Annotated in this window: 38 protein-coding genes, 1 tRNA gene and 3 pseudogenes; 15 read left to right on the top strand and 27 right to left on the bottom strand. The window is 66.9% G+C overall.

Features of this window, described 5'->3' with window-relative positions:
* Both BGN95_RS09450 and BGN95_RS09445 read left to right on the top strand, forming a co-directional pair.
* Positions 1–358 (top strand): annotated as a pseudogene (locus BGN95_RS09450) (hypothetical protein); the annotation flags it as partial.
* A 147-nt stretch (positions 359–505) separates the two neighbouring features.
* Positions 506–1,387, top strand: a complete 882-nt coding sequence (locus BGN95_RS09445; protein ID WP_286772472.1) for an ROK family protein — start codon at positions 506–508, stop codon at positions 1,385–1,387.
* Between the two features lie 43 nt (positions 1,388–1,430).
* On the opposite strand, the pseudogene BGN95_RS27240 reads toward BGN95_RS09445, so the two are convergent.
* From BGN95_RS27240 to BGN95_RS09435, 3 genes and pseudogenes are all read right to left on the bottom strand, one after another.
* Positions 1,431–1,535: pseudogene (locus BGN95_RS27240) on the bottom strand (PEPxxWA-CTERM sorting domain-containing protein); the annotation flags it as partial.
* A gap of 81 nt (positions 1,536–1,616) precedes the next feature.
* Positions 1,617–2,510 (bottom strand): annotated as a pseudogene (locus BGN95_RS09440) (NF038122 family metalloprotease); the annotation flags it as partial.
* Between the two features lie 270 nt (positions 2,511–2,780).
* Positions 2,781–3,530: a 2OG-Fe(II) oxygenase gene (locus BGN95_RS09435; protein ID WP_286772470.1), complete on the bottom strand. Its 750-nt coding sequence runs from the start codon at positions 3,528–3,530 to the stop codon at positions 2,781–2,783.
* Between the two features lie 197 nt (positions 3,531–3,727).
* On the opposite strand from BGN95_RS09435, the gene BGN95_RS09430 reads away from it, so the two are divergent.
* Together BGN95_RS09430 and BGN95_RS09425 are read left to right on the top strand one after the other, a co-directional pair.
* Positions 3,728–4,345, top strand: coding sequence for an OB-fold-containig protein (locus BGN95_RS09430; RefSeq protein ID WP_265268290.1), 618 nt, complete (start codon positions 3,728–3,730; stop codon positions 4,343–4,345).
* 31 nt (positions 4,346–4,376) lie between these two features.
* Entirely contained in the window at positions 4,377–6,092 is a 1,716-nt protein-coding gene (locus tag BGN95_RS09425) for a flotillin family protein (RefSeq protein WP_265268291.1), read from the top strand.
* A gap of 78 nt (positions 6,093–6,170) precedes the next feature.
* Here BGN95_RS09425 and BGN95_RS09420 read toward each other — a convergent pair whose 3' ends face one another.
* The 8 genes from BGN95_RS09420 to moaA all read right to left on the bottom strand — a co-directional run bounded on the left by BGN95_RS09420 (position 6,171) and on the right by moaA (position 14,764).
* Entirely contained in the window at positions 6,171–6,857 is a 687-nt protein-coding gene (locus tag BGN95_RS09420; RefSeq protein WP_286772469.1) for a GNAT family N-acetyltransferase, read from the bottom strand.
* 61 nt (positions 6,858–6,918) lie between these two features.
* The gene (gene mdoH, locus BGN95_RS09415; RefSeq protein ID WP_353744688.1) at positions 6,919–8,724 is read right to left on the bottom strand and encodes a glucans biosynthesis glucosyltransferase MdoH; all 1,806 of its coding nucleotides are present in this window, start codon (positions 8,722–8,724) and stop codon (positions 6,919–6,921) included.
* On the bottom strand, positions 8,724–10,163 hold the full coding sequence (locus BGN95_RS09410; protein WP_265312309.1) for an OpgD/OpgG family glucan biosynthesis protein: 1,440 nt from the start codon (positions 10,161–10,163) through the stop codon (positions 8,724–8,726). Before BGN95_RS09410 ends, mdoH begins: the two co-directional genes overlap by 1 nt.
* A gap of 152 nt (positions 10,164–10,315) precedes the next feature.
* On the bottom strand, positions 10,316–11,560 hold the full coding sequence (locus tag BGN95_RS09405) for an efflux RND transporter periplasmic adaptor subunit (protein ID WP_286772467.1): 1,245 nt from the start codon (positions 11,558–11,560) through the stop codon (positions 10,316–10,318).
* Positions 11,544–12,548: a TolC family protein gene (locus BGN95_RS09400; RefSeq protein WP_286772466.1), complete on the bottom strand. Its 1,005-nt coding sequence runs from the start codon at positions 12,546–12,548 to the stop codon at positions 11,544–11,546. The genes BGN95_RS09405 and BGN95_RS09400 overlap by 17 nt, the downstream gene beginning before the upstream one ends.
* A gap of 281 nt (positions 12,549–12,829) precedes the next feature.
* Positions 12,830–12,904, bottom strand: a tRNA-Asn gene (locus BGN95_RS09395).
* Between the two features lie 67 nt (positions 12,905–12,971).
* Positions 12,972–13,751, bottom strand: a complete 780-nt coding sequence (locus BGN95_RS09390) for an NAD kinase (protein WP_179511834.1) — start codon at positions 13,749–13,751, stop codon at positions 12,972–12,974.
* A complete protein-coding gene (gene moaA / locus BGN95_RS09385; RefSeq protein WP_265312171.1) occupies positions 13,748–14,764 on the bottom strand; it encodes a GTP 3',8-cyclase MoaA in 1,017 nt (338 codons plus the stop codon). Before moaA ends, BGN95_RS09390 begins: the two co-directional genes overlap by 4 nt.
* Positions 14,765–14,922: 158 nt before the next feature.
* Here moaA and BGN95_RS09380 point away from each other — a divergent pair, with 158 nt between their 5' ends.
* On the top strand, positions 14,923–16,563 hold the full coding sequence (locus tag BGN95_RS09380; protein WP_286772465.1) for a GGDEF domain-containing phosphodiesterase: 1,641 nt from the start codon (positions 14,923–14,925) through the stop codon (positions 16,561–16,563).
* Here the strand turns inward: BGN95_RS09380 and mfd are convergent.
* Both mfd and BGN95_RS09370 read right to left on the bottom strand, forming a co-directional pair.
* A complete protein-coding gene (gene mfd, locus BGN95_RS09375) occupies positions 16,514–19,969 on the bottom strand; it encodes a transcription-repair coupling factor (protein ID WP_286772464.1) in 3,456 nt (1,151 codons plus the stop codon). The genes BGN95_RS09380 and mfd overlap by 50 nt on opposite strands.
* 146 nt (positions 19,970–20,115) lie before the next feature.
* On the bottom strand, positions 20,116–20,382 hold the full coding sequence (locus BGN95_RS09370; RefSeq protein WP_179511830.1) for an FAD assembly factor SdhE: 267 nt from the start codon (positions 20,380–20,382) through the stop codon (positions 20,116–20,118).
* A gap of 120 nt (positions 20,383–20,502) precedes the next feature.
* On the opposite strand from BGN95_RS09370, the gene recG reads away from it, so the two are divergent.
* A complete protein-coding gene (gene recG / locus BGN95_RS09365) occupies positions 20,503–22,554 on the top strand; it encodes an ATP-dependent DNA helicase RecG (protein ID WP_286772463.1) in 2,052 nt (683 codons plus the stop codon).
* On the opposite strand, the gene BGN95_RS09360 is transcribed toward recG, so the two are convergent.
* Positions 22,537–23,799: a dicarboxylate/amino acid:cation symporter gene (locus BGN95_RS09360; RefSeq protein WP_179511828.1), complete on the bottom strand. Its 1,263-nt coding sequence runs from the start codon at positions 23,797–23,799 to the stop codon at positions 22,537–22,539. The two genes, recG and BGN95_RS09360, sit on opposite strands and share 18 nt — an antisense overlap.
* Positions 23,800–23,871: 72 nt before the next feature.
* On the opposite strand from BGN95_RS09360, the gene BGN95_RS09355 reads away from it, so the two are divergent.
* A complete protein-coding gene (locus tag BGN95_RS09355; protein WP_265312167.1) occupies positions 23,872–25,137 on the top strand; it encodes a M24 family metallopeptidase in 1,266 nt (421 codons plus the stop codon).
* A 171-nt stretch (positions 25,138–25,308) separates the two neighbouring features.
* Positions 25,309–26,688 carry a DNA recombination protein RmuC gene (locus BGN95_RS09350; protein ID WP_265312166.1) on the top strand — a complete coding sequence of 460 codons (1,380 nt, stop codon included), beginning with the start codon at positions 25,309–25,311 and terminating at the stop codon, positions 26,686–26,688.
* A gap of 190 nt (positions 26,689–26,878) precedes the next feature.
* Here the strand turns inward: BGN95_RS09350 and BGN95_RS09345 are convergent, their stop codons facing one another.
* The 5 genes from BGN95_RS09345 to BGN95_RS09325 form a co-directional block, all read right to left on the bottom strand.
* Positions 26,879–27,538 carry a DUF6975 family protein gene (locus BGN95_RS09345; RefSeq protein WP_265268304.1) on the bottom strand — a complete coding sequence of 220 codons (660 nt, stop codon included), beginning with the start codon at positions 27,536–27,538 and terminating at the stop codon, positions 26,879–26,881.
* Positions 27,539–27,665: 127 nt separating this feature from the next.
* Entirely contained in the window at positions 27,666–28,553 is an 888-nt protein-coding gene (locus BGN95_RS09340; protein ID WP_286772462.1) for a hypothetical protein, read from the bottom strand.
* A 470-nt stretch (positions 28,554–29,023) separates the two neighbouring features.
* Positions 29,024–31,048: an RNA polymerase sigma factor RpoD gene (gene rpoD / locus BGN95_RS09335; RefSeq protein ID WP_265312164.1), complete on the bottom strand. Its 2,025-nt coding sequence runs from the start codon at positions 31,046–31,048 to the stop codon at positions 29,024–29,026.
* On the bottom strand, positions 31,048–32,925 hold the full coding sequence (gene dnaG / locus BGN95_RS09330) for a DNA primase (RefSeq protein WP_265312163.1): 1,878 nt from the start codon (positions 32,923–32,925) through the stop codon (positions 31,048–31,050). Before dnaG ends, rpoD begins: the two co-directional genes overlap by 1 nt.
* A 111-nt stretch (positions 32,926–33,036) precedes the next feature.
* Positions 33,037–33,489, bottom strand: coding sequence for a GatB/YqeY domain-containing protein (locus tag BGN95_RS09325; protein WP_265268307.1), 453 nt, complete (start codon positions 33,487–33,489; stop codon positions 33,037–33,039).
* Between the two features lie 105 nt (positions 33,490–33,594).
* Here BGN95_RS09325 and carA point away from each other — a divergent pair, with 105 nt between their 5' ends.
* The 3 genes from carA to greA all read left to right on the top strand — a co-directional run bounded on the left by carA (position 33,595) and on the right by greA (position 38,734).
* The gene (carA, locus tag BGN95_RS09320; RefSeq protein ID WP_286772461.1) at positions 33,595–34,785 is read left to right on the top strand and encodes a glutamine-hydrolyzing carbamoyl-phosphate synthase small subunit; all 1,191 of its coding nucleotides are present in this window, start codon (positions 33,595–33,597) and stop codon (positions 34,783–34,785) included.
* Positions 34,786–34,848: 63 nt separating this feature from the next.
* Positions 34,849–38,181, top strand: coding sequence for a carbamoyl-phosphate synthase large subunit (carB, locus tag BGN95_RS09315; RefSeq protein ID WP_286772460.1), 3,333 nt, complete (start codon positions 34,849–34,851; stop codon positions 38,179–38,181).
* Positions 38,182–38,257: 76 nt separating this feature from the next.
* On the top strand, positions 38,258–38,734 hold the full coding sequence (gene greA / locus BGN95_RS09310; protein ID WP_179511818.1) for a transcription elongation factor GreA: 477 nt from the start codon (positions 38,258–38,260) through the stop codon (positions 38,732–38,734).
* Between the two features lie 279 nt (positions 38,735–39,013).
* On the opposite strand, the gene BGN95_RS09305 is transcribed toward greA, so the two are convergent.
* The 5 genes from BGN95_RS09305 to BGN95_RS09285 all read right to left on the bottom strand — a co-directional run bounded on the left by BGN95_RS09305 (position 39,014) and on the right by BGN95_RS09285 (position 40,949).
* Entirely contained in the window at positions 39,014–39,247 is a 234-nt protein-coding gene (locus BGN95_RS09305) for a DUF4170 domain-containing protein (RefSeq protein WP_265268310.1), read from the bottom strand.
* 159 nt (positions 39,248–39,406) lie between these two features.
* Positions 39,407–39,820: a hypothetical protein gene (locus BGN95_RS09300; RefSeq protein ID WP_265268311.1), complete on the bottom strand. Its 414-nt coding sequence runs from the start codon at positions 39,818–39,820 to the stop codon at positions 39,407–39,409.
* The gene (locus tag BGN95_RS09295) at positions 39,817–40,134 is read right to left on the bottom strand and encodes a DUF3618 domain-containing protein (protein WP_286772459.1); all 318 of its coding nucleotides are present in this window, start codon (positions 40,132–40,134) and stop codon (positions 39,817–39,819) included. Before BGN95_RS09295 ends, BGN95_RS09300 begins: the two co-directional genes overlap by 4 nt.
* A gap of 5 nt (positions 40,135–40,139) precedes the next feature.
* The gene (locus BGN95_RS09290; RefSeq protein WP_286772458.1) at positions 40,140–40,484 is read right to left on the bottom strand and encodes a phage holin family protein; all 345 of its coding nucleotides are present in this window, start codon (positions 40,482–40,484) and stop codon (positions 40,140–40,142) included.
* A 3-nt stretch (positions 40,485–40,487) separates the two neighbouring features.
* On the bottom strand, positions 40,488–40,949 hold the full coding sequence (locus tag BGN95_RS09285) for a hypothetical protein (protein WP_265268314.1): 462 nt from the start codon (positions 40,947–40,949) through the stop codon (positions 40,488–40,490).
* Positions 40,950–41,084: 135 nt separating this feature from the next.
* On the opposite strand from BGN95_RS09285, the gene eno reads away from it, so the two are divergent.
* The gene (gene eno, locus BGN95_RS09280) at positions 41,085–42,362 is read left to right on the top strand and encodes a phosphopyruvate hydratase (RefSeq protein ID WP_265268315.1); all 1,278 of its coding nucleotides are present in this window, start codon (positions 41,085–41,087) and stop codon (positions 42,360–42,362) included.
* A gap of 175 nt (positions 42,363–42,537) precedes the next feature.
* Positions 42,538–42,825 (top strand): FtsB family cell division protein, encoded by a 288-nt coding sequence (locus BGN95_RS09275; protein ID WP_179511811.1) that lies wholly within the window; start codon positions 42,538–42,540, stop codon positions 42,823–42,825.
* Between the two features lie 94 nt (positions 42,826–42,919).
* Here BGN95_RS09275 and BGN95_RS09270 read toward each other — a convergent pair whose 3' ends face one another.
* On the bottom strand, positions 42,920–44,317 hold the full coding sequence (locus tag BGN95_RS09270) for an MFS transporter (RefSeq protein WP_286772457.1): 1,398 nt from the start codon (positions 44,315–44,317) through the stop codon (positions 42,920–42,922).
* An 80-nt stretch (positions 44,318–44,397) separates the two neighbouring features.
* Here BGN95_RS09270 and BGN95_RS09265 point away from each other — a divergent pair, with 80 nt between their 5' ends.
* A complete protein-coding gene (locus BGN95_RS09265) occupies positions 44,398–46,500 on the top strand; it encodes a prolyl oligopeptidase family serine peptidase (protein WP_265312159.1) in 2,103 nt (700 codons plus the stop codon).
* Positions 46,501–46,580: 80 nt separating this feature from the next.
* Positions 46,581–46,913 carry a hypothetical protein gene (locus tag BGN95_RS09260; protein WP_432423294.1) on the top strand — a complete coding sequence of 111 codons (333 nt, stop codon included), beginning with the start codon at positions 46,581–46,583 and terminating at the stop codon, positions 46,911–46,913.
* Between the two features lie 5 nt (positions 46,914–46,918).
* On the opposite strand, the gene mazF is transcribed toward BGN95_RS09260, so the two are convergent.
* Both mazF and BGN95_RS09250 read right to left on the bottom strand, forming a co-directional pair.
* Entirely contained in the window at positions 46,919–47,251 is a 333-nt protein-coding gene (mazF, locus tag BGN95_RS09255; RefSeq protein ID WP_179511808.1) for an endoribonuclease MazF, read from the bottom strand.
* Positions 47,251–47,493: an AbrB/MazE/SpoVT family DNA-binding domain-containing protein gene (locus tag BGN95_RS09250; protein WP_265312158.1), complete on the bottom strand. Its 243-nt coding sequence runs from the start codon at positions 47,491–47,493 to the stop codon at positions 47,251–47,253. The genes mazF and BGN95_RS09250 overlap by 1 nt, the downstream gene beginning before the upstream one ends.
* Between the last annotated feature and the right edge of the window lie 65 nt (positions 47,494–47,558).

The raw sequence follows: 47,558 nt of genomic DNA, 5'->3' as shown, positions 1-47,558 counted from the left end.
TGCGACGCAATTCGCGGCGCTGGCGCAGGCGGTGGGGCGCGGGCCGGGCTGCCTATACGTCTATTCGGGGACGACGATGCTCTATGCCGCGACCGAGCGATGCCGCCTGTCGCGCTATATCGTCCCGGCGCACCTCAACCGGGCGCGCGAGAATGGCGCGACCGGCGCGGACCAGGCGGGGGAAGTGCGTCGCATCCTCGCTGCGCGCCCGGCGGTGGTGGTGATGCGCCCACCGTTCAACGGCGAGCGGCCCGAGATACGTGCGCTGGTCTCCGCCGCGGTGACGCGCGATTATCGTCTCGCCGATCGCTTGCCGATGGGGGACGAAACCATATCGGTCTATAAGCTGAGGCGGTGACGCGCGCCCAAAGTGGGGCGTTGGCGGGTGGCGCGGTATCCGGATGCGCCCTATCGTGAACCCGACCACAGGAAGCTGCCAATCACGGTCGAGCGCGCGTCCCACGGCGCCTCCCGCCGATGAGCCAGCGCAAGGACGGGATCGCATATGGACGGCAAGATCGCGCTGATCGAAGCGGGCGGCACCAAATTCATCGTCGGCGTCGGGGATTCGTCGCGCCAGATCCGCGCGCGGACCCGGATCGACACGACGCGCCCCGAAGAGACGATCCCCGCCGCGATCGACTGGCTCCGCGCGCACGGCGATGATTATGCCGCGGTCGGCATCGCGAGCTTCGGTCCGCTCGATCTCGATCCCGCTTCGCCCGACTGGGGGCATGTCACGCGCACCGCCAAGCCGCATTGGAGCGGGGCGGATATCGCCGGGCCGTTCGCGCGCGCCTTCGGCTGCCCGGTCGCGATCGATACCGACGTCAACGGCGCGGCGCTGGCCGAATGGCTGTGGGGCGCGGGGGCCGGGACCAATTCGACGCTCTATCTGACGGTCGGCACCGGGATCGGCGGCGGCGCGGTCTTGGGCGGGCATGTGATCCGCGGGCTCAGCCACCCCGAGATGGGGCATATCAGCATGCCGCGTCACCCGGACGATGCCGGGTTCACGGGGTCCTGCCCGTTCCATGGCGATTGCCTCGAAGGCCTCGCCGCGGGGCCGGCGATCGCCGCGCGCTGGGGAGCGTCGCTCTCCGATCTTGCGCCGGATCACCCGGCGCATCGCATCATCGCTTGGTATCTCGCGCAGGCAATCCGAAGCTTTCAGGCGATACTGCAGCCGGCGCGGATCATTCTCGGCGGCGGGGTGATGCAGACGCCGGGGCTGCTCGATCAGGTTCGCATTGCGGCCCGGGATGCCGGTGGCGGCTATTTTCCGGGGGAGGTGAGCGAGATCGTTACGCCTCCGGCGCTGGGCGGCGATGCCGGGTTGCTCGGTGCGCTCGCGCTGGCGCTCGGCCGGGAGCGCACGATCGGGTGAAGGGCGGCCGCGGGCGGCCGCGCGCTTCACTCGGCTCGTTCGGTCAAACGAAGCGAACGGACACCCGCGGACGGCGTCGCATTGCCGCGCCGACCGCGCCGAAGCCGAAGATCATCATCGCCCAGGTCGACGGTTCGGGGACCGACGCCAGATAATTGCGCATGATTTGCGCCGTGGACATGCTCCAGCCCGGGTTTTGCAAGACGTCTACGGCGACATCCCAGCCGATCGCATCGAACACAGCCAGGTCGTTCGCGGTCCAGACCCCGATCTGGCAATAATTGGCGGTCGGGTCCATCCCGCCGATTTGCGGTTCCAGTTCCTGGCCGCACATCGTGGAGCTGCCACGGATTCGTTCGGCGTCGCGCCAGTGCGAGGGTTGTCTGCCATCATCGCCCGGGGTGAAATAGGAATTGCCGAACAGCGGGTTCGCGCCGCCGTCGATCGAAAAATATGGCTTGCCGCCCCAGGTTATGTCCCACTCGCCGTCCTTATAGCGGAACATGTCAGCGTTGCTCGGGCGCGAATCGAGTGTGTTGCCATCCCTGACCCCGCTGGAGAATCCTAGCCCGTGCCCCAGTTCCTGAAGGACAACATTAAGAAAATCGAGCGCAACTCCCTGAATGCCGTCGCGGGTATCGTAATCATATTGATAACCGACGTTGTAGCTAGTGTAGGAATCAGCGCCGATGAGCGCCGTAATGAAGTCCGGGCCCTTATAGATGCCGAGTGCCTTCTGAACGGCCGGAGAAATTCCTACGGTACTGCTGGAGAAATTCGCTAGATTGGCGATAGCGACCGAATCAAGCGAGGTCTTTGCGTCGGCGATGATCGCAGCACGCCAATCGGTCTGCTTGGTGCTGATCGGAGAGGTCAATGCCAAACCCAGCGCACCGCTGGTGCTGCCGTTGACGACATTGACCTTCAAGTCGACGGTAATGTCATCCTTAAAGATTGATTCAAAGAACCACTTGGCGGCCTTGAAGTTAACATCATAAACGCTGCCGGGCGTAATCGTTCCTCCAGCGTCGATAATGTTGATAATAACCGCATCGGCACTGGTGGTGGAACCAAGCGCCAGCGCTGCGGCGGTGGCATATGCAAACGATCGACCCTTGTTCATCGAAACTCCCCTTTTGTTCAATCGCTATGGCCGCGCTGAATTATCCGGGCGGCAGATCGAATGTTGACGCGGTACTCAACTGCAGCATTGGGGAGCTTCATCGTATGGATCGTCGATTTTACATCCAGTAAAAAAATCGTAAATAAAAGCGAGGAGTAACAATCTATTACATTTTTAAAGTACACGAGAATATAATATTGCTGTTCAACAACTTGATGATTAACTTGCGGCCAAGTTCATGATATATATTACGGCTTGATCCATTTTGGTTCATTGGGCATCATGGAAGATAATGCCCAGCGTGTGCCGATTCCCGCTATGCAGGCGGCTCACACCGTGACGCATGTTGACGCGATAGCTGCCCCTGGCGCCTCTTACGGGGCGGTGGTGGACTGCGAAGGCGACGGCGTCGCCGTGCTGCAGCGAAACGACGTCGACCCGGCTCTGCATTCGCGGGCGCTGTTCGGTGAGGACGAATTCGCCGCCGGTGAAATCCTCGCCGGGTACGGAGAGCAAGATCGCGATCTGGATCGGAAAGACCAGCCCGCCGTAAAGATCCTGATGCAGGCAATTATAGTCGCCGGGTCCATATTGCAGCAGCAGCGGCGTCGGGCGGGTCTGGCCAGCGGCATGGCAGCGCGCGATATAATCGGCGTGATCGGCGGGGTAGGTCTGATCGATGCCCATTCGCTCGTTCCAGCGATTGGCGAGATCGGCGAACTGTGGGTAGATCGCTGTCCTCAACGCTTCGATCGGGGCGGGTAGCGGGTAGCTGAAATAACGATACTCCCCTCTGCCGAACCCATGCCGGGCCATGACAACCCGGCTGCGAAAGCGGCAGTCGTCGGAATAAAGTGCTGCGATCGTGCGGCATTCTTCCGGGGATAGCAATTGCGGCAGGATCGCGCTGCCCGTGTCGTCGACTTGGTGTGTGATCGCCGGCCAATCATAGGACAGGACCCGCGCCGCTGGGGATGAAAGCGGTGCGTCGGGAAGCGGGGCGGACAAAATTCGGGGCATAGTTTTCGCTGGTCCGATCGAGGGTGTTGCAGCGGTTGTGGCGCGCGTCGCGATCGGATGCGCCCCGTTCCTTGTTCTCAAATTCGGTCGCCGGCCGCGCTGATCGTTTCGGATCGCGGCTGCTCCACATCTCTGGCAGTGGCTATTGTGATGAAGCCAACATTAGCATAGCGTTTCGAGACTACATCGGGGATGCAATGTTCGCTCAACTGCTGACGCCGGACTATGCCCCGTTCGCGATCGCGTTCGTCGTCATGATCGGCATCGGGCTGATCGAGGCGATCGGGCTCGGTTTCGGGCATCTCGATCTCCACGGCGGAATCGATGCCGATGCGGACGGTGGATTGCTCGGCTGGCTCGGGCTGGGCCGCGAATTGCCGATCCTCATCTGGCTGACGTCATTGCTCGGCTGCTTTGCGCTCGTCGGCCTCGCGATCCAGCAGGTCGCCAGCGCCTTCACTGGTGCGCCGCTGCATTGGGGGCTGGCCGTCGGCAGCGCAGCCGTCGTCGGCAGCATGCTCAACACATTGGCGGCGAACGGGCTGGCGCGGATCATGCCGGGTTTTGAGACCTCCGCGATCACCACCGACGAATTGCTGCGCCGCCGCGGCACGATCCTCGAGGGCGCGGCGCGCCGCGGCAGCCCGGCGCGTGCCAAGGTCGTCGACCAGCATGGCCAGGCGCATTTCATCATGGTCGAGCCGCATCAGGACGAGGGCAGCATTGCCCAGGGCGAAACCGTGCTGCTCGTCCGGCGTGAGGGGAATATGTTTTTCGCGGTTCCCGATCGGGACCCGCTGCTCCGCTCAATCTGATTTGAGCAGCGCGTAACACCGGGGGAGTTTCATGCCTGAGTCACTGATCAACATTCTGATTTACGCCGCGATCGTCCTGTTCTCGCTGATCGTGATCGGGATCATCCTGACCCGGCTCTATCGCCGCGCGACCAAGGACGTGGCGCTGATCCGCACCGGTTTCGGTGGCGAGAAGGTAGTGCTCAACGGCGGCGTCATGGTCGTCCCCGTGCTGCACGAGTTGATGCAGGTGCGGCTGACGACGGTGAAGCTGGAGGTCTCGCGGCTCAACAAGGATGCGCTGATCACGCTCGACAAATTGCGCGTCGACGTGATCGGGCTGTTCCATATCAAGGTGAAGCCGGACATGCAGTCGATCGCCGCGGCGGCGCAGACGCTGGGCGATTCGGTCAACAATCCCGATGCGGTAAAGTCGCTGCTCGACGGCAAGCTGGTCTCCGCGTTGCGCTCGGTGGCGGCGACGATGACGATGGAGCATCTCCACGCCAATCGCGCCGATTTCATCCAGAAGGTGCAGGAAGCGCTGATGACCGATCTGGATATGAATGGCTTCCAGCTCGAATCGGTCAGCATCACTCATTTCGACCAGACTGCGTTCGAGCATTTCAACGAAAACAATGCGTTCGACGCCGAGGGCCTTACCGTGCTGACCCGCACGATCGAGGAGCGCAAGAAGGTCCGCAACGATATCGTCGCGACCAACCGGGTCGAGATCGAGCAGCGCAACCTCGAGGCGAACAAACAGTCGCTCGAGATCGCGCAAGCGGCGGAGCAGGCGCGGCTGACGCAGGAACAGACACTTGCCGCGCTGCGCGCCGAACAATCGACCGCGATCGCCACCGCCGAGGCCGAGCAGACTCGCGTTGCCGAGATCGCGCGGATCACCGCGATGCAGGCGCAGACCGTGGCGCAGACCGAGGCGGACAAGGTCACCCAGACCGCGAACATCAGTCGCGACGGCGCGATCCAGACCGCGACGATCGAGCGCGATCGCAACATCGAGCTCGCGCGCATCACCACTGCGGTGCAGACCGCGCAAAAGTCCGAGGAGGAATCGAAGGCGATCGCCGCGGCCAATGAGGCGCGCGCGCTTGCGGTTCGCGCGGAGGAAAGCGTCGCCACCGCCAAGGCGACCGAAATCGCCAACCGCAACAAGAACGTCGCGGTGATCGCCGCGACCCAGCGTGCGCAGGAGGAAGCGGTCGGGATCACCGTCGCCGCCGGCGCCGAAAAGGAAGCGGCCGAGGCGCGCGCGATCGCGCTCAAGACCGAGGCGACCGCCGAATCCGAGGCCGAGAAGGTCCGTGCCGAGGGGCGCGAGGCAGCGTTCAAGGTCGATGCGGCGGGGCAGGCGCTGCTCAACGAGGCGATCAACCTGCGCAGCGACGCGCAGACCGCGTTGCTGATCCGCCAGGCGATGCTCGAGGCGCTGCCGGGGATCATCGCTGCGGCGAGCAAGCCGATGGAGAATATCGACAAAATCAGCATCGTCGACGCGCGCGGGCTGCACGGCGAGGGTGCGAGCGACGGTGAGGGAGCCAACGGCCAGGCCAATCTGGCCGACGCGGCGGTGGCGGCGGCGATGCGCTATCGCGTCGGCGGGCCGCTGATCGATGCGCTGATGAGCGAACTCGGCATGAGCGGCACGTCGCTCAACGGGATGCTTGCCGGCGCGACCGCAGCGACCGGTGCCGGCGCGAACGGCGCGGTGCCGGCGACGGTGCGCGAGGGCGATACGCCGCGGTGAGAAGGCAGACGATGCCGGCGGCGATCACGCTGCCGGCATCGTCCGAAATTTCGTGCGCTGAATCGGAGCGCCGGCGCGCTACGCGCGCGTCAGCCTCGTCATCAGTACCTCGCGGCGCAGCGTGAACCCGAGCGCCTCATAGAGCGCGATCGCCCCGGTGTTCGCGGCATAGGCGTGGAGGAACGGCGTCTCGCCGCGGCCGAGAATGCGTGTCGCGACGTGCCGCATCAGTGCGCCGGCATAGCCGCGGCCGCGATGATCCGGGTGAGTGCAAACGCCGCTCACCTCGGTGAAGCCGTCGGGCTTCATCCGCTCGCCGGCCATCGCGATCAATTCGCCGTCGATCTTCACCCCGACGAAATCGCCGAGCTGGTGAGTGCGCGCGAAGAACGGGCCGGGTTCAGTGAGCGCGGTGAGCGCGCGCATCGCGGGCGCGTCGGCCTCGCTCAACGGGACGATCGCGAAATCGACGCGCGGCCCCGGCGTCAGTTGCGGCGCGACCATCTGGACGCCGAGATCCTGCGACACGACCGCCACGCCCGGAATCCGGGCGGGCGGATCGGCTTCGAGCAGCGCGACATCGCCCTGTTCCGCGATCAGGTCGACAAGCCCCGCGAGGCTGGCATCCGATTGGTCCGCGACCGCCGCAAAGACGCCGTAAGCGAGATCGTACCGCCGCGCGCCGCCGCGGACGATCGCAAAGGGCGAATGGCGGCCATTGAGCGCGGACCAAGCGCAGCGATCGAGCGGATGCGGGGCTGTCATGCCACTGTCGTAGCGTTGTTCACGACGGTTGGTCGAGATCGCAATATCAGGTTGCCGGAGCTTAACTTGCCGACGCTCGCGCGATCGTGTGCCCGACGAAGCCCGACGGTTTCATCTTGCGCTCGTCGTCCGACGGCGGCGTGGCAAAGATGCCCCACCGGGCAAGCCGGTCGCCCAGCGAAATGCTCGAGGTGAGCGAGATCAGCCAGGGGGACGCGAGCAGCCCCGCGATCACCGGCGACAGCCAAAGCCCAAGAACCGGATCGAACACCCCCACGACGATGAACGCTGCGGCAAGCGCCAAATGTTCGCGCACCTTGGGCAATACCTCGCGCAACGGGATGCCGGCGGTTTCGCGGCTCTGCACCGACCAGTTCGACGGAATGCCGAGCAACAGCCCGATCATCGCCTTGGTCTGGGTCACCATCGTCACCGGCGCGAGCAGGATCGCGAGCAGGATTTCGAGAACCGCCGATTTGGCGACCGCCGCCGCGCCGCCGAAGCTGCGCCGCCGCTCGCGATCCGCCAGCACCCAGATGACCCCCAGCGCCTTGAGCCCGAACAGGCAGAGCAAGGTCACCACGAGCACCGCCGCGGGCGGCCCCTCGACGATCGCGTCATGCACGCCGAGCAATCGTTGCGCGATCTCGGCGAGGATCAGCAGCAGCCACGCGGGCGAGGTGAGATAGGCGGACGCACCGATCAGCAGATGCAAGCGGCTCGTCCAGTGGAATCCAGCCGAATCGAGCAGCCGCAGGTGCTGGAGATTGCCCTGCGCCCAGCGGCGATCGCGAATCGCGTGGTCGATGATCGTCGGGGGGAATTCCTCATAGCTGCCGTTGATCATCACCATATGCACCGACCAGCCACGCCGGCGCAGCAGCGCCGCCTCGACCATATCGTGGCTCTGGATCAGCCCACCGAACGGCGGCGCACCGGGAAGATCGGGCAGCCCGCAGCATTCGGCGAAGGCACGGGTGCGGATGATCGCATTATGCCCCCAGAAATTAGCCTCGGAGCCCGACCACCACACCAGCCCGGCCGAGGAGATCGGGCCATAGGCACAGGTCGCGAACTGCATCCAGCGCTGGAACAGAGTGCGCGCATTGATGATCATCGGCACGGTCTGCAACAGCCCGACGGTCGGCTTGCTTTCCATGATCGCAGCCATGCCCAGCATCGCGCTGCCGCTCATCAGGCTGTCGGCATCGAGCACGATCATCTGCTCATAGGCGCCGCCGAACCGGCGCACCCATTCGGCGACGTTGCCCGGCTTCTTGCCGACATTTTGGATGCGCCGACGATAATAGACCGGGATCGGCGCGGTCGGGGCGAGTTTCGCCCAGGTGGCCTCCTCCAGCTTGCCGTGCAACTCGCTCGAATCGCTGAGGATGAAGAAATCGAAGAAGGTCGCGCCGCCGGCATCGGCGACCGATTGCGTCATCGCGGCGACCCGGCCGAAGGTGGCCTCGATGCTCTCGTTATGCACCGGCATCAGGATCGCGGTGCGGTGGCGCAACGTGCCGGCCGGCCGCGGAATCGGCGCGAAGCCGGGGTGGTCCCCGGTGATCAGGTTGATGAACCCGACCAGCCCGCTGACGAAGCCGAACGCGATCCAACTCACCAGCGGCAGGAACAGCGCGAGCAACAGCACATCGAGCACGCCGATGCCGTCCTCGCTGAGCGCGACGCGCATCCCGGTGGAGGCATACATGCCAAGCACCGCGGTCGCGACGATCAGCAGCAGGCGCTTGGCGAGCAGCCCCGGCGGGACGGTGCGCGTCTCGATCGTGCCGGGGGGATTACCGTGGAAGCGTTGCTCGGGCATCGCGAGCGGCGCCTCCGGGGGGAGGGGGGCGGGACGCATCATGACGATAAAGGCTCGATCAGGGTTTCGGAGAGGGCGGAGTTGTTGTGGCGGAGGAATAGCCGAAGATCTTTCGGATTGCTCGCGTCGGTGCGGATATCGAGGGTGACGCGCCAGCGGCCGCTCTGGCGCGCAAGCGGATAAGCGGCCACCGCCAGCAGCGCCGGCTTGGCGACGTTGACGACCGCCTCGACCCCGCTCTGGCGATCGAGCCCGGCCAGCGCCTTGCCCTCGAAATCGACGACATATTTGCGCGCGCCGGGGATCGTGTCGCCGCCGGGAATGCCCGCCGCGCCGCTCCAATTATCCACCACGCGCGCGGCATTGCCGTCGAACGGATCCTGCGACATCCAGCGCAGCCGATAGGCGAAATCGCGGCGCTCGCCGGCGCGGGCCGGCTGGTCGCTGTGCCAGAAGGCGACGATATTGTCGTTGGTCTCGCTGTCGGTCGGCATCTCGTACAGCAGTACCGAGCCTTTCCCCCAATCCCCGACCGGCTCGATCCACAGGCTCGGGCGGCGGTCGTAGAAGGCGCCGTCGTCCTGATAATCGGCGAAACGCTGGTCGCGCTGGATCAGGCCGAAGCCTTTGACGCCGTCGGCGCGGAAGCTGACGGTGCGCGGGTGCGGCGGATTGGCGAGCGGGCGCCAGATGCGCTCGCCGCTGCCGGACCAGATCGCCAGCCCGTCCGAATCGTGGATTTCGGGCCGCCAGTCGGTCGCGACGCGGCGATCGTTCTGATCGTACCAGAACATGCTCGTCGCGGGCGCGATCCCCAGCCGGCGGATGTCGCGCCGGAAGAACAGCGACGATCGCACCGCCTGGGTGACGCCCTCCGGCGTCAGCGCGCAATCGAACGCGAAGGCGCCGGTCACGCTCGCCCCGTCGAGCAGCGCGTGGACCCGCAGCCGCCCGGGCGAGGCGGCCTCGATCCAGAATTCGGTGAAAGACGGGAATTCCTCCGGGCCGTCGAGCCCGGTATCGACCGCAATGCCGCGCGCCGAAAGGCCATATTGGTCCTGCGGCCCCACCGCGCGGAAATAGGAGGCGCCGAGAAAGGCGAGCCAGTCGCCGGCCAGATTGGGGTTGAGCACGCGAAAGCCCGCCGGATCGGTCGCGTTGTTACCGGCGAACAGCCCATTTGCCGCGAGCAGCGGGCGTGCCATCCCGCCTTCGACGAGGTTGAGCGCGACCGCCTCGCGCGCGAGATGCGTCACCGGCATCAGCCGCACGAACCCCGCCAGCCGTTCCGCCGCGCCATAAGCGCGTTGCGTCGCGGCGTCGAAATTGGGCGCGAAATCGGGCGCGTGCGGGCGCGGGACATAGCGGCGCCCGGCGAGCGCCTGCGCGCGTGCGACCAGCACGTCCCACGAAAAGGGCGTCGCCGGCCCGAATTTGGGCGGGCGACCGGCCGCCGCGGCGCTTTGCGCAGCGACCATTGCGCCGGCCAGAAGCGCGAGGCTGGACCGCCGTGAAATGCCTGTCGTGCTGTTCAAATCCGTACCGCTATTAGTCAGATGTAATTCCTCTTACGGCAAGCGCGCGCAAAAACGCCGCAGCCTCTAACGGCTTACGGCGTATCCCGACCGGCTCAGCGCAGCCCGGTGATGACGCGCATGCCGGGTTTCAGCATGTCCGACGCCACCTCGCTGTTGCGCCCGTCGCTGCCGCCGCGGGTGACGGGGACGCGTTGCGGCGTGCCGTCGCTGCCGGTGACATAGACGGCCTCGCCGCGCACCACGCCCGGTGGGCGCGCGGCATCGCTCGCCCGCCCGAAGCGCAATGCGCTGTCCGGCACGACCAGTGCATCGCGGTGCATCCCGAGATCGATCTGCACCGTGACGGCGGTTCCAACCCGCAACGCGCCACCCGGGTTCCCCAGCTCGAGCGCGATGCCGACCGGGGTGCTGTCGACGGATATGGGGGCCGATGCGCTGCGTGCCAATGCCGGCGGCGCGGCGGTTTCGGTCAGCCGGAGGATCGGCGCGGAAACCGCTTTCCCCGGCGCGACGGTGACGATCGCGCGTACCGCGCGCGCGGCGCGCAGCCGCTGCGCCTGGGCGCGATCGGTGGCGATATCGAGGCGCAGCCGGGTATAGGGCTCGGCGATCGCGAACAGATGCTGCCCGGGATTGGCGCCGACGCGCTGGCCGATCGCGACGAAGCGTCGCGAGACCACCCCGGCGACGGGGGCGCGGATATCCGCCGAGGCGAGTTGCGCCTCCCGTTCGCTCAGCGCGGTGCGCGCGGCGGCGAGTTCCACCTGCGCGGTATCGACCGCATCGGCGGCGCGTCGCGCGGCATCCTGCGCGGCGGTCATTTCGCGATCGGATGGGACACTGCCGCCCGAGCGCCGGCGCACGCGTTGATAAAGCCCCAGCCGCGCGTCGACATCCGCTTTCGTCGCCTGCGCCTTGGCCAGCGCCGCCTGCCGCGTGTCGAGCAGTTCCCGCGCTGCGGCGATCGCTTCCCGCAGCGGCGCCGGATCGAGCCGGGCGAGGATATCACCCGCGTTCACCGGCTGGTTGTCCGCGACCGGGATCGCGCGGATCACGCCTTCCTGCCCGGCATCGACGAGATGCACCGCGACGGGTTGCAGCCGCCCGCTGCCGAACAGTTTCAGCGGGATGTCGACGCGCGTGACCGGCTCAGAGGCATATTCGGTCGCCAGCCCGCCGCTCACGAACCGGCCGACGAGAACGATCAGCACGACCCCGGCGAGCCCGATCGAAAGCCACCTTATCCACCAGCCCCACGACCCGCCGGGCTTGGTGCCGAGGAACTCGTCGACCGATGTGCCGGCGGGCGGATCGGGGCTGTCAGGGGCGTCGGTCATTCGCCCCCGGCTCCCAGCTTCCGCCCAGCGCCGTGAACAGGTCGATCAGCGCGGCGGCGCGATCCGCTGCCGCGCCGACCCGCTCGTCGCGCACCCCGAGCAAGGCACGCTCGGCACTCTGCAGCGCGACATGATCGGTCAGCCCCTCGCGATATTGCTTCCGCGCAAGGACGGCGAGCTGCTCGGCTTCGTCGACCGCCTTTTCCAGCGCGGCTTCGCGCGCCTTGGCGGCGGCGAACGCCGTCTGCGCATTCTCGACCTCCTCCAGCGTTTGCAGCACCACCTCCTTGTACGCGGCGACCGCGCCGTTCGAGCCGCCGCCCCATATTTTGCCACGCCCGACGCGTTGCGCGGCGAGTTGCACGTCGGCGCGGCGATTGATCAGGTCGGACGGGGCGCCAACGGTAACCTCCGCCGGCCCCACCGGGACCGGCGCGATCGGCGCGAGCTGGTCGCGGAGCGCGGCGGGGAGCTGCCCGGTCAGCACCGCGATCCGCGCCGCATCCGCCGCGATCGCCGCTTCGAGCACGGGAATGCCGGCCGCGACACGATCGCTATCGGCCGCGATCTGCAGCGCATCGAGCGGGGTGACGAGCTTGGCCTCTTCGCGGAATCGCGCGATCGCCTGATCGTCCTGCCGCGCGGCGAGATAGGCGCGGATATTCTCGATCTTCGCCTGCCGCGTGCGGAGCGCGACATAGCTGCGCGCGATCGCCGCCTCGGTGGCGATGCGCTTTACCGTTTGTTGATAGCCGGTCTTGCCGTTCGCCGCGGAATCGGCTGCGCCGACGCGCTCGATCAGACTGTTGAGCAGCGGATCATCGAAATGCCGCCACCATTGGGCGAGGTTCTCGGCCTGAGCGGGCGGTTGCGCGGTCGAATCGGTCGAATAACGGTCCGGCAGCCCGAGGTCCGCGAGCGTGACCGGGCGCCCGCCCGACGCGCCTTCGCATCCGGACAATCCCAGCATCGCCGCGGCGCACAACATTGCTGTCCTAGCTACGCCCATTCACATCCCGATACGTTAACCACAATACATGTTGCGGACCCCGAACGATCGACGTGCGAGGGCGTTGCGGCCGTTTCTTCAAATCGAACGGCGTTTCTTGCGGGTGTCTTTAAAATGCAAGTGCTGCGCGCCTTGCTGACGCAGAACCGCGCCCGTGAGGCTTGCGCTCTCCTCGGTTCTTCTGGGCTGGCGAGAAAGCGGGCAGGTGCCTGATTTCAGCGGAAATCGCGGCGTTGCGCGATGTCCGTCAGGCTGCAAGGTGGCTCCCCGAGTTGGATTCGAACCAACGGCCGCTCGATTAACAGTCGAGAGCTCTACCGCTGAGCTATCGGGGAATGCCTTGCGGGAGGCGCGTCTATAGCCGGCCGTTTCAGAGATGCAACCCCCGTTTCGCGATGATTTTCACGCGATGAACTGTTCCATCGTAATTCGGTCGTCGAGCGCATGTTCGGGATCGAACAGCAAGGTCAGTTCGCGCGCGCGGTCCATCGCAATATCCACCTGTGCGACATCGCGAATCTCGCGCTGATCGGCCACCGCGGAGACCGGGCGCTTGCCGGGTTCGAGGATGCGCAGCGAGACGCGCGCGCGATCGGGCAGGATCGCGCCGCGCCAGCGCCGCGGGCGGAACGCGCTGATCGGGGTGAGCGCGAGCATCGCCGAGCCGAGCGGCAGGATCGGGCCGTGCGCGGAAAGATTATAGGCGGTCGAGCCGGCGGGGGTGGCGACGAGGATGCCGTCGCAGGCCAGTTCCTCCAGCACGATGCGATCGTTGACCGTCACCTCGATCTTCGCGGTCTGCCGCGTTTCGCGCAGCAGCGACACCTCGTTGATCGCGGGGAGCGCGTGGATGCGGCCGTCGATCCCCGTCGCAGTCATCATCAGCGGCGTCACCTTGAACGCGCGCGCGCGATCGAGCCGGTCGTCGAGTCCGTGCCGGCGCCATTCGTTCATCAGGAACCCGATCGTGCCGAGGTTCATCCCGAACACGGGGGGCGGGGGGCGGCGCGCCTCGAGCATCGCGTGGAGCGTCTGGAGCAGGAAACCGTCGCCGCCCAATGCAATGACCAGATCGGCCTCGTCGATCGGGCACCAATCCCATGCGTCGCGCAATTCGGCGCGCGCGGCCTGCGCCTGGGCGGTGGGCGAGGCGACCAGCGCCCGCCGAAGATAGCTGGTCATCCGCCGGTCACGCTCATGTGGCGCGATACCGCGGGAGCGCCGCCGCGCGCGATGCGGAAATCGTGCGCCTGCGGCTTGGCGGCGATCGCCGCATCGATCGCGGCATCGAGCCCGGCGATTCCGCCGGTGCGCAGCGCGGTCTTGAGGTCGGCGTGATCGTCATGACCGAGGCACGAGAACAGCCGCCCTTCGGTGGTCAGCCGCACGCGGTTGCAGCCGTCGCAGAAATTGTTGGTGAGCGGGGAGATCAGCCCGAGCCGGGTCTTGCTGTCGCCGACGCGCCAGTAACGCGCCGGACCGCCGGTGCTGCCGGCATCGCGCGCCAGCTCGCGGTGCGCGGCGAGGCGCTCGAACACCGCCGACAGCGGGACGAAGCGATCGGCGCGATCCTCATCGATCGTGCCGAGCGGCATCGTCTCGATCAGCGTCAGATCGAGTCCTTCGGCGACGCACCAGTCGAGCATCGCGGGAATCTCGTCCTCGTTGAGCCCCTTGAGCGCAACCATGTTGATCTTGACGCGCAACCCGGCGGCCTGTGCGGCGGCGATGCCGGCGAGCACCTGCGCGACGTCGCCGTGCCGCGTGATATAGCGGAAGCGCTCGGGATCACGGCTGTCGAGGCTGACGTTGATGCGCCGCACCCCCGCATCGAACAGCGCATCGGCGTGATCGGCGAGCCGCGTGGCATTGGTGGTCAGCGTCAGTTCGTCGAGCCCGTTCCCGACATGCCCGCCGAGCCTTTGCACCAGATCGGTCACGTCGCGGCGCACCAAAGGCTCGCCGCCGGTCAAACGGATCTTGCGTACCCCGCGCGCGATGAAGCGCTCGGCGATGATCGCGATTTCGTCCAGCGTCAGCACCTGCGCGCGCGGCAGGAAGGTCATCTTCTCCGCCATGCAATAGCGGCAGCGCAGATCGCAGCGATCGGTGACCGAGACACGCAAATAGCGGATCGTGCGGCCGAAGCCGTCGACAAGCGCACCGGGCGCGGAAGGAGCGGGGGCCGCGGTCATCTTCGTCCATAGAGCTAGGCGCTCCGACCCGGTGCGGCAAGCCTCAACTCCCCTTCCTGGTCGGGAGGGGAGTGCAAAAGAACCGGTCCCGAAATGACTCATATCGGGACGTGCGTGACGATTGGCGCGGCGGCGGCGGAGCGCTAACACAGGCGCCGATGCCGGCCTTTACTACACCGACCTATACGATTGCCATCGCGCCCGACGCGGCGCGCGCGGCGCTTGAGCCGCTCCTCGCCGCCGCCGGCTGGGTAAGCACGGACACCGCGCCGCTCGTCCGGCTGGTCGACGCGCGCCGCGAGATGACGACGCTGGCGGCGCTGGCCGGGGTCGCGTTCGAGGAACAATCGGGGCTGCTCGCGATCGTCACGAACGATGCCGCGCGTGACACGGCCTATGATGCGGGTGCGACGCATGCGGTGGTGGGCGACGAGCCCGCGGCGTTGCTGCGCTCGCTGCGCTTCGCCGGGCGTCACGCGCGGCGCGTGCGGCGTCAGGCGCGCGCGCGACGGATCGACGAGGCGGCGCCGGGCGAGGTGGCGCGTTTCCTCGCCGCGCGCGCGGCGGACGGCACCGCGCTGGCGATGATCGCGATCCGCCTGACGCGGTTCGATATCGTCAATGCGGCATTCGGGCGCTCGACCGGCGATGCGTTGCTCGCGGCGGCGTTCGCGCGGATCGTCGAGGCATTGTCGCCGGTCGCGCCGAGGGATCGCCAGATCGCCCGCGGCGACGGCGCGTTGTTCGAGATCGCGCTTGCGGCGGACGAGGCGGCGCTGGCGACGGTGGTGGCGGCGATCGAGACCGCGCTGGCGCGGCCGTTCGATACCGGCGACGCGATGGTCAATCTCGGCGCGCGGATCGGGGTCGCACGCGCGGCGAACGGCGGCCAGGTCGACGATCTGCCGACCCGCGCGCGCGAGGCGCTGGAGCCGGCACGCGACGGCGGCGCGGTGCGCCAGGCGGCCCGCTCGCATGCCGCACCGCTCGCCCGGCTCGCCGCCGATCTGCATCGCGCGATCGAGCGCCAGGAGATTGCGATCCTGTTCCAGCCGCAGGTGACGCTGGCCTCGGGGGCGATCACCGGGGTCGAGGCGCTGGCGCGCTGGGATCATCCGATGCTCGGTATCCTGGGGGCGGAGACGTTGTTCGCCGCCGCTGACCGCGCCGATCTCGGGGCGGCGCTGTCGGAACATATCCTGATGCGCGCGCTGGGCGCCGCGTCTGACTGGCCGGCGACGCTCGCGGAACTGCGCATCTCGGTCAACGTCACCGCGGCCGATGTCGCGCGGCCCGATTTCGTTGCGCGCTTCCTCGATCATGTCGCGGAAAGCGGTATCGCGCGCGCGCGCGTCACCGCCGAGATCACCGAGACGGGGCTGATCGGCGACCTCGACGTGGCCGCCGCCGCGCTGGGGGCGTTGCGCGAGCAGGAGGTGCGCGTCGCGATCGACGATTTCGGCACCGGTTATTCGAGCCTCGCCTATCTCAAGGCGCTGCCGCTCGATTACCTCAAGATCGACCGCAGCCTGACGCGCGACATCGCCGGATCGGCGCGCGACCGGGTGATCGTCCGCGGGGTGATCGCGATGGCGCATGCGCTGGGGCTCGCGACGATCGCCGAGGGAGTGGAAACCGCGATGGAGCGCGATCTGCTCGCGGGCGAGGGATGCGATCTCTACCAGGGCTATCTCTGCGCCGGCGCGCTCGACAGCGCGGGGCTCGCCGCGCTGGTCGCGGGCTGGACGCTCAACCCGCGGCCTTCGCCAGCCCTTTCGACAATTGCAGCGCACCGTTGAGCCGCGCATCGGCGTCAGCCCATGAACGCGTCAGCGCGAATTTCGAGTCCGGCCTGAGCTTGGCGATCGCCCCCAGCCGCTGAACATAAGCGAGCAGCCCCTCGACATTGGGCGGACGATCGTCGTGGAAGGTGACCAGCGCGCCCTTCGGCCCGATATCCATCTTCGCGACGCACGCCTTTTTGGCGTTCATCTTGATCTCGATCACGCGGATGAGATTTTCGGTTGCGTCGGGAAGCGCGCCGAAACGGTCGATCATCTCGGCGGCGAACGCCTCCAGCGCCTGTTTGTCGTCGAGCTCGTTGAGCCGGCGATAGAGCCCCATGCGCAGATCGAGATCGGGGACATAGTCCTCGGGGATCAGGATCGGCGCGTCGACGGTGATCTGCGGCGAGAAATCGCGCTTGCGTTCGGCGAGCCCGCCCGCCTTGGCGTCGAGGATCGCCTCCTCCAGCATCGACTGGTAAAGTTCGTAGCCGACTTCCTTGATATGCCCTGATTGTTCGTCGCCGAGCAGATTGCCCGCGCCGCGGATATCGAGATCGTGGCTGGCGAGCTGGAAACCGGCGCCGAGCGAATCGAGATCGGACAATACCTTGAGACGCTTTTCCGCCGCATCGGTCATCTGCCGTTCGGGCGGGGTGACGAGATAGGCATAGGCGCGCGTCTTGGAGCGCCCCACGCGGCCGCGCAGCTGATAGAGCTGCGCCAGCCCGAAGCGATCTGCGCGGTTGACGATCATCGTATTGGCGGAAGGGATGTCGATCCCGCTCTCGATGATCGAGGTGGAGACAAGCACCTCGAACTTCTTGTCGTAGAACGCTGACATGCGCTCCTCGACCTCGCCCGCCGCCATCTGGCCGTGCGCGATGACATAGCGGATCTCGGGCACCTCGTTGCGCAGATACTCCTCGATATCGGGGAGATCGGCGATGCGCGGGGTGACGAGGAAGCTCTGCCCGCCGCGATAATGTTCGCGCAGCAACGCCTCGCGCAGCACCACCGGATCCCACGGCATGACATAGGTGCGCACTGCGAGGCGGTCGACCGGCGGGGTCTGGATCACCGACAATTCGCGCAGGCCCGACATCGCCATCTGCAAGGTGCGCGGGATCGGGGTGGCGGTGAGGGTGAGGACGTGGACGTCGCTCTTGAGCGCCTTCAACCGCTCCTTGTGGGTGACGCCGAAACGCTGCTCCTCGTCGACGATGACGAGCCCGAGCCGCTTGAACTCCACCCCCTTCGCCAGCACCGCATGCGTGCCGATGATGATATCGAGATCGCCCGAGGCGAGCCGCTCGCGGGTCGTTTTCGCCTCATTGGCCGAGACGAGGCGGGAGAGGCGCCCGATATTGATCGGGAAGCCCTCGAAGCGCGCGACGAAATTCTGGTAATGCTGGCGCGCGAGCAATGTGGTGGGGCACACGACCGCGACCTGCATCCCGGCCATTGCCGCGACGAACGCCGCGCGCAGCGCCACCTCGGTCTTGCCGAAGCCGACATCGCCGACGATCAGCCGATCCATCGGCTTGCCGGCGGAAAGATCGGCCAGCACATCCTCGATCGCGCGATCCTGATCGTCGGTTTCCTCATAAGGGAAGCGATCGACGAAGGTCGGGAAGCCGTTGCTGTCGGGTTCGGCCACCTCGCCGGTGCGCAGCGCACGTTCGGCGGCGACCGCGATCAGCTCGCCGGCGATCTCGCGGATGCGCTCCTTCATCCGCGCCTTGCGGCGCTGCCACGCCTCGCCGCCGAGCTTGTCGAGCGCAGCGCCTTCCTCGCTTGACCCGTAGCGCGACAGGACTTCGAGATTTTCGACCGGAACGTAGAGCTTGTCGCCGCCGGCATAGGTCAGCGCGACGCAATCGTGCGGCGCGTTGCCGACCGGGATCGAGGTCAGCCCCTCATAGCGGCCGATGCCGTGATCGACGTGGACGACGAGATCGCCCGGCGAGAGCGTCGCCAGCTCGGCGAGAAAGGCATCGGCGGACTTGCGGCGCTTCTGGCGACGGACGAGGCGGTCGCCGAGCATGTCCTGCTCGGTGAGCAACCCGACGCGCGGCGCGGTGAAGCCATGATCGAGCGGCAGGACGATCAGCGCGACCTGCGTCTCGCCGACCCCCAAAGCTTCCTGCCACGTTTCGACCGGCTTGGCGCCGTTCAGCCCGTGATCCTTGAGCAGATTGCCGAGCCGGTCGCGCGCGCCGACCGAATAGCTTGCCAGCACCGGGGTCCGGCCGTCCTTGCGCAGCTTGGCAAGGTGCGCGACCACCGCCTCATAGACATTGGTGCCGGCGGCGCGCTCCGGGGCGAAATCGCGTGCGCCATCGACCCCGAAATCGACCACGCTGGCGGATTCGGGCTCGTGAAAGGAGGTGGTGAGATGCGCGGTCGCCGCGTCGAGCCCCGCGCGCCATTCGGTATCGTCGAGATAGAGCGTCTTGGCGGTCAGCGCGCGATAACTGCCGGGCTGGGCGGCCTCGGCGCGTTTGCGGTTCTCGTAATAATCGGCGATCGCCTCAAGTCGCGCCTCGGCGGCGGCGGTGACCCCGCTGTCGCGGATCACCAGCGCATCCTCGCCGAGATGATCGAAGATGCTCGCCAGCTTCTCCTCGAACAAGGGCAGCCAATGTTCCATCCCGGCGAGCCGTCGCCCGTCGCTCACCGCCTGATAAAGCGGATCGCCGGTCGCGGTCGCGCCGAAGGTCTCGCGATAGCGGGTGCGGAAGCGCTTGATGCTCTCGTCATCGAGCAAGGCTTCGGAGGCGGGGAGCAGGGTGAAGCCGTCGATCCGCCCGGTGGTACGCTGGTCGGCGGGGTCGAAGGTGCGGACGCTCTCGATCTCGTCGCCGAAGAAATCGAGCCGCAACGCCTGTTCCTCGCCGCTCGGGAACAGATCGACGATCCCGCCGCGAATCGCATATTCGCCCGCGTCATGCACCGTGTCGGTGCGGACATAGCCATTGGCCTGCAGCAGCGCGGCAAGCCGTTCGCGGCTGATCCGCTCGCCCGGCTTGAGATTGGCGACGAGCTGGCGGATGCGGAACGGGGTGAGCGTGCGCTGGGTCGCGGCATTGGCGGTGGTGAGGACGAGCTGCGCGCCGCGCGGTTTCTGCTGCAGCCGGTGGAGCGCGCCGATCCGCTCGGCCATCACGCGCAGGGTGGGGGAGGCGCGGTCGTAGGGCAGGCAATCCCACGCCGGGAATTCCACCACCTCCAGCTCGGGCGCGAAGAACGGCGCGGTGGCGGCGATCGCGCGCATCGCCGCCTCGTCGGGCGCGATGAACACCGCCCGCCGCGGCGCCGCACGCGCGAGATCGGCGAGCAGCGACGGCAGGAAACCCGCAGGGACGCCCGCAAGCGTCAGCGGGGAGGTGGCGGCGAGGATCTGCTTGAGTTCGGGCATCTATTTCCTGCCCTCGCGCGGGAGGGCTAACTTGTTCCCCTCCCTGGAAGGGAGGGGTTAGGGGTGGGTTGGTGTGGGGGGCACCGGTCCGCATCCTCGCGGGCCAACCCACCCCCGCCCCCTCCCTTCCAGGGAGGGGAGGAACGTCACTTCGGCACCTGCACGTAATTCAGCGCGCGCATCGCGTGCATCATCGCGCCATCCCATTGCGGCGGGCAGGGGATTGAGCCGATCGCCCAACCCATGATGTCGACATCCTGTTCCTCGAGCAGAGTTTCGAACCAGTCGAGTTCTGCCGCGCTCCAGCCGGCGTGATGCGCGTCGAAAAAACCGCCGATCATCAGATCGGCTTCGCGCGTGCCGCGATGCCAGGCGCGGAACCTCAGGCGTTTGAGGCGGATTTCGTGGTCCATCCGGACTCCAATGACAAAATGGCCGGCAGCATCGAAATGCCGTCGGCTTTCTGGAAAAGTCGTTCCTTCCGTGGGCTTCGCAAGCTCGACCCGAACGGTTAGGGCTGTGCACAGATAACCATGCGACCCGATATCCTCAATCCGTTGTTCGCCGAGGTGACCGCGTTGAAGGGCGTGGGGCCGGCGCTCGCCAAGCCGCTCGAGCGGCTGGGGATCGCGCGCGTCGTCGATCTGCTATTCCATTTGCCGACCGGGTGGATCGATCGCCTGCCGCGCACTAGGCTCGATGCGAGCGACGCGGGGCGGACGATCGCGATCACGCTCACCCCGCGCGATATCCGCAGCACCGGCTCGGCGCGCGCGCCGACGCGGGTGCAGGCGGCCGATGCGGCGGGGAATATCGTCAGCCTGGTCTATTTCGGCGGCTCCTCCGGTTGGGTGAAGAAGCTCTATCCGCTCGGCACCTCGGTGCGGATTTCGGGCAAGCTCGAAACCTATGGCCAGGAGCTTCAGATCATCCACCCCGATATCGAGGGCGACGAGGGATTCCGCGAGCGCGAGCCGATCTATCCTTTGTCCGAAGGGATCACCTCGCGCCGGCTCGCCGGGCTGGTCGAGCAGGCGCTGGCGCGGGCGCCCGATCTCCCCGAGTGGATCGACGCGGGGCTGAAGGCCAAGCGCCAATGGCCCGGCTGGAAGGAGGCAATCACCCGCATCCACACCGATCCGGCCGATCAGGCGGCGCGGACCCGGCTTGGCTATGACGAGGTGTTCGCCAACCAGCTCGCGCTGATGCTGGTGCGCGCCGATACGCGGCGGCGGCGCGGGCGCGCGTTGAAAGGCGACGGGCGGCTGCGCGACCAGCTCAAGCTGCCTTATGCGCTGACGGGGGCACAGGCGCGGACCGCCGCCGAAATCGAGGGCGATCTGGTGCAGGAGGCGCCGATGCTGCGCTTGCTGCAGGGCGACGTCGGCTCGGGCAAGACATTGGTCGCCGCGCTGGCCTTGCTGATCGCGGTCGAGGCGGGCGCGCAGGGGGCGATGCTCGCGCCGACCGAAATCCTCGCGCGGCAGCATTATGAGACGTTGCGTCGCACGCTCGCCGGGTTGCCGGTGGAGATTGCCGTGCTCACCGGGCGCGACAAAGGGCGCGCGCGCGAGGCGACCTTGATGGGGCTGGCGGACGGCTCGATCGATATCCTCGTCGGCACGCATGCGATCTTCCAGGAAGCGGTGGGGTATCGCGATCTCGCGCTGGTGGTGGTCGACGAGCAGCACCGCTTCGGGGTCGCCGAGCGGATGGCCTTGTCGGCGAAGGGCCGCGTCACCCCGCATCTGCTGGCGATGACCGCGACCCCGATCCCGCGCACGCTGACGCTCGCGCAATATGGCGAGATGGATCAGAGCCGGCTCGACGAAATGCCCCCCGGCCGCGAGCCGGTCGAAACGCGGGTGATCAGCGAGGAGCGGGTCGACGAAGTGGTCGCCGCGCTCGGCCGGCATCTTGCCGAGGGGAAGCAGGCCTATTGGGTTTGTCCGTTGGTCGAGGAGAGCGAGAAGGTCGATCTCGCCGCCGCCGAGGCGCGCGCCGCGGCGCTCGCCGCGCATTTCGGCGATCGCGTCGGGCTGGTCCACGGCAAGATGCGCGGCCCCGAAAAGGACGCGGTGATGGCCGCCTTCGCCGCGGGCCGCCACGGCGTGCTGGTCGCGACGACGGTGATCGAGGTGGGGGTCGACGTGCCCAATGCCACCTTGATCGTGATCGAACATGCCGATCGCTTCGGGCTGGCGCAGCTCCACCAGTTGCGCGGGCGGGTCGGGCGCGGCGGGGGGCATTCGATGTGCCTGTTGCTGCGCGGTAATGCCTTGTCCGAAACCTCGCGCGCGCGGCTCGCGCTGATGCGCGAGACCAATGACGGTTTCCGCATCGCCGAAGAGGATCTGAGGCTGCGCGGCGGGGGCGAGTTGCTCGGCACGCGCCAGTCGGGGGAGGCGGGGTTCCGGCTCGTCGCGCCCGAGCAGCTCGGCGCCTTGCTCCCGCCCGCGACCGACGATGCGCGGCTGCTGATCGACCGCGACGGCGGGCTCGACGCCGACCGCGGGCAGGCCGCCCGCACCGCGCTCTATCTGTTCGAGCGCGATGCCGGGGTGGCGTTATTGCGGTCCGGGTGAGCCGGCGGGGGGCAGGTCGCCCTCCCATTTCGCGACCACCGCGCTAGCCACCGCATTGCCGATCACGTTGGTCGCCGTCCGCCCCATGTCGAGGAAGTGGTCGACCGCGAGGATCAGCAACAGCCCCGCCTCGGGGATATGGAACATCGGCAAGGTCGCCGCGATCACGACGAGGCTCGCACGCGGCACCCCGGCGATCCCCTTCGAGGTGACCATCAGCACCAGCAGCATCGTGATCTGCGTTTCGATCGGCAGATGGATGCCATAGGCCTGCGCGATGAACAGAGAGGCGAACCCCATATAGATCATCGAGCCGTCGAGGTTGAACGAATAGCCGAGCGGCAGCACGAAGCTCGCGACGCGCGGCGGGACGCCGAACCGCTCGAGCGCCTCGAGCATCCGCGGATAGGCGGCCTCGGATGAAGCGGTGGAGAAAGCGACCAGCAACGGCTCGCGCACCTGCCGCGTCAGGTCGACGATCCGCCGCCCGATGAACAAGGCGCCGATCCCGAGCAGGATCGCCCAGAGGATCAACAGCGAGAGATAGAAGCTGCCCATGAAATAGGCGAGCTGGCCGATCACCTTCGGCCCGCGCTCGGTGAGTGTCCCGGCGACCGCGGCGAACACCGCGAAGGGGGCGAAGCGCATCACATAATCGGTGATCTGGAGCATCACATGCACCAGCGCGTCGATCGCGCGGACCAGGGGCTCGGCCTTTTCCCCGACCGCGGTGATCGCCACCCCGACGAAGATCGAGAGGATCACGATCTGCAGGATCTCATTCTTCGCCATCGCGTCGACCATCGAGGTCGGGAAGATATGCGAGATGAAATCCTTGAGGTTGAACGCGCCGGTTTCGACCCCCGTCGCCGCGCTCGCCGCCGGGAGCGTCAGATGCACCCCGACCCCCGGCTGGAACAGATTGACCAGCAGGAGCCCGAGTCCGAGCGACAACAGGCTGGCGCCGATGAACCACCCGAGGCTGCGGATACCGATCCGGCCCAGCGCCTTGGTATCCCCCATCTGCGCGATCCCCGCGACGAGCGTGGAGAAAACCAGCGGGGCGATGATCATCTTGATCAGCCGCAGGAAGATCGCGGTGACGATCGAGAAATAGCCCGCGATCTCCTCGAGCCGGGCCTGCGCCGGCGCCGAGCCGTCGCCGATCGCCATATTGAGCGCCAGCCCGACCACCAGGCCCAGCAACAACGCGATGAAGATATAGGTGGTCAGCCTCTTGCCCATATGCCCTCCCGATATGTGCCGCGGAGGCAAAGGGGATTGCTGCCGCGCGGTCAAGCGCCGTATCGCTTCGTCATGACGATCCATCGTTTTCTGCCGACGCGCCGTGGCCTGCTCGGGGCCGCTGCTTTGCTGCCGCTCGCGAGCTTTGCGGGGGTGCTCCGCGCCGCCGAGCCGGATCTGGCCGGGCTGGGCGACATGACCCGCGCGGTGAAGCCGGTCGACGCCGCGGAGCGCGCGGCGCGGCTCGCCCGCGCACAAGCGCTGATGCAACGCCACGGCATCGGCGCGGTGCTGATCGAGCCCGGATCGAGCATGATCTATTTCACCGGGGTGATGTGGCATCGCAGCGAGCGGCTGACCGCGGCGATCATCCCGGCGGAGGGCGAGCCGTGCATCGTCGCCCCGTTCTTCGAGGAACCGTCGGTGCGCGAGACGCTCGCCGTCCCGGCCGAGGTGCGGGTGTGGCAGGAGGATCAGAACCCGCTCGCGGTGGTCGCCGGGTTCCTCAAGGATCGCAAGCTCGCTGGCCGGCCGGTCGGCATAGAGGAAACCGCGCGTTTCTTCGCCTTCGACGGGTTGGCCCGGGCGTTGCCTGGGGTGAAGCTCGTCTCCGCCAATCCGATCGTGCGCGGCTGCCGGATGATCAAGACCCCGGCGGAGATCGCGCTGATGCAGGCAGCGACCGACGTGACGATCGCCGCGTACCGCTGGGTCCACCCGCGGGTCGAAAAGGGCATGACCGGCGGCGAGATCGGCGCGCTGATGACTGCGGCGACGCGCCGGCTGGGCGGCGATGTCGAATTCTCGATGGCGCTGGTCGGCGAAGCCTCGGCCTATCCGCACGGCAGCCGCGAGGTGCATCGCGTCGCCGAAGGCGAAGTGGTGCTGATGGATTGCGGCTGCACGGTGCAGGGCTATCAGTCCGACGTGTCGCGTACCTGGGTTCACGGCAGCGCGAGCGCGGCGCAGCGCAAGGTGTGGGATCAGGTCGCGCAAGGGCAGCGCATTGCGCTCGCCGCGGCGCGGATCGGCGCGCCGGCGGGGTCGGTCGACGACGCGGTGCGCGCGCTTTACGAGAAATATGGCTATGGCCCGGGGTATAAGCTCCCCGGCCTGTCGCATCGCACCGGGCACGGCATCGGGCTCGATGGGCATGAGCCGGTCAATCTGGTCCACGGCGAGACGACCCCGCTCGCCGCGGGCATGTGCTTCTCGAACGAGCCGGGGCTCTATCTGCCCGGCAAATTCGGGGTGCGGCTGGAGGATTGCTTCCATATGACCCCGGAAGGCCCGCGCTGGTTCAGCACGCCGCCCGCCTCGATCGAGACGCCCGTCTAGGTAGTTCGTCATACCGGGCTGGACCCGGCATCCAGAGCCAAGAACCTCATCGCCCGTTGCTCTGGATGCCGGATCAAGCCCGGCATGACGATAATAGGTGATGGGAATCGCTTTAGAGCGAATGTCGATCCGACCTAGACAGTTAAGTCGTGTTCCGATTATGTTCCGGCGATGATTGAAGTCGCTGCCATCGCGCTTGTCGCGCTCGTCGTCGGTCTGGCGATCGGCTGGTTCGTCGCGCGCCGCGAGGTTGCGGCGCTGCAGGCAGAGCGCGACCAGCGCACCGAGGAATTCAAGCGCGCAATCGTCGATCTCGCCGCCGCGAGCGAACGTGCCAAGGCGGCCGAGGGACTGCGCGCGGAACTGGAGACGATGCGCCGCGAGCGCGACGAGGCGCGTACCGAAGTCACCCGGCGCGAGACCGAGGCGGCGGCGTTTGAGACGCGGCTCGCCGAGTTCAAGGCGGCGAAGGATGATCTGGCCGGCCGTTTCCGTGAGGTCGCGGGCAATCTGCTCGGCGAGGCGCAGAAGGCGTTCCTCGAACGCGCCGACGAACGCTTCCGCCAGTCGGAGGAAAGCGCGGGGCAGGGGCTGCGCGCCTTGCTCCAGCCGGTCACCGAGCGGTTGCAGCGCTACGAGGAGGGCGTGGCCAAGGTCGAGGCCGAGCGGCGCGACGCGTTCGGCACCCTCTACGGCCAGATCGAGGCGATGCGCGTCGGGCAGGAATCGGTGCGCGCGGAGGCGCAGAAGCTGGTCAACGCGCTGCGCGCCGCGCCCAAGGCGCGCGGACGCTGGGGCGAGCAGCAATTGCGCAACGTGCTCGAGACCTGCGGGCTCGCCGAACATACCGATTTCGCGCTCGAGGTGAGCGTCACCGGCGACGACGGCGAGCGGCTGCGCCCCGATGCGGTGGTGCGCGTGCCGGGCGGCAAATCTTTGGTGATCGATGCCAAAGTGTCGCTCAACGCCTATCAGGACGCATTCGCCGCGGTCGACGAGCAGGAGCGCCAGATCGGGCTGACCGCGCATGCCAACGCGATGCGCGCGCACGTCAACACCTTGGGCGCGAAAGCTTATTGGAGCCAGTTCCCCGATGCGCCGGATTACGTCATCATGTTCGTGCCGGGCGAGCATTTCCTCTCCGCCGCGCTCGAACACGATCCGACCCTATGGGATGCGGCGTTCGACAAGCGCGTGCTGCTGGCGACCCCGACCAATCTGATCGCGATCGCGCGCACCGTCTCGGCGGTGTGGCGGCAGGAGCGGCTGGCGACCGAGGCGCGGCAGATCGGTGCGCTGGGCAAGGAATTGTACGACCGGCTCGCCAAGGCGGTCGGCGATCTGCGCGTCGTCGGGAGCGGGCTCAACACAGCGGTGAAGAATTACAACGGCTTCGTCGCGAGCTTCGAATCGCGCGCGCTGGTGAGCGCGCGCAAGCTGCGCGACCTCAATATCGAGCCCGGCGCGCGCGAGATCGAGACGATCTCCCCGGTCGAGTTGCTCGCGGGGCATGCCGAGGACGAGAGCGAGCGGCCGCTGATCGCGGAGTGAGCCCGCCCGTCATCCCGCCTTGAGCCGGGATCCATTGTGCCTCGGGCGTTTCGGCCAGAACCTCTTGCTTCGCGCCTGCCTCCCGATGGATCCCGGCTCAAGGCCGGGGTGACGGGAAGGGAATGCCGCGCCAGATATGAACCGTTCGCCCTGAACGGAGGATAGGTGATCCTGTTCTTCGGACGGGGCGTTAATTCCCACGCCGCGCCGAGGCACGGGCATCGAGCAATTCCCACAGCCCGCGATGCTGCGCGAGCAATTGTTGCGCGCCGAAAGTGACCGCTCGCTGGGTACCGCTGGCGTCGCCCAATGCCGCGAGCGCCGCGATCACCGCGCTCGCGCGCGGCAGCGGGCTCGGCGGGAGGCGGGTTCCGACGCGATCGCCGGCCAGCGCGAGGATGCGGCGGATCGCGCTCCAGTCGAGCAGGAAGGCCGCCGCCGCGCCTGCCGCGCATCCGACGCGATCCGACACCGCAAGCATCGCCAGCGCATGACGTTGCGCCAGCACCGTCGCCTCCGATTGCGCCTGACCCGGGGTCGAGGGCAGCGGGCCGACCGCGGCGACCAGCGCGGCGAGCAGAGTCCGTTCCTCGTCGAAAGCAATGGCCGTCGTCCGCAACCACGCGCGCAGTTCGTCGGGGCCAGGCGCTTCGCTCGCCTGTTCGACGATGCTCGGCGCCATGCCGTGCAGCGCACAGATATTATGCACCGCATCGGCGAGATCACGCAGCGGCGCCCCCGGATAAGCGAGCGCGGTCGGCCAGCCGGTGTTGCCGGTGCCGTCGGCGTCGACGAGCGTCGCCACGGATTCGCCGAGCGAAATGGTTGCGGGGTCAGTTACACTTGCCACGATCGTCCCTCGTCCAGCGCACAATACACGCGCGCGTTGGTTAGGGGGCACGCCCGAACGGTACTTGCCGTGTCGAGTCGGGCCCTGCGCAAGCCATTTGCCTAACCCAACGACGTAAAGAGGGGGTTTATGCGATACGACGAACGATGGTGGCGACCAGTTCCTCGATCCGGCCGTCGATCGCCGCCGCGGCAAGCCCGAGCGTGACGGAAATGGCGGTGGCGCCGTCGACCAGGCATTCGGCGTCGACCCGGCGCGCGATGCCGTCACCGGCGACGGCTTCGATCGCCTCGCCGACCGCCACCCGGCTCGCCACCGCCAGCAGCGAGGCGAACCGCGCGGTCGCCAGGGCCTCCCGGGACACCCCGGTTAGCGCAGCGAGCGCGGCGCCGGGCGCGACGACATAGCCGCGCAGGCTCAGCCGCACCGCGATCGCCCCGGCCGATTCGCCGGCGGCATGAACGGCGCGCGCGCGTGCCTGCGCCGCCGCCAGCGCCTGTTCGGCGGTCATGTCGGTGGCGCGCAACAGGCAACCGTCGGGAAAGGGGGAGAGCCGGCAGCGCAGGCGGCGCGAGGGAAAGGCGTCGGGCATGATCTCGATCGTTTCGGCGATGCCGCTCGCGATGACGCGCGCCGCCGCGGCGTCGAGTAGCTCGCCGCCGGTTCTATCCAAGGCCCCCGGGTGTGCGCCGCGCCGCAGCGTCTCCCCGAAACGCGCACGCGCGGCTGCGCTCGCCAACAGGATATCGCCCTCGCGATCGAGGATCAGTGCGATCGATCCGTCGGCATCGAGCAAGGTGGCGAGCGCAGAATCATCCGCCCGAGGCGCCACATGCGGCGTGCACAACGCATCCATCAGGTCGATCGAGGTGAGCACCAGCCGCGGGCGTCCGCGGTGGAGAACATAGACCGGGCCGCGTGCCGCCCGTTCCTGCCACAGGCCGAAATTCCGCACGAGCTGCGAAGCGGTGACGCGCTGATCGCCGCGCTGCCGGAGCTGATCGGGAATCGGCATGTCGCGATTCTGCGCGCGGCGCGCGGGGAGCGGCAATGGATTGGCGTCAGATCGGGCCGGGTTGCCCGGCAAATTGCGCGGTTCGCCCCCGATGTGGAGGTAAAATCGGGCAAGGCGATCTCATCTGAATGTGCTCCACGACTGCGGGAGTCCAGACCAGGTGCGGGACACCGGGATACGCATTTCGCGCGGAATAGGCGCGTGATCCGTCGACCGGGCGGCAATCGTCCGGCGGGTAGAACAAGCCTGTCGACGGCGGCTCCCCTCCTTGAAAGCCGATCGGCAGGATGACGGTGAAGGTTCGGTCCCGATTCACCGCATCCGGTGCAAGCCGCACGGCCCCGCTCCGGGCTTTGTGCGGCCCCCGGCGGCATCGCACCCCCGTGCCGCCGGGGGATTCCCGTCTCGGCAAAAGCGAAGGGCGGCCCTTTCGGACCGCCCTTGCTCTGTTTCACGGTGTCAGCGCCGCGTTATTGATCGAGGAACGACCGCATCTTGCGGCTGCGGCTCGGGTGCTTGAGCTTGCGCAGCGCCTTGGCCTCGATCTGGCGGATACGCTCGCGCGTCACGCTGAACTGCTGGCCGACCTCTTCCAGCGTGTGATCGGTGTTCATCCCGATCCCGAAGCGCATGCGCAGCACACGCTCCTCACGCGGGGTGAGGCTGGCGAGAACGCGGGTGACCGTCTCCTTGAGATTGGCCTGGATCGCCGCGTCGACCGGGATCACCGCATTCTTGTCCTCGATGAAATCGCCGAGGTGCGAATCCTCCTCGTCGCCGATCGGCGTTTCGAGGGAGATCGGCTCCTTGGCGATCTTCATCACCTTGCGCACCTTTTCGAGCGGCATCGACAGACGCTCGGCCATTTCCTCCGGGGTCGGCTCGCGGCCCTGCTCGTGGAGGAACTGGCGGCTGGTGCGGACCAGCTTGTTGATCGTCTCGATCATATGCACCGGGATACGGATCGTCCGCGCCTGATCGGCGATCGAGCGGGTGATCGCCTGGCGGATCCACCAGGTGGCATAGGTCGAGAATTTGTAACCGCGGCGATATTCGAACTTATCGACCGCCTTCATCAGGCCGATATTGCCCTCCTGGATGAGATCCAGGAACTGCAGCCCGCGGTTGGTATATTTCTTGGCGATCGAGATGACGAGGCGCAGATTGGCCTCGACCATTTCCTTCTTGGCGATCCGCGCCTCGCGCTCGCCCTTCTGGACCATGTTGACGATGCGGCGGAACTCGCCGAGCGCCATCCCGGTCTGCTGCGCGATCTCGGCGATTTCGGTGCGGATGCGCTCGACCGCGCCCGCCTCGTTGGTGGCGAAGGCGGTCCACTTCTTGTCGAGCCCGTTGACCGACTGGAGGAAGGTGTCGTCCAGCTCGTGGCCCATATAGCGATCGAGGAAGTCCTTGCGGCTCACCTTGTGGCGCTCGGCCAGACGCAGCATCTGCCCGCCGAGCGCGGTGAGGCGCCGGTTGAAGCTGTAGAGCTGGTCGACGAGATATTCGATCTTGGCGTTGTGGAACTGGACGCTCTCCACCTCGGCGGTGAGCTCCTCGCGCAATTTCTGATATTTGCGCTCCTCGACCACCGCGAGCTCGCCGCCGGCGCCCATCGCCTCCAGCCGCTGGAGCTGCATCTTGGAGAATTTCTTGTAGATCGCGGTGATATTGGCGAACTTCTCCAGCGCCTGCGGCTTGAGCGTCTCCTCCATCTGCGCGAGCGACAAGGTATTGTCCTCGTCCTCTTCCTCGGCCGGACGGCGCGCACGACGTTCGGTCAGCTCGTCATCCTCGTCGGACGACGCTTCTTCCTCGGGCTCTTCCTCCTCCTTGTAGGAGGGGCCGGCGCTCGATTCGCTGATCTCGCCCGACGTGTCGTCCTCGGCGCCCTCGACCTGCTCGGCCGACGGACCCTTGGAGAGCATCGCGTCGAGATCGAGGATCTCGCGCAACTGCATCGTGCCTTCGTTGAGCTGGGTCGACCAGTCGATGATCGCGTTGAAGGTGATCGGGCTTTCGCACAGCCCCAGGATCATCGTGTCGCGACCTGCCTCGATGCGCTTGGCGATGGCGATCTCGCCTTCGCGGCTCAAGAGCTCGACCGCCCCCATCTCGCGCAGGTACATGCGCACGGGGTCGTCGGTGCGATCGACCGTTTCCTTTTTCTTCTCGATGACGGGCGCGTTTTCCTGATCGGAATCGACCGAATCGATCTCGTCGTCGGCTTCCTGCTCCTCGCCGTCCTCGCCCTGCTCTTCGTTCTCGACGATGTTCACGCCCATTTCGTTGAGCGCGGACATGATGTCCTCGAGCTGGTCGGAGGACATCTGGTCCTGCGGCAGCGCCTCGTTGAGCTGGTCATAGGTGATGTAGCCGCGCTTTTTGGCGCGGGCGATCAGCTTCTTGACGTTGGCATCGTTCAAATCGATCAGCGGGGCATCGGCCACATCCGTCGCATCGTCGCCACCGCTACCGTTCACTTTCACCATCAATCGTCCTCGGAACCAAAAGCGCGGGCGTCTTCGTTCGACTGCACGAGATTTGCAAGCCGAAGCTCCAACGCCTGCTTTTCCTTCACCAATGCTACCTGTCGCTCGAACGCCTCGTCGGTGAAACGCGCCTGCATCGCGGCAGTTGCCTCCGCGAGCGCCGCATTCACCTCCGGGCCGGCCACCAGGATCGCGATCGCCTCATCGAGGTCGGCGCGCGCCTGGTTTTCATCCCCCGTCCGCTGCGTGAAACTATATGGCATCGTATCGGCCCGCAGCAGGTCTGAAGCCACTGTTTCGAAACCCGACCGCGCCAATATGGTAACGAGCCGCCCGCTATCAAGCGCGCGATCCTCCAGCGCGACATCGACCACGGCCTCGAACAATCGCCCGAGCGCGCCATCGACGAAGCGCAGGCTACCCAGCACCTCCATATGCCGCGCGATCTCCGCCGGGTGACGGATCAGACCGGCGAGCACCGCCTTGGCGAGCACGCGATCGATCCCGCCCGCGGCGCGGACCGCCTTGGCATCCTCGGTGATCGGCAGCGGCGGGGGCGCCCAGCGCTGACCGGGACGACCCGCGGCGCGCGGCGTGAAGTTGCCACGCGCGGCAGGCGCGCGCGCGAAGGCGGTGTCGAAACGGTGGCGGAATTCGTTCTGATATTCGCTGCGTACCGAAGGGTCGGCGATCGCCTGCGCCAGTTCGGTGAGGCGGCGGCGCAGTCCGGCGCGCTGTTCGGGGGTGTTGAGCGGCTCGGCGGCGAATTCGTGCTTCCACAGCCGATCGACCAAAGGCTCGGCATCGCGCACCAACGCCTCGAACGCAGCGGCGCCCTTCGCCTTGACCAGATCGTCGGGGTCCTGCCCGTCGGGGAGGGTGACGAAGGCGAGGCTGCACCCCGGCGCGAGCATCGGCAGTGCGCGATGTGCGGCGCGGATCGCGGCTTTCTGCCCGGCGGCGTCGCCGTCGAAGCACAGGATTGGCACGTCGACCATCCGCCACAGGCGCTCAAGCTGATGTTCGGTCAGCGCGGTGCCGAGCGGGGCGACCGCTTCGGCCACTCCGGCCTGCGCCAGCGCGATCACGTCCATATAGCCCTCGACCACGAACACGCGCCCCGCCTTGCGCGCGGCCGGCGCGGCGCGATCGAGGTTGTAGAGCGTGCGCCCCTTGTCGAAGAGCGGCGTATCGGGGGAGTTGAGGTACTTCGGTTCGCCGTCACCGATCACGCGGCCGCCGAACGCGATCACCCGCCCGCGCGGATCGCGGATCGGGATCATCAGCCGGCCGCGGAAGCGATCATAGGGCTCCTTATTCTCGACGCTGATCAGCAACCCGGCCTCGATCAGCGCGGCGTCGCCATAATCCTTGAGCGCGGTGCGCAATTTGCCGCGCGCGTCGGGGGCGAAGCCGAGACCGAAGTCGCGCGCCGTCTCGGTGGTCAGCCCGCGCCGCTCGATCAGCGCACGCGCCTCGCCGCCCGAGATGCCGGAAAGTTGGGTGACGAACCAGGCCTGCGCCTCGGCCATCGCGTCGTGGAGCCCCTTCTGCCGCTCGGCACGCTGCGCGGCGCGCGGGTCGGGGGCGGGGACGTCGAGCCCGGCGGCGGCGGCGAGGTCCTTCACCGCATCGATGAACGGCAGCCCGCGCTGATCGGTCATCCAGCGAATCGCATCGCCGTGCGCCGAGCAGCCGAAGCAATGATAGAAGCCCTTCTCGTCGTTGACGTAGAAGCTCGGCGTCTTTTCGTTGTGGAAGGGGCAGCAGCCCTTGTACTCGCGCCCGGCCTTGGTGAGCTTCACCGTCTTGCCGATCAGCGTCGACAGCGAGGTGCGGGCACGCAACTCGTCGAGAAAGGCGGGGGAGAGACTCACCCGCGCATTATACCCTATGCGCCGGGAGCTCTCCGCCCGCAATGAAATTTAACGCGGTCGCCCGCTCTCTACCCGTCATTCCCGCCTGCGCGGGAATGACGAGCGGGTGATTCAGCTCAGCGCCGCCTTCACCAGCCCGCTCGCCTTGGACATGTCGAGCACGCTGGCGTGGCGCGCCTTGAGCTCGGCCATCACGCGGCCCATGTCCTTCATGCCGCTCGCGCCGAGCTCGGCCTTGATCGTCTCGATCGCCGCGCGGGTCTCGTCCTCGCTCATCTGCTGCGGCAGGAAGCGCTCGATCACCGCGACTTCGTTTTCCTCGGCCTTGGCCAGCTCCTCGCGGCCGCCCTTGCGATACATGTCGATCGATTCGCGGCGCTGCTTGACCATTTTCTGCAGCACCTCGACCACCAAAGCGTCGTCGTCGGCAGGGGCGGGGCCGGTGCGCGCCTCGATGTCGCGATTCTTGATCGCGGCCTGGATCAGGCTGACCGCGCTGCGGGTTTCCTTGTCGCCGGCCTTCATCGCGGCGATCTGGGCTTGCTTGATGTCGTCTCGAATCATGTGAGCGAGATAGCGCCCGCGGACGGTTGACGCGAGGGGGGCAAATCCCTAGCGGACGGGGCTTAGCGACATCGCGAATTTTAACGAACGGAGTGCCCGCCGATCATGGCCGACGCCAAGCCTTTTGCCGTGCCCGAAGGAGCCACCGGCGTCCTTGTCCTCGCGTCCGGCGAGGTTGCCTGGGGGCGAGGCTTCGGCGCCGAGGGCGAAGTGGTGGGGGAAGTCTGCTTCCACACCGCGATGACCGGCTATCAGGAGATCATGACCGACCCGAGCTTCGCCGGTCAGATCATCACCTTCACTTTCCCGCACATCGGCAACGTCGGCACCAATGCCGACGATGTCGAGGCGGACGAGCCGCACGCGCTCGGCATGATCGTCCGCGAGGACGTCACCGCGCCGTCCAACTTCCGCAACGTCGAGCAGCTCGACACGTGGATGAGGCGCCACGCCCGCGTCGGCCTCGCCGGGATCGACACCCGCGCGCTGACTCGCCGCATCCGCACCGGCGGCGCCCCCAACGGGGTGATCGCGCATTCGGCGTCGGGCAAGTTCGATATCCCGCTGCTGCTGGAGATGGCGCGCGCCTGGCCGGGGTTGGAGGGGATGGACCTCGCCAAGGCGGTGACCACCGAAACCCATTTCGGCTGGGGCGACAATCGTGAGGGCGGCATCTGGCGGCTCGGCTTCGGCTATCAGGGCAAAGTTCACGAAGTTCACACGAGTGACGATGATCGCCCGCATGTTGTCGCGGTCGATTATGGCAGCAAACACAATATCTTCCGCAACCTTGTTGAGGCGGGTGCGAAAGTGTCGGTGGTGCCGGCGACCGCGAGCTATGACGAGATCATGGCGCTCGGCCCCGACGGCATCTTCCTGTCGAACGGCCCCGGCGACCCCGCGGCGACGGGCGAATATGCCGTGCCGGTGATCCGGCAATTGCTCGACACCAAGCTGCCGATGTTCGGCATCTGCCTCGGCCACCAGCTGATCGGCATCGCAGTCGGCGGCAAGACGACCAAGATGTTCCAGGGCCACCGCGGCGCCAACCACCCGGTCAAGCGGCTGAGCGACGGCGCGGTCGAGATCACCAGCATGAACCACGGCTTCGCGGTCGACCGCGACAGCCTGCCGGCCAACGCGCGCGAGACGCATGTGTCGCTGTTCGACGGCTCCAATTGCGGGATCGAGCTGACCGACCGCCCGGCGTTCAGCGTGCAATATCACCCCGAGGCATCGCCCGGGCCGCAGGACAGCCTGTATCTGTTCGAGAAGTTCGTCGGGATGCTGCGGTGAGGCCAAGCCTCCCTACATCCGAATCCGCCAATTACCGCGTCATGCCCGCCGAGAAGAAATAACATGCCAAAACGCACCGACATCTCCTCCATCCTCGTCATCGGCGCGGGGCCGATCGTCATCGGCCAGGCGTGCGAGTTCGATTATTCGGGCACGCAGGCGATCAAGGCGCTCAAGGAAGAGGGCTATCGCATCGTCCTGGTCAATTCGAACCCGGCGACGATCATGACCGATCCCGAGCTGGCCGACGCCACCTATGTCGAGCCGATCACCCCGGCGGTGGTCGCGCGGATCATCGAGAAGGAGCGCCCCGATGCGGTGCTGCCGACGATGGGCGGGCAGACCGCGCTCAACACCGCGCTGGCGCTGTTCCGCGACGGCACGCTGGAGAAGTTCGGCGTGACGATGATCGGCGCCGATGCCGAGGCGATCGACAAGGCCGAGGACCGGCTCAAGTTCCGCGACGCGATGGACAAGATCGGGCTCGAATCCGCGCGCAGCCATATCGCGCATAGCGAGGCCGAAGCGCTGGAGGGGCTGGAAAAGGTCGGGCTGCCCGCGATCATCCGCCCGAGTTTCACGCTCGGCGGCACCGGCGGCGGGGTCGCTTATAATCGCGAGGAATTCATCGAGGTCGTCCGCAAGGGCCTCGATGCCTCGCCGACCACCGAGGTGCTGATCGAGGAATCGCTGCTCGGCTGGAAGGAATATGAGATGGAGGTGGTCCGCGACCGCGCGGACAATGCCATCATCATCTGCTCGATCGAGAATGTCGACCCGATGGGGGTCCACACCGGCGATTCGATCACCGTCGCGCCGGCGCTGACGCTGACCGACAAGGAATATCAGATCATGCGCAACGCGTCGATCGCGGTGCTGCGTGAAATCGGCGTGGAAACAGGCGGTTCGAACGTACAGTTCGCAGTCAATCCGAAGGACGGCCGGCTGGTCGTGATCGAGATGAACCCGCGCGTCAGCCGCTCCTCGGCGCTCGCCTCCAAGGCGACCGGCTTCCCGATCGCCAAGGTCGCGGCGAAGCTGGCGGTGGGCTATACGCTCGACGAGATCGAGAATGACATCACCGGGGCGACCCCGGCGTCGTTCGAGCCGACGATCGATTATGTCGTCACCAAGATCCCGCGCTTCGCGTTCGAGAAGTTCAAGGGTGCCGAGCCGATCCTGTCGACCGCGATGAAATCGGTCGGCGAGGTGATGGCGATCGGGCGCAACATCCACGAATCGATGCAGAAGGCGTTGCGCGGGCTGGAGACGGGGCTCTCCGGCTTCAACCAGGTCGACCATCTCGTCGGCGCGCCGCGCGCCGAGATCGAGGCGGCGTTGGCGGTGGCGACTCCCGACCGGCTGCTCGTCGCGGCGCAGGCGCTGCGGGAGGGCTTCACCGTCGCCGAGGTGCACGCGATCGCCAAATATGATCCGTGGTTCCTCGAGCGGATCGCCGAGATCATCGCCGCCGAGCGCGAGGTGATGGAACATGGCCTGCCGATCGAGGCGGCCGGGATGCGCCGGTTGAAGGCGATGGGCTTCTCCGACAAGCGGCTCGCGTGGCTGGCGCTGCAATCGGCCAATCTGCGCGGGATGGAACGCGGGATCGCGCGCGGCTCGGGGCTGGTCCACGAGGCGGTGGTGGCGATGACCGGCGGGGTCACCGAGGACGAGGTGCGCGCGCTGCGCCATCGGCTCGGGGTGCGCCCGGTGTTCAAGCGGATCGACACCTGCGCCGCGGAGTTCGATGCGCGCACGCCCTATATGTATTCGACCTATGAGGCCCCGTCGTTCGGCGAGCCGGAGAATGAGGCGCAGCCCAGCGACCGGAAGAAGATCGTCATCCTCGGCGGCGGACCGAACCGGATCGGGCAGGGGATCGAATTCGATTATTGCTGCTGCCATGCGTGTTTCGCGCTGGCCGACGCCGGGTTCGAGACGATCATGGTCAATTGCAACCCGGAGACGGTGTCGACCGACTACGACACCTCGGACCGGCTCTATTTCGAGCCGCTGACCGCCGAGGACGTGCTCGAAATCCTCAACGTCGAGCAATCGAACGGCGAGCTGGTCGGGGTGATCGTCCAGTTCGGCGGGCAGACCCCGCTCAACCTCGCGCGTGCGCTGGAAAAGGCCGGCATTCCAATTCTCGGCACCTCGCCCGACGCGATCGATCTCGCCGAGGATCGCGAGCGCTTCGCGGCATTGGTCGGCAAGCTCAAATTGCTCCAGCCGGCCAACGGCATCGCGCGCAGCCGCGAGGAAGCGCTGATCGTCGCCGAGCGGGTCGGCTATCCAGTGCTGATGCGCCCGAGCTACGTGCTCGGCGGGCGCGCGATGGAGATCGTCGACGGCCCGGCGCAGCTCGAGGATTATATCCAGACTGCGGTGCAGGTGTCGGGCGACGCACCGGTTCTGATCGACCAATATCTACGCGACGCGATCGAGGTCGATGTCGATGCGATTTCGGACGGCGACGATGTGGTGGTCGCCGGGGTGCTCCAGCATATCGAGGAGGCGGGGGTCCATTCGGGCGACAGCGCCTGCTCGATCCCGCCTTATTCGCTGACCCCCGAGATCATCGCCGAGATCGAGCGCCAGGCCGAAGCGCTGGCGCGCGGGCTCGACGTGCGCGGGCTGATGAACATCCAGTTCGCGGTCAAGGACGGCAACGTCTATCTGATCGAGGTCAACCCGCGCGCCTCGCGCACGGTGCCGTTCGTCGCAAAAGCGATCGGTGCGCCGATCGCCAAGATCGCCAGCCGCGTGATGGCGGGGGAGAAATTGCGCGACCTGCCCAAGATCGATCGCGCGATCGATTATTTCGCGGTGAAGGAGGCGGTGTTCCCGTTCAATCGCTTCCCGGGGATCGATCCGGTGCTCTCGCCGGAGATGAAATCCACCGGCGAAGTCATGGGGATCGCGGAAGATTTCACCACCGCGTTCGCCAAGTCGCAGCTCGGCGCGGGGATGTTGCTGCCGACGTCGGGCGCGGTGTTCGTCAGCGTCAAGGATAGCGACAAGGCGCATATCGAGCCCGCGGTGCGGCTGCTGGTCGATGCCGGGTTCAGCATCGTCGCGACCGGCGGGACCGCCGATCATCTCGCCGCGGCCGGGCTGCCGGTCGAGCGGGTCAACAAGGTGGCGCAGGGCCGGCCGCATATCGTCGACCGGATCAAGGACGGCGGGATCGACCTGATCTTCAACACCACCGAGGGGTGGCAGAGCCTCAAGGACTCGCAGCCGATCCGTGCTTCGGCGCTGGCGCAGAAGATTCCGTACTTCACCACGGCGCCCGCCAGCCTCGAAGCGGCGAAGGCGATTGCAACCTCGGCCACGCGCAACCTTGAAGTCAGGCCGCTCCAGTCTTATTATTCGCAGTCGCACAACTGATCCCCGACATTGAAGGATAGTGCGAAGCGGCCCACCCGGGTCGCTCGGGGAAGGGGCTTTGACGAAGGATTGCGTGATGGCGACGGTCGAAAAGATGCCGATGCTTCAGGAAGGCTATGAGAAGCTCAATGCCGATCTCAAACGCCTGAAGGCCGAGCGTCCGCTGATCGTCGACGCGATCGAGGAAGCGCGCGCGCACGGCGACCTTTCGGAAAACGCCGAATATCATGCGGCGAAGGAGCGTCAGGGCCAGATCGAGGCGTCGATCGCTGATATCGAGGACAAATTGTCGCGCGCACAGATCATCGATCCGCGCGAGCTTTCAGGCGACAAGGTGGTGTTCGGCGCGACCGTCACCCTGCTCGACGAAGACGAGAAGCCGGTGAAATATCAGATCGTCGGCCAGACCGAGGCGGACGCCAAGACCGGGCGGATCAGCTACAATTCCCCGCTCGGCCGCGCATTGATCGGGCGCAGCGTCGACGACGAGGTCGAGGTGTCGGTGCCCGCGGGCGACCGTTACTATGTCGTGTCGAAGATCGAATTTATCTGAGATTGCGCATGAAACCCGGCTTCGTTGGAGCCGGGTTGCCCGTCTTCCGTTCGGGCTGAACCTGTCGAGACTCTGCCCTTCTTCGCTAGGAAGAAGGGCGGCCCTTCGACAAGCTCAGGGCGAACGGGGTGGGTTGCGGGCGATCGGGCTCGTTCGGATCACCCCGTCACCCCCCGGCCTTGAGCCGGGGTCCATTGCGCCTCAAGCTTTGCGGCTGGAGCCTCTTGTCCCTGCGCCTGCCTCCCGACGGACCCCGGCTCGAGGCAGGGGTGACGGAGGTTACGCGCCGGTGCCCGGCTTGAGCAGATCGGGCTCGAGCAGGCGGTGGAGGTGGACGACGACATATTTCATCTCGGCATCGTCCACCGTGCGCTGCGCGGCGGCGCGCCAAGCCTTTTCGGCGGTGGCGTAATCGGGGAAGACGCCGACGATCTCGATCGACGACAGGTCCGCGAAATCGAGGGTGCGCGGATCGCTGACGCGGCCACCCATCACAAGGTGCAATTTGCTCATGCGACGCCCTTTACTGCCGGGGGGGCAGTGAAGGGAAGGGGTTTCAACCTCTCCATCCACCGCCGTTCGCCCTGAGCCTGTCGAAGGGCGGTCCCACCTCTCGGGCGACAGGACGCCCGTCGACAGGCTCAGGGCGAACGGATCATTTGTGACTGGCGCTCAACGTTGCGACCCGGCTTCCTCCTTGCCGGCCTTGACCGCGGCATTGCTGGCCGAACCGGCCGCCTTCACCAGCCCGTCGAACAGCGACTTGGCCTGGTCCTTCGCCGCGTCGCGGTTGATCCCGAGCGAATCCAGCTCGCTCTTGCCCGCTTCCTTGGCCGCCGCGAACGCCGCCGCCGCCGCGGCGCTGACGCGCTTGCCGACCGGGGCGAGCAGATCCTTCTCGCGCTTGCTGCGCGGCAGGCAGGCCGCCGCCAGCGCGCCCAGCGCCAGCCCGCCGACGATCACCCCGACGGGGTTGGTCTCGATCGTCTCCGCGGTGCGCCGCGCCGCGCTGCGCGCGGTGTCGCGGGCATTGTCGATGCCGTCGCGCAGCTTGCCGTGATGCGTGTCGGAGGGAGCGTCGGTCATAACTTCTTCCTTTCCGCCTTCAGCGGGTTCTTGCCGGATGATTTCGCTGATCGCGCCTTGCCGATCAGCTTGGCGATGTGGTGACGCCCGAGGAAGGCGGCAAGCAGCGCGACGCCGCCAGCGATCTTTCCCGGATGGCGTTTCGCCGCGCCGATCCCCGCGTCGAGCACGCGGGTGCCGGTATCGGCCAGCCCGTCCACCGCCTCACGCGCGACATTGCGCGGATCGAGCCGCGTCTGCAGCGCGGTCAGCGTCTTGGCCATGTGGAGCCGCGCCAGCGCGGCGCGCGCCTCGGCGCGATCGAGCTCGGTCATGTCGGTCACGGCTTGGGCGTCCGCGAGGCGAGCTTGCCCTTGCCGAGAAAGCCGAGGATCGCGGCGATCACCAGCACCGTGCCGCACACGATCGCCGTCGCCAGCGCCGGGCCGACATAGATCGAGAGCGTCGCGATCAGCCCGACGAGCAAGGCGATCAGCGCCGCCAGCGCGAGCACCCCGGCGATCGCGAACAGGATCGCGGCGTCGCGCACGCGGGTGACGCCGGTCGTGACGCGCGCCTTGATCAGCCCGATCTCGGCGCTCGCCACTTCTCGTGCGTCGTCGGCCAATTGGCCGACGAGTTCGGCCAGCTTGGCATCGACCGTCGGACGCTCCCCCTCCGTCATGCGTCAGTCCCGATCGCGCTGGTCCAGACCGGCGGTGAGCAGCCGGGCGACGACGAAGCCGACCGCCGCCGCCGCGCCGATCGCGACCCCCGGGCTCTTGCGCACCAGTTCGCGCGCGCTGTCGAGCAGTTCGTCGACGCTCTTCGAATCGAGCGACGTGGAGAAATCCTGCACCTTGCCCGCCGCGGTGCGGGCATATTGGCCATATTGCTCGCCAAGCCGCTCATCGACCTGCCCCGCGGCATCGTGGAGCAGCTGCGAAAGCTGGCCGAGCGCGTCGGTCGCGCGGGTCTTGCCTTCCTCCGCCAGCCCGCGCGCCTTGTCGCCGGCTTGCTCGCGGAACTTGGCGGTATTGTCCGCCAGCGATTGTTTGGTGGCTGCGAAGCGATCCCCGGCGGCATCCTTCGCCGCATCAGTGACCTCGGCGGCGCCTTCGTTGATCGGCTGGAGCGGGGTGTCTGACATCGTGAAATCCTTACATCTGGCCGTGATGATAACCCCGCGCGCGGCGCCGGGGTTCCATCGCGATTTGCAGCCCGGCGGCTGCAAGGTTAGAGGCGGCGCGAACCGCCACTTTCCCCATCGTAGAAGGATCGTTTCGTGACAGCAATCATCGACGTCCACGGCCGCCAAATCCTCGACAGCCGGGGCAACCCGACGGTCGAGGTCGACGTGCTGCTGGAAGACGGCAGCTTCGGCCGCGCCGCGGTTCCCTCGGGCGCCTCGACCGGCGCGCACGAAGCGGTCGAGAAGCGCGACGGCGACAAGAGCCGCTGGCTGGGCAAGGGCGTCGATCAGGCGGTGGAGAGCGTCAACGGCGAGATCGCCGAGACGATCGTCGGGCTCGATGCCGAGGACCAGATGGAGCTCGATCAGGCGATGATCGAACTCGACGGGACCGAGAACAAGAGCCGGCTGGGCGCCAATGCGATCCTCGGCGTCAGCCTCGCCGCGGCGAAGGCGGCGGCGGACGCGCGCGGGCTGCCGCTCTATCGCTATGTCGGCGGCGCGGCGGCGCATGTGTTGCCGGTGCCGATGATGAACATCATCAACGGCGGCGAACATGCCGATAACCCGATCGATTTCCAGGAATTCATGATCATGCCGGTCGGCGCGTCGAGCATCGCCGAAGCGGTGCGGTGCGGTGCCGAGATCTTCCACACGCTCAAGAAGGGCCTCCACGAAAAGGGTCTGGCGACCGCGGTGGGCGACGAGGGCGGCTTCGCGCCGAACCTCGCCAGCACGACCGACGCGCTGGACTTCGTGATGGCCTCGATCGAGCGCGCCGGATACAAGCCGGGCGACGACGTGATGCTCGCGCTCGATTGCGCGGCGACCGAATTCTTCAAGGACGGCAAATATGTCATCGCCGGCGAGGGCAAGACGCTCGAGCCCGGCGCGATGGCCGAGTATCTCGCCGATCTCGTCGCGCGTTATCCGATCCTGTCGATCGAGGACGGGATGGCCGAGGACGATTTCGAGGGCTGGAAGGCGCTGACCGACGCGGTCGGGCACAAGGTGCAGCTGGTCGGCGACGATCTGTTCGTCACCAACCCGAAGCGGCTGCGCGACGGCATCGCGCGCGGCCTCGCCAATTCGCTGCTGGTCAAGGTCAACCAGATCGGCACGCTGACCGAGACGCTCGAGGCGATCCGCGTCGCCGAGCGCGCCGGCTATACCGCGGTGATGAGCCACCGTTCGGGCGAAACAGAGGATGCGACGATCGCCGATCTCGCGGTCGCCACCAATTGCGGGCAGATCAAGACGGGGAGCCTCGCGCGTTCCGATCGGCTCGCGAAATACAACCAGCTGATCCGGATCGAGGAAGAGCTGGGCAGCGTCGCGCATTACGCGGGCCGCGACGTTTTGCGCGTCTGATCCGCCACTGCCGTCATGCCGGGATGAGCCCGGCATGACGGTTAATGCGACTCGCCGCGATTCCTGACGATTCGTCGACATGGAAATCGTTGGAATCGTGGAAAACCGCTTGATTGACGGCGGGCTTCGCGCGAGAAAGCGCGATATGTCGCGTCGCCCGTCAACCTTAACCGTCATGCTGAAGCGCGCCGCCTTGCCGGCTGCGGCGCTGACCGTGATGGCGTTTTTCGGGATTTATGCGGTGCTTGGGCCGAACGGCGTGCTCGCGCTCGGCGATTACAAGCGCCAGCTGGTCAAGCGCGAACAGGATTATGCCGCGCTCGATCAGCGCCGCACGATGCTGCGCAACCGCGTCGCCTTGCTCGATCCGCGCCACGCCAACCCCGATATGGTCGATGAGCTGGTGCGCAAGGAACTCAATGTCGCGCACCCCGACGAAGTGATCGTCCCGCTCCAGCGCTAAAATACGTCACCCCAGCGAAAGCTGAGGTCGTGTGCCGGAGAGGTATCGCTCGCGGCCTGAGATCCCAGCTTGCGCTGGGATGAAGCCTTCGGCGTCAATAACGCGTCTGCCGCAGCGTCGGGATTTCGTTGCGGGTCTCGGTGAGCGAAGGGTTGCGGATCGACGGGCGGAGGCGGGCGACGCTGCACACGCTCGCAATCACCGCGAGCGTGGCCGAGATCAGCGGCGGGACCTGCCCCGATCCGATGCCGAACGCCAGCAGCGCCGCCACCAAGGTCGCGCCGGTGGTCTGCCCGCACAGTCGCACGGTCGAGACCAGCCCGCCCGCGACCGCGGCGCGCTCCTGCGGGGCGGAGCCGATGATCAGCCGCGCATTGGGGGGCAGGTACAGCCCGAACCCCGCGCCGCACAGCGCCATCCGCCACGCCATGTCGAAATAGGTCGGGTGCGCGGGGATGAAGGCGATCAGCGACAAGGCCGTCACCGACACCGCCATGCCCACGCCGCCGAGCAGCCCGGCGGGAATGCGATCCGAAAGGTATCCGGCGAGCGGCGCGACAATCATATTGGTCATTGGCCAGGGCGCGATCACCGCACCGATCGTCGCGGCGGAGAAGCCCAGCGCCTGCAGCCGGAAGGGGGTTGAGATCAGCAGCGTCATCGAGGCGGTGAAGGCGATGAAGCTTCCCGCCGCGCTCAGCGCGATCACCGGTCGCGTCAGCAGATCGACCGGCAGGATCGGATTGGGTTCGCCGAGCTGGTTGCGCACGAAGAAATAGCCGATCGCCACCCCGACCAGCACGATCGCGGCGGACACCACCGGGCTGTCGCCGTGGACCGCGCTCTCCAGCCCGCCGACGACGAGCCCGAACATCGCCGCGCACGCCACCGCCCCGGCGAGATCGAAATGCGCGTGCCCCGGCTTGGGATCGGGGATCGAGCGGCCCAAGGCGAGGCTGAGGAGCGCGAAGGGGATCGCGCTGGCGAACACCCACGGCCACGGCGCGACCGCCAGCACCAGCCCGCCGATCGTCGGCGCGGCGGCGGCTGAGCTGGTGACGACCACCGAATTGATCGCCAGCCCGCGCCCGAGATGGTTCGCGGGATAAATCTGGCGGATCAGCGCCGAGGCGACGCTGAGCACCGCCGCCGCGCCGATCGCCTGCACCGCGCGGACGATCAGCAGGAACGGCAGGCTCTTGGCGAAGAAGCACAATAAGGTCGCGACGGTGAAGATGAGCTGCCCGCCCTGATAGGTGCGTTTGAGCCCGATCCGCTCGCCCAGCCCCGAAAAGGGCAGCATCAGCATCACCAGCATCACCTGGTAAATAGTGACGATTGACACGACCGAGCTCGGCGCGACATGAAGATCGTGTGCGATCGTCGGCAAGGCGACATTGGCGACGCCGCCGTCGATGATCACCAGAGCCGAGCCGAAGGACATTGCAGCGATCGCGGCATAACGCCGCGGAAGGGGAAGGCCATCCTGCATCGCGTTCCTCGATAGCGCCGATTGCGACGATCGCAATCGCTTGGCACCAAACTGGTCGCTTCAGGGAGTGGTTCACCACGATGCGTTATATTAGCCTGTCATTCTGTCTCGCCGCGCTTGCCGCGAGCCCCGTGGTCGCGCAGACGAAGCCGATGACCGACGACGACCCCTATATCTGGCTCGAGGACAAGGACGGCGCGAAGCCGCTCGCCTGGGTCGAGAATGAGAATGCGCGCACGCTCGCGCGGCTCGAGCGAGATGCGCGCTACAAGACCTATTATGACGAGGCGTTCGCGATCGCCTCGGCCAAGGATCGCATCGCGATGCCCGAGCAGACCAACGGGCGCATCCTCAATTTCTGGCGCGACGCCGATCATCCGCAGGGCATCTGGCGCGCGACGAGCGAGGCGGATTATGCCGCCGCCACGCCGACCTGGACGACATTGCTCGATCTCGACGCGCTGTCCAAGGCCGAGGGCAAGAAATGGGTGTGGAAGGGCGCGACCTGCCTCCAGCCCGATGAGCGCTTGTGCCTCGTCCAGCTTTCCGAGGGTGGCGAAGACGCGGTCGAGCTGCGCGAATTCGATCTCGTCGCGGGCAAGTTCGTCGAGGGCGGCTTCCGGCTGTCGACCTCGAAACAGGGCGCGACCTGGATCGACAAGGACAATTTGCTCGTCTCGCGCGACTGGGGGGAGGGGACGCTGACCGCTTCCTCTTATCCCTTCGTCGTCAAGCTGGTGAAGCGCGGCGAGCCGCTCGACCGCGCGACCGAAGTGTATCGCGGCGCGGCGGACGACCAGCTCGGCACCTATGCCGGCACGCTGACTGATGCCGCGGGCAACCGCCTCGTCTATATCGAGCGGCGTAACACCTTCTTCGGCGGTGAGAAATATGTCTGGACCGCGGCGGGGACGCGCAAGCTCGACATGCCGGCGCGCGCCTTCTTCAGCGGGATGGTCGACGGCCGGGTGATCTTCGAGACGAGCGATCCGTGGGGCGACGTGCCCGCCGGGGCGGTCGCCTGGGCGCCGCTCGCCGAGGTCAATGCCGGCAAGCTTACCCCGCGCGTGCTGTTCGCGCCCAATGCGCGTCAATCGGCGCAAGGTGTGACGACGACGCGGTCGCGCGTGCTGCTCACCTATATCGACAATGTCCGCGGGCGGCTGGCGAGCTTCGCGCCCGACGGCGACGGCTGGCGGCAGACCGAGCTGCCGGTGCCCGAGAATATGAGCGTCGGCATCGCCAGCGCGACCGACCGCAGCGATACCGCCTTCGTCGCGATCAACGGCTTCGCAACGCCGACCACGCTCGCCGCGGTCGATGCCGCCAAGGCCGCCGCGCCGGTGACGGTCAAGACGCTGCCCGCGCGATTCGACGTGGCCGGGGTGAAGGTCGAGCAGTTCGAGGCGGTGTCGAGCGACGGGACCAAGGTGCCCTATTTCGTCGTGCTGCCGAAGGGCGCGCGGCTTGACGGGACGACGCCGACGCTGATGACGGCTTATGGCGGGTTCGAGATCGCGCGGCTGCCGGTCTATCTCGGCGCGACGGGCAAGATCTGGACCGAGCGGGGCGGGGCCTATGTCCTCGCCAATATCCGCGGCGGGGGCGAGTTCGGCCCGAAGTGGCATGACGCCGGGCGCAAGACCAAGCGCCAGCTGATCTTCGACGATTTCGCCGCGGTGGCGCGCGATCTGTTCGCGCGGAAGATCACCAGCGCGAAGAAGCTCGGTATCTACGGCGGGTCGAACGGCGGATTGCTGATGGGGGTGGAACTCACCCAGCATCCCGAGCTGTGGCAGGCGGTGACGATCCAGGTGCCGCTGCTCGACATGCTGCGCTATGAGAAGATCGCCGCGGGCGCCTCATGGGTCGACGAATATGGCTCGGTAAGCGTGCCGGCCGAGCGCGCTTTCCTCGAAAAGACCTCGCCCTATCACAACCTCAAGCGTGGGGTGGCCTATCCCGAGCCCTATATCTGGACGACGACCAAGGACGATCGCGTCGGGCCGCAGCATGCGCGCAAATTCGCCGCGCGGATGAAGGAATATGGCCTGCCCTATCTGTTTTACGAGGACACCGCCGGCGGGCATTCGGGCGACGCGGATATCGCGCAAGGCGCGCGTTTACAGGCGCTGCAGATGGTCTATTTCACGCAGCGGCTGGTCGGCCCGGCTACAGAATAACGTCACAACAAGGGTTATTGCTGCGATGCAGCAGAGCGATTAATATGGATGGAATGAAGGTCAATAGTGAGGAGGATCGCGTGTCCTCTGCTCCCGCTCCCTCCGCTCCCCCGGCGGGCATGCCGGTCGTGTTCGAGGCGATCGTCAAGCGCCAGGCGCTGTCCGCGACCTACAATCGCGGCGAAGTGACGCTGGCGCCGCATATCGTCTACACCAAGCACGGCGAACTCTATGTCGACGCGACGACGCTCGACCGCGACGGCAAGCCGCCGCGCGAGGTGAAGATCGGGGCATTCAAGATCGCCGGGCTCGGCAGCCTGCGCATCACCCCGCGCCGCTTCGAGCCGTCGGAACTGTTCGACCCCGCCGAGGCGCGCTACGCCGGGGTGACGTTGCTCGCGATCGATCGCTGAGCGGTTCAGATCTGTAGCAGCGCCTTCAGCTTGGCGCGCGTATCGGCCAGTATCTCGGGCGAGACTTTGCCCTTGAGTTTCGCTTTACGCGCGCGCCAGTCGAGGCTCTTGATCTGGTCGGCCAAAATCGCGCTGGGCGGATCGTCGCTTACGACGATTTCGAACGGATAGCCTTTGATCCGCGTCGTCATCGGGCAACACAGCATCATGCCGCGCGGCCCGTTGTAACGCGCGGGGGACAGGACCAGCGCGGGCCGATGGCCGGCTTGCTCATGTCCGGCGCGTGGATCGAAATGCAGCCAGACGATATCACCGCTGTCCGGCACCCACGCCGCCACTACCAGATTTCCTTGCCGGCCGGTTCGCCGAAGTCGGTATCGTCGGGGAAAGTATCCGCCGACATGTCTGCGAGCAATTCATCGAGGTCATAGGCCTGTTCGGGGAGTGGCTCGATCACGATCCGGCCGTCCTCCTCCCTTACGTCGACCGCCTGATCGATGCGCAACGCCGCCGCGGCCATCACCGATGCCGGGATTCGCACCGAAGCGCTATTGCCCCATTTCTTGACCTGCGCGCGCATCACGCCCTCCATGTATCGACCTTGACGACACATAGGGCATAGGTCTCGTTTCTACAATGTATCAA

The sequence above is a fragment of the Sphingomonas sp. 66-10 genome (assembly GCF_001897045.1).
In the GTDB taxonomy this organism is placed as follows: domain Bacteria; phylum Pseudomonadota; class Alphaproteobacteria; order Sphingomonadales; family Sphingomonadaceae; genus Sphingomonas; species Sphingomonas lycopersici.
This window is presented reverse-complemented; position numbering and strand designations above follow the sequence as displayed.

Bases quoted from the DNA above. Each gene is read 5' to 3' on its own strand.
- BGN95_RS09445 (WP_286772472.1), top strand. From the start codon at position 506: ATGGACGGCAAGATCGCGCTGATCGAAGCGGGCGGCACCAAATTCATC.
- BGN95_RS09435 (WP_286772470.1), bottom strand. From the start codon at position 3,530: ATGCCCCGAATTTTGTCCGCCCCGCTTCCCGACGCACCGCTTTCATCC.
- BGN95_RS09430 (WP_265268290.1), top strand. From the start codon at position 3,728: ATGTTCGCTCAACTGCTGACGCCGGACTATGCCCCGTTCGCGATCGCG.
- BGN95_RS09425 (WP_265268291.1), top strand. From the start codon at position 4,377: ATGCCTGAGTCACTGATCAACATTCTGATTTACGCCGCGATCGTCCTG.
- BGN95_RS09420 (WP_286772469.1), bottom strand. From the start codon at position 6,857: ATGACAGCCCCGCATCCGCTCGATCGCTGCGCTTGGTCCGCGCTCAAT.
- mdoH (WP_353744688.1), bottom strand. From the start codon at position 8,724: ATGCGTCCCGCCCCCCTCCCCCCGGAGGCGCCGCTCGCGATGCCCGAG.
- BGN95_RS09410 (WP_265312309.1), bottom strand. From the start codon at position 10,163: ATGGTCGCTGCGCAAAGCGCCGCGGCGGCCGGTCGCCCGCCCAAATTC.
- BGN95_RS09405 (WP_286772467.1), bottom strand. From the start codon at position 11,560: ATGACCGACGCCCCTGACAGCCCCGATCCGCCCGCCGGCACATCGGTC.
- BGN95_RS09400 (WP_286772466.1), bottom strand. From the start codon at position 12,548: ATGTTGTGCGCCGCGGCGATGCTGGGATTGTCCGGATGCGAAGGCGCG.
- BGN95_RS09390 (WP_179511834.1), bottom strand. From the start codon at position 13,751: ATGACCAGCTATCTTCGGCGGGCGCTGGTCGCCTCGCCCACCGCCCAG.
- moaA (WP_265312171.1), bottom strand. From the start codon at position 14,764: ATGACCGCGGCCCCCGCTCCTTCCGCGCCCGGTGCGCTTGTCGACGGC.
- BGN95_RS09380 (WP_286772465.1), top strand. From the start codon at position 14,923: ATGCCGGCCTTTACTACACCGACCTATACGATTGCCATCGCGCCCGAC.
- mfd (WP_286772464.1), bottom strand. From the start codon at position 19,969: ATGCCCGAACTCAAGCAGATCCTCGCCGCCACCTCCCCGCTGACGCTT.
- BGN95_RS09370 (WP_179511830.1), bottom strand. From the start codon at position 20,382: ATGGACCACGAAATCCGCCTCAAACGCCTGAGGTTCCGCGCCTGGCAT.
- recG (WP_286772463.1), top strand. From the start codon at position 20,503: ATGCGACCCGATATCCTCAATCCGTTGTTCGCCGAGGTGACCGCGTTG.
- BGN95_RS09360 (WP_179511828.1), bottom strand. From the start codon at position 23,799: ATGGGCAAGAGGCTGACCACCTATATCTTCATCGCGTTGTTGCTGGGC.
- BGN95_RS09355 (WP_265312167.1), top strand. From the start codon at position 23,872: ATGACGATCCATCGTTTTCTGCCGACGCGCCGTGGCCTGCTCGGGGCC.
- BGN95_RS09350 (WP_265312166.1), top strand. From the start codon at position 25,309: ATGATTGAAGTCGCTGCCATCGCGCTTGTCGCGCTCGTCGTCGGTCTG.
- BGN95_RS09340 (WP_286772462.1), bottom strand. From the start codon at position 28,553: ATGCCGATTCCCGATCAGCTCCGGCAGCGCGGCGATCAGCGCGTCACC.
- rpoD (WP_265312164.1), bottom strand. From the start codon at position 31,048: ATGGTGAAAGTGAACGGTAGCGGTGGCGACGATGCGACGGATGTGGCC.
- BGN95_RS09325 (WP_265268307.1), bottom strand. From the start codon at position 33,489: ATGATTCGAGACGACATCAAGCAAGCCCAGATCGCCGCGATGAAGGCC.
- carA (WP_286772461.1), top strand. From the start codon at position 33,595: ATGGCCGACGCCAAGCCTTTTGCCGTGCCCGAAGGAGCCACCGGCGTC.
- carB (WP_286772460.1), top strand. From the start codon at position 34,849: ATGCCAAAACGCACCGACATCTCCTCCATCCTCGTCATCGGCGCGGGG.
- greA (WP_179511818.1), top strand. From the start codon at position 38,258: ATGGCGACGGTCGAAAAGATGCCGATGCTTCAGGAAGGCTATGAGAAG.
- BGN95_RS09305 (WP_265268310.1), bottom strand. From the start codon at position 39,247: ATGAGCAAATTGCACCTTGTGATGGGTGGCCGCGTCAGCGATCCGCGC.
- BGN95_RS09300 (WP_265268311.1), bottom strand. From the start codon at position 39,820: ATGACCGACGCTCCCTCCGACACGCATCACGGCAAGCTGCGCGACGGC.
- BGN95_RS09295 (WP_286772459.1), bottom strand. From the start codon at position 40,134: ATGACCGAGCTCGATCGCGCCGAGGCGCGCGCCGCGCTGGCGCGGCTC.
- BGN95_RS09290 (WP_286772458.1), bottom strand. From the start codon at position 40,484: ATGACGGAGGGGGAGCGTCCGACGGTCGATGCCAAGCTGGCCGAACTC.
- BGN95_RS09285 (WP_265268314.1), bottom strand. From the start codon at position 40,949: ATGTCAGACACCCCGCTCCAGCCGATCAACGAAGGCGCCGCCGAGGTC.
- BGN95_RS09275 (WP_179511811.1), top strand. From the start codon at position 42,538: ATGCTGAAGCGCGCCGCCTTGCCGGCTGCGGCGCTGACCGTGATGGCG.
- BGN95_RS09270 (WP_286772457.1), bottom strand. From the start codon at position 44,317: ATGCAGGATGGCCTTCCCCTTCCGCGGCGTTATGCCGCGATCGCTGCA.
- BGN95_RS09265 (WP_265312159.1), top strand. From the start codon at position 44,398: ATGCGTTATATTAGCCTGTCATTCTGTCTCGCCGCGCTTGCCGCGAGC.
- BGN95_RS09250 (WP_265312158.1), bottom strand. From the start codon at position 47,493: ATGCGCGCGCAGGTCAAGAAATGGGGCAATAGCGCTTCGGTGCGAATC.